The sequence below is a fragment of the Agromyces ramosus genome, from assembly GCF_030817175.1.
GTDB classification, from domain to species: domain Bacteria; phylum Actinomycetota; class Actinomycetes; order Actinomycetales; family Microbacteriaceae; genus Agromyces; species Agromyces ramosus_A.
Window position 1 is genome coordinate 3505323 of sequence record NZ_JAUSYY010000001.1, and the last position, 57671, is coordinate 3562993.

The following is a 57671-nucleotide window of genomic DNA, read 5'->3' on the forward strand; positions in this document are numbered from 1 at the left end:
CGAGCTCATCCGGACGCTCACCGAGCGCGGACTCACGATCGCGACCGCGGAGTCACTCACCGGGGGGCTCCTGGCCGCTGCGCTCGTCGACGTACCCGGAGCGTCGATCGCGTTCAACGGCGGCATCGTCGCGTACGCCACGCCGCTCAAGCGCACCCTCCTCGGCGTCGCCGAAGAGCTGCTCGCCGAGCGCGGCGCGGTCGATCCCGACGTGGCTCGCCAGATGGCCGACCGCGTGCGGCTGGTCTGCGCAGTCGACGGCCGGCCCGCCGACGTCGGCGTCGCGACGACCGGCGTCGCCGGTCCCGACCCGCAAGACGGCCGATCGCCCGGCACCGTCTTCGTCGGCGTCGCGATGGGCGACCACGTCGAGGTGACCGCCCTCGAACTCACCGGCGACCGCGCCGCGATCAGGTCGGCCACGGTCCATGCCGCGATCGGTGCCGTCCGCGCACGACTCGCCCACGACGGACGCGGCACCTGACCGTCTCGCTCCGATCCGGCGGAATAGTCTTCGTGAACACCCTGTTACATGTGGCAGGTTCACACGAAAGGCCCAGTGTGCAACGCTAGATTGGAACCACGGAGAGTCAGGTAGACTGGCGCTCCCAATTCCGACTCCGGCGGAGTCGCAGGCAGAGAGAAGGAGGTTCCCGATGGTTCTGGTTCGACAGGAGATCGGCGATGTGCTGAGGGACTTCCGCCTGCAGAAGGGTCGCACGCTTCGCCAGGTCGCGTCCAAGGCCAGTGTCGCGCTCGGTTACCTGAGCGAGGTCGAGCGAGGCCAGAAAGAGGCCTCTTCCGAGATCCTCGCCTCCGTGGCCGACGCGCTCGACACGCCCATCTCGGTGATCATGCACGAGGTCGGCGACCGCATCGCGGTACTCGAGGGCCTCTCAGTGGTGCCCGACAGCCTGCCCGACGAGCTCGTCGCCGAGTTCGACGCAGACATGATGGTCCGCTGACCACCCACCACCACACGAACGCTGATCGGCCGGTCCTCGGACCGGCCGATCGCTCGTCCGGGAGACGCCGATGAAGCTGAGCGAATTCCAGGTCGCGGTCGACGATGAGTTCGGCGCGGGCTACGGCGGCGTCGTCGTGAACGACCTCGTGCTCGCGACGTTGGGCGGCCGCACCGCCCGTGAGGCCCTGGCTGACGGAGTGCCCCCTCGCCAGGTCTGGCTCGCGCTCTGCGATGCGACGGATGTCCCCGAGTCCCGTCGGCACGGCGCCGGACGCCCCGTGCCGGGCGAGGCGCGGGCGCGCGGACGCGGCTGAGCCGGCCCGAAGACGTGTTCGACACGCGGGCGATCCTTCGAACATGCGTTCGGGCGCTGCGGTAGGCTCCTCAACAGCAGGAGGAACAACGCAACTCTGCACATCCCCGTCGATCAGGGCGTCGGATGTCGGTGGCCGGTCATACGGTCGATGCGTCGGAACACACCGCAAACGCCTTGTCGCGAGACGCCGCGGGTCACGGCCCGCAACGTGGAACGACAGCCTATAGGCAGCAGCAATCGAGCATCGAAGGAGCCCCACCAATGGCATCACCAGCAGACCGCGAGAAAGCACTCGAGACGGCACTCGCGCAGATCGACCGCCAGTTCGGCAAGGGCTCGGTCATGCGTCTCGGCAGCGAAGATCGCGCTCCCGTCGAGGTCATCCCCACCGGCTCGATCGCCCTCGACGTGGCGCTCGGCATCGGCGGGCTTCCGCGCGGTCGCATCGTCGAGATCTACGGTCCCGAGTCATCGGGCAAGACCACGCTCACGCTGCACGCCATCGCCAACGCCCAGAAGTCCGGCGGCATCGCGGCGTTCATCGATGCCGAGCACGCGCTCGACCCCGAGTACGCGAAGAAGCTCGGCGTCGACATCGACGCGTTGCTCGTGTCCCAGCCCGACACGGGCGAGCAGGCGCTCGAGATCGCCGACATGCTCGTGCGCTCGGGCTCCATCGATCTCATCGTCATCGACTCGGTCGCTGCGCTCGTGCCGCGCGCCGAGATCGAAGGCGAGATGGGCGACTCGCATGTCGGTCTGCAGGCACGCCTGATGTCGCAGGCGCTCCGCAAGCTCACCGGTGGGCTCAGCCAGACCAACACGACGATGATCTTCATCAACCAGTTGCGCGAGAAGATCGGCGTATTCTTCGGCAGCCCCGAGACCACCGCGGGTGGCAAGGCGCTGAAGTTCTACGCCTCGGTGCGCCTCGACATCCGTCGCATCGAGACCCTGAAAGACGGCACAGATGCGGTCGGCAACCGCACCCGCGTGAAGGTCGTCAAGAACAAGATGGCCCCGCCCTTCAAGCAGGCCGAGTTCGACATCCTCTACGGCGTGGGCATCTCCCGTGAGGGCAGCCTCATCGACTACGGCGTCGACCAGGCCATCGTGAAGAAATCGGGTGCCTGGTACACCTACGATGGCGACCAGCTCGGGCAGGGCAAGGAGAATGCTCGCAACTTCCTGCTGCAGAACCCCGACATCGCCGCCGACATCGAGCAGAAGATCCTCGTCAAGCTCGGCATCGGGCAGCCCGCGATCGCCGCGGTTCCGCCGCTGAAGGTCGAATCGATCGAGCCCAAGCTCGGCCGCAAGGGCGCCTGAGCGGTGCAACGCAGGTGACCGGCGAGGGGAGTGCCATGAACAACGTGTCATCGGGGCGCCTCGCGCCGGTCACCTACCTGCCATGGGTGCGAGAGCCGTCTGCGGACGCACCGGCCGCCGACCGTGCCGTCGAGTCCGACGGCTCGGTCGAGCACGCCGAGACGGCTCGACCGTCGACGAGAGCGACGGAGCCCGAGCGGACCGACGCTCTGCAAGCGGCCGAAGCCCCATCCCGAGATGACGCAGGCGAAGCCGACGGGGGCGACCTGGTCGACGCCGCGGTTCCCGTCGTCGCGGCAGGCGACTCCCGCGGCAACGGGTTCGGGTCGAGGCGAGGGGCATCGTCACGGCGCGCAGCACGTGACGGTCAGGTTTCGGCCGATGCGCTCGACGAGACCGGCGCCGAGCGAGACGATCGCATCGATCGCCTGGTCGTCTCGCGACTGCGGCGATCGGCGCTCTCCGTCGCCGAGGTGCGTTCCGTGCTCGTCGAACACGGGCTCGACGACGTCGAAGTCGAGGAGTGGATCGAGCGCTACGAACGACTCGGCTACCTCGACGATGCGCGGCTCGCCGAGCAGGTCGTGCACAGCCACGGCGTGCGCCGAGGCCGCGGAAGCGGCGCCATCATGCAGGAGCTCGGGCGACGCGGGGTCGACACCTCCATCGCGCGCACCGTGGTCGACGAGCTCGATCCCGAGACCGAGCTCGAGAACGCCCGGGCCGTCGCGGCTCGGCGGGCGCGCCAGCTCACGGGACTCGACCGCCAGACCGCCGAGCGGCGCCTCTCGGCATTCCTCGCCCGTCGCGGGTACCCCGGCGACGTCGTGCGCGAGGCGGTGTCGGCGGCACTCGCGGCCGAGGGCTCGTAAACTGGTGCGATCATGAGCACCCTTCACGAGGTCTCGCGCGCCGAGGCCACCGAAACGTCGCCCGCGCCGCGTACCTACGAGGTCCGCACCTTCGGGTGCCAGATGAACGTGCACGACTCCGAGCGCCTCTCCGGCTCGCTCGAAGCCGCAGGCTACGTGCCGGCCGACGGTGCCGAAGCCGACATCGTCGTCATCAACACGTGCGCCGTGCGCGAGAACGCCGACAACAAGCTCTACGGCAATCTCGGGCATCTCGCGAGCGTCAAGCGCCGTCACGCGGGCATGCAGATCGCGGTCGGCGGATGCCTCGCCCAGAAGGACAAGAACGTCATCCTCGAGAAGGCGCCCTGGGTCGACGTCGTCTTCGGCACGCACAACATGGGCTCGCTGCCGACCCTGCTCGAACGCGCACGCCACAACGACGAGGCCCAGCTCGAGATCCTCGACGCACTCGAAGTGTTCCCGTCGACGTTGCCGACCAAGCGAGACTCCACCTACAGCGGCTGGGTGTCCATCTCCGTCGGGTGCAACAACACGTGCACCTTCTGCATCGTGCCGGCCCTCCGCGGCAAGGAGAAGGACCGCCGTCCGGGCGAGATCCTCTCCGAGATGCAGGCACTCGTCGACGACGGCGTCGTGGAAGTCACCCTCCTCGGCCAGAACGTCAACTCCTACGGCGTCGAATTCGGCGACCGCCAGGCCTTCAGCAAGCTGCTCAGGGCCGCCGGCCAGATCGACGGCCTCGAACGCATCCGCTTCACGAGCCCGCATCCCGCGGCCTTCACCGACGACGTCATCGACGCGATGGCCGAGACGCCGGCGGTGATGCCGCAGTTGCACATGCCGCTCCAGTCGGGTTCCGATCGCATCCTGAAGGCCATGCGCCGCTCCTACCGCTCCGAGAAGTTCCTCGGCATCCTCGACCGCGTACGGGCGAAGATCCCGAACGCCGCGATCTCGACCGACATCATCGTGGGCTTCCCGGGCGAGACCGAGGCCGACTTCCAAGAGACCCTCCGCGTCGTCGAAGCAGCGCGCTTCGCCTCCGCGTTCACGTTCCAGTACTCCATCCGCCCCGGCACGCCGGCGGCGACGATGGACGAGCAGGTGCCGAAGGAGGTCGTGCAAGAGCGTTACGAGCGGCTCGTCGCCCTGCAGGAGCGCATCTCCTGGGAGGAGAACCAGCGGCTCATCGGGCAGCCCGTCGAGGTGCTCGTGGCCACCGGTGAGGGCAAGAAGGACTCCGAGACGCACCGCATGAGCGGTCGCGCCGAAGACAGCCGGCTCGTGCACTTCGAGGTCCCCGAGGGGTCCGAGCTTCCGCGGCCCGGTGATGTCGTCTCGGTGACGATCACGCAGGCGGCGCCGTTCCACCTCATCGCCGACTCCATCGACGACGCACCGCTCCGCATCCGGCGCACACGTGCGGGCGAGGCGTGGGACCGGGCGCAGGCCGAGAGTTGTGCCGTCCCCGGCGACTCCGGGACATCCGCCGCCGGCCGTGTGTCGCTCGGCCTGCCGGTGCTGCGCGTCCGCGACACCGAACCGCTCGTCTCACCCGGCGTCGGCACGATGCCGATCTACGATCCCACCGACGCCCAGCGCTGACGTGACGATCATCGCGATCGTCGGGGCGACCGGCACCGGCAAGTCCGACTTCGCGCTCGATCTCGCCGCCGAGTTCGACCGGGCCGGCCGCGCCGCCGAGGTCGTGAACGCCGACGCGATGCAGCTCTACCGGGGCATGGACATCGGCACCGCGAAGCTTCCGCCCGATGAGCGCCGCGGCGTGCCGCACCACATGCTCGACGTGCTCGACGTCACCGAAGAGGCATCGGCTGCTGCGTACCAGGTCGCCGCGCGCGCGGCGATCGACGACATCCTCGATCGCGACGGCGTCGCGCTGCTCGTGGGCGGGTCCGGCCTCTACGTGTCGTCGGTCATCCACGACTTCCGGTTCCCGGGCACGGATGCCGCGATCCGCGCGCGACTCGAGGCCGAGCTCGCCGAGCAGGGTCCCGGGCTCCTGCATGCGCGTCTGCGGGCGCTCGACGCCGAGACCGCGGCGAGCGTCGACCCGCAGAACGGGCGCCGCGTCGTGCGCGCCCTCGAGGTCATCGAGCTCACGGGTGAACCCAACGCCGCGCGACTTCCCGAGGAGCCGATCGCCTGGCGGCCGCACCGCGTCGTGCACCTGCGCAGCGATCGCACCTCCCTCGTCGAGCGTCTCGACCGCCGTGTCGAGACGATGTGGGAGGCCGGCCTCGTCGAGGAGGCACGCCAGCTGATCCCGCGTGGAATCGAGCGCGGGATCACGGCCCGCAAGGCGATCGGGTACGCCCAGGCGCTCGCCGAGCTCCAGGGCCGGATGTCACGGGGTGACGCCATCGCCGAGACCCAGCAGCTCACCCGCACGTACGCGAGGCGGCAGGTGAGCTGGTTCAAGCGCTACCGCGACGCCGCGACGATCGACGCTGCCGACGGCTCCTCCCGGCGCGCCGAACTGGCGCGCCAGGCAGCCATAGACTGAGGCAATGTCGTTCGATCTGCGGTTCACCAAGGGCCAGGGCACGGGGAACGACTTCGTGTTGTTCAGTGACGCCGAAGGCGAGAACGAGCTCACGCCGACGCAGATCGCCGCGGTCTGCGACCGCCGCTTCGGGGTCGGCGCCGACGGAGTCATCCGCGCCGTCCGCTCGGCGAACCTCGACGCCGGTGCCTCGGCGCTGGCCGAAGATCCGCAGGCGGCCTGGTTCATGGACTATTGGAACGCCGACGGGACCGTGTCGGAGATGTGCGGCAACGGCATCCGGGTCTTCGCGAAGTACCTGCTCGACCAGGGTTTCGCCGAGCTTCACGCCGGGGCATCCATCGCGATCGGCACGCGCGCGGGCGTTCGCCGGGTCACCCGGACGAAGGGCGGATTCGAAGCCGATCTCGGCCGGTGGCGCCTCGCGGGCGGCGAGCCGCTCGTGCGTGCCAAGCAATTGCCCGTGGCGCGCCCCGGACTCGGCATCGACGTGGGCAATCCGCACGTGGTGGTCGCCCTCGCCGACGACGAAGAGCTCGACGGTCTCGACCTCGCCTACCAGCCGATCCTCGACCCGGTGCCCCAGGCGGGTGCGAACGTCGAGTTCGTCGTGCCGGCAGACCCGCTCGTCGAAGAGGGTGTCGGCCGCATCCGCATGCGCGTGCACGAGCGAGGCTCGGGCGAGACCCTCTCCTGCGGCACCGGCGCCGTGGCCTCGGCGCTCGCGGTGCGGCACTGGGCGGGCGCGTCGGCACCGAGCGACTGGCGTGTGCAGGTGCCGGGCGGCGTGCTCGGCGTGCGCATGTTCGCGGCCGACGACGGTGAGCACGTGGCACTGTCAGGTCCGGCCGAGCTCGTCTTCGATGGAGTGCTGACTCTCGCCTGATCCGGTCTCAGGCGCTGGGGCGACGAGCCTTGAGCACGCGGAAGCCCTTGGAGGTCTCAGCGCGCTCGACATCGAGGCCGAGATCGTCGCCGAGCCAGCGCTGCAGCGACTCGGCGCCGAGGTGCTTGGCGACCACCAGCCAGGCGTCGGCCCCATCGTCGAGCAGCGGCAGCCAGCGCGACAGCATGGCGTGCAGCTCGACCTTGCCGACCCGGATCGGCGGGTTCGACCAGATCGTGGCGAATCGGAGCCCGGCGGGAACATCGTCGGGCAGCATCGCGTTGACATTGTGGAGGCCGAGTCGGGTGGCGTTGTGCCGCACGAGGTCGAGGGCGCGTTCGTTCACGTCGACGGCCCACACCGAGGCATCCGGTGATTGCAGCGCAAGACTCACGGCGATGGGCCCCCAGCCGGTGCCGAGGTCGAGGAGGTTTCCCGTCGAGGGCGGCGGCGACACGGTGTCGAGCAGCACGTGAGTGCCCTCATCGAGATGGTCGGGACTGAACACGCCGCCGGCGGTCGTGAGCTCGACCTCGCGGCCGGCGAGCACCGCCCGGATGGTGCGGGTGTTCCGTTCGCTCGCGGGAGACGAGGAGAAATAGTGATCGGAGCCCATACAGGGGAACCTATCGCAGCGATTGGAACTAGGGTTAACACGATGAATGAAGCCGAACACACGACCGCAGACGACGCCGTCGAGCGGGTGCTGCGCGGCGCAGAATCCAAGGCGGGCATCACCCGATTCGGAGTGACCCCCGCCGAGGCGCTGATGGCGCCCGGGTCGGATGCCGCCGCCGACAGCGACACCGATGGCGAGCAGTTCGACCGCGACGCGCGTGCTGCACTCCGCCGTGTCGGCGGACTGTCGACCGAGCTCGAAGACGTCACCGAGGTCGAGTACCGGCAGCTGCGTCTCGAGAACGTCGTGCTCATCGGCGTGTACTCGCAGGGCGCGCAAGACGAGGCCGAGAACTCGATGCGTGAACTCGCAGCACTCGCCGAGACGGCCGGAGCGCGCGTGCTCGACGGCGTGCTGCAGCGCCGGCCCCATCCCGATCCGAGCACGTACCTCGGTCGCGGCAAGGTCGAGGAACTCCGGCACATCGTCGCCTCGCTGGGCGCCGACACCGTCGTCGCCGACACCGAGCTGGCGCCGAGCCAGCGGCGTGCGCTCGAAGACGCGGTGAAGGTCAAGGTCATCGACCGCACTGCGGTCATCCTCGACATCTTCAGCCAGCACGCCAAGAGCCGGGAGGGCAAGGCCCAGGTCGAGCTCGCCCAGCTCGAGTACCTCCTCCCGCGACTCCGCGGATGGGGTGAGTCGATGTCCCGCCAAGCGGGTGGGCAAGTGGGCGGCACGGGCGCCGGAATGGGCTCGCGTGGTCCGGGTGAGACGAAGATCGAACTCGATCGTCGCCGCATCCATTCCCGTATGGCGAAGCTCCGCAAGCAGATCACCGGCATGAAGCCGGCGCGCGAGGCCAAGCGGGCGAACCGCAAGCGCAATGCCGTGCCGTCGGTCGCGATCGCCGGCTACACCAACGCCGGCAAGTCGAGCCTCCTGAACCGCATCACAGGCGCCGGCGTGCTCGTCGAGAACGCCCTGTTCGCAACGCTCGATGCCACCGTGCGACGCAACACCACCGACGACGGGCGGGTCTACACGATCGCCGACACCGTGGGCTTCGTGCGCAACCTCCCGCACCAGCTCGTGGAGGCGTTCCGCTCGACGCTCGAGGAGGTCGCCGATTCCGACCTCATCGTGCACGTCGTCGACGCGGCGCACCCCGATCCCGCCGGACAGATCGCCACGGTGCGCGACGTCATCGGCGAGGTCGGCGCCCGAGGCATCCCCGAGCTCGTCGTGTTCAACAAGGCCGACCTGGTGAGCCCCGAAGACCGCCTGGTGCTGCGCGGGCTCGAGCCCGGCGCGATCTTCGCCTCGGCGCGCACCGGAGAGGGCGTGCCCGAGGTGCTTGCCGCCATCGGTCGCATGCTGCCCGATCCCGCGGTCGAGATCGACCTGCTCGTGCCCTACGATCGTGGCGATGTGGTGTCGATGCTGCACGAGACGGGGCGCGTGCTCTCGCTCGACTACCTCGAAGACGGCACCCGCATCCGGGCGCTCGCGTCGCCCGAGCAGGCCGCACAGCTCGCGGAGTTCACGGCGACCTCGATCGGCGCCTGATCGCAGCCCACGTCACCTGATGTCACAGAGGGCGCGATCTGCATGAGACCGGCGTATCGTCGCTCTTGATCGTCGGTGAGCGGTCGGATACCGCCCACCAGGAGCGACCGCCGAGCCCGGCACCCGCCCGCGACACCCACCCGCCGCCTTGGCCGGGGGAGCGCGGCCTGCCCGTGCCTCCGCCGACACGGCGTGCCTGCGAGGAGCATCATGGCAGCGACCGGATCCGACGCTTCGGGCGCGGACTGTCGGCCGCAGACGCCGATCTCGTTCGAGCTCTTCCCGCCGCGCACCGATGCCGCGGCGCTCGCGCTCGGCCGCACCATCGACCGCCTCGCCGAGGTGCGGCCGGCCTTCATCTCGGTGACGTTCGGTGCGGGCGGCACGTCCCGCGACCGGTCGCTCACCGTGCTCCGCTACATGCTCGAGCACACCGATGTCGAGCCGATGGCGCACCTCACGTGCGTCGGTTCGTCGCATGCGGAGGCCAACCGGCTCGTGCGCGAGTTCCTCGACGCCGGCATCACGAGCTTCCTCGCCCTGCGCGGCGACCCTCCGGCGGCAGGCGAGGACGACGCCGGCATCGGCGACCTCGGCAGCGCGGCCGAGCTCGTGCAACTCATCCATCGGGTGCAGGAGGAGCGCGAGCCGTTCGCGCAGTTCGGCGTCCCCGGCGTGCCGGGAGCGTCGGAGATCGGCGAGCGACCACGGCCCGAGCGGGTCGCGGTGGCGACCTTCCCCACGGGGCATCCGCGGTCCCGTGGCGTGGCGCAAGACGTCGACACGCTGCTCGCGAAGGAGATCGCGGGCGCGAACCTCGCGATCACCCAGCTGTTCTGGCGCTCCGACGACTACCTCGGCTTCGTCGAACGCGCCCGTGCGGGCGGCGTCACCATTCCGATCCTGCCGGGCATCATGCCCGTGACGACCCCTGCGCGCCTTGCGCGCCTCACCGAGCTCACGGGCGTCGAACCGCCGGCCGAGCTCAGCATCGACCTCGAGATCGAACCGGATGCCGCGGGCCAGGCCGAGCTCGGCATCGCGTACGCCACCCGGCTCGCCGCCGAGGTGCTCGCAGGTGGCGCCCCGGGCCTGCACCTCTACACCTTCAACCGCCACGAGGCCGTTCTCGACGTCGTCGGACGCCTCGGGCTCCGACCCGCAGACCAGCTCGTCAATGAGAGGAACACCACAGAACGATGACCGCACACTCCTTTCCCACCGGCACCATCCTCGGCTACCCGCGAATCGGCCGGCGCCGTGAGTTGAAGCGCGCCGTCGAGGCATTCTGGGCCGGCACCATCGACGCCCTCGAACTCGAGCAGCGCGCGGCGCAACTGCGCGCCGCCAACCGCGAGCGCCTCGCCTCGCTCGGCCTGGGCCGCACCGACTCCTCGATCCCCGAGTCCTTCTCGTACTACGACCAGGTGCTCGACGCCGCCGTCGCCGTGGGCGCCCTGCCCGCGCGGTTCACCCGGTTCCTCGATGCCGACGGCGGCGCCGACCTCGAGGCGTACTTCACGATCGCGCGGGGCGTCGGCGACGACGCGCCGCTCGAGATGACCAAGTGGTTCGACTCGAACTACCACTACCTCGTGCCCGAGATCGGCCCCGAGACCTCGTTCTCGCTGCACGCCGAGCGCATCCTCGCCGAGTTCACGGAGGCGAAGGCCGCGGGCTTCCTGACGCGACCCGTCATCGTCGGGCCGGTCACATTCCTCCTCCTCTCGAAGGCGGCCGACGGCGCACCCGAGGGATTCCGTCCGCTCGATCGCCTCGCCGACCTCGTCCCCGTGTACGCGGCGCTCCTCGAGCGTCTCGCCGAGGCCGGGGCACAGTGGGTGCAGCTCGACGAGCCCGCTCTCGTGAGCGAGAGCATCGACGAGCCGCGTGACCGCGTCCTCGACGGCGTCGCCGTCGCGTACGACGCGCTCGGTGCCGTGGCGTCGCGCCCCGCGATCTTCGTCGCCGCGCCGTACGGCTCGCTCGATGACGCCCTCCCTGCACTTGCGGCGACGCCCGTCGAGGCGATCGGCCTCGACGTTGTACGTGGCGTGCTGCCCGAGCTGCTCGATCCGGCGACTGCCGAGTCGCTCGCCGCGAAGACGCTCGTCGCGGGCGTCGTCGACGGCCACAACATCTGGCGCGGCGACCTCGCCACGGCGTTCGATCGCGTCGAGGCGGTGCGTGCGCTCTCGGGTGCCGTCGCCGTGTCGACCTCGACGTCGCTCCTGCACGTGCCGCACGACGTCGACGACGAGACCGCGCTCGACGCCCGTCTCGTGAGCTGGCTCGCGTTCGCCGACCAGAAGGTCGCCCAGGTCGCAGTGCTCGCGCGCGGGCTCGCCGAAGGACGCGACGCCATCGTCGCTCAGCTCGACGAGGCATCCGCCGCCCTCGCCGACCGCACCGGAGCACCCGGCGTGCGAGTCCCCGCCGTGCGTGAGCGCCTCGCGGCGCTCTCCGAGCGCGACTTCTCCCGTGCCGACTACGACGAGCGCGTCGCGGCGCAGGCCGCCCTCGCCCTGCCCGAGTTGCCGACCACGACGATCGGCTCGTTCCCGCAGACGGGAGACATCCGCCGCGCCCGTGCGCACCTCTCGAGCGGTGCCCTGTCGGACGACGAGTACCGCGACCTCATGCGCGCGGAGATCGAGCGGGTCATCCGCCTCCAGGAGGAGATCGGACTCGACGTGCTCGTGCACGGCGAGCCCGAGCGCAACGACATGGTGCAGTACTTCGCCGAGCTGCTCGACGGGTTCGCCGTCACGCAGCACGGCTGGGTGCAGTCGTACGGCTCGCGTTGCGCGCGACCGTCGATCCTCTGGGGCGACGTGTCACGCCCGGCGCCGATGACCGTCGACTGGTCGACCTACGCGCAGTCGCTCACCGAGAAGCCCGTCAAGGGCATGCTCACCGGGCCGGTCACGATCCTCGCGTGGTCGTTCGTACGCGACGACCAGCCACTCGGCGACACCGCGAACCAGGTCGCCCTCGCACTCCGCGACGAGATCACCGACCTCGAGGCGGCGGGCATCACGGTGATCCAGGTCGACGAGCCGGCGTTGCGCGAGCTGCTGCCGCTGAAGCTCGCCGACCAGCCCGCATACCTCGACTGGTCGGTCGGGTCGTTCCGGCTCGCGACCGGTGGCGCCGCCGTGGCGACGCAGGTGCACACCCACCTCTGCTACTCGGAGTTCGGCGTCGTCATCGACGCGATCCGCAAGCTCGACGCGGATGTCACGAGCATCGAGGCGGCTCGGAGCCGCATGGAGGTCGTCGACGACATCTCGGCGAGCGGCTTCGACCACGGCATCGGCCCGGGCGTCTACGACATCCACTCGCCGCGCGTGCCGAGTGCCGCGGAGGTGCAGGCGCTGCTCGAGCGAGCCGTCGCCGACATCCCGGCCTCGAGGCTGTGGGTGAACCCCGACTGCGGGTTGAAGACCCGGGGCTACGACGAGACCGTCGCGTCGCTCGAGCACATCATCGAGGCAACCCGCGCGGTGCGAGCAGAGCTCGGCGCGCCCGCCCTCGTCGAGTAGGTGCTGCGGGCGGATGTCGCGAGCTCGCGGCATCCGCCCCGCATCGCTCGATCGCGCACGGGCGTTGCACATGCGTTGCAGGGGTGCCGTACAGGCGCACCGCTTACGGTCGACCCATGCAACTCGCGGTTCACGCATCGGGGCGCGGTTCGCGCACTGCGATCCTCATCCACGGCATCATGTCGGATTCGCGTGCCTGGCACCGGGTGACCGCTGAGCTCGAAGGTCACGGATTCCGCGTGCTCGCCGTCGACCTCGCGGGTCACGGACGCAGTCCGCGAGCTCGGCAGTACTCGCCGGCCGCGTGGGCCGACGACGTCGTCGAAACGCTCGAGCCGCTGCTCGACGGGCCGCCCGAGGTCGTCATGGGGCACTCGCTCGGCGGGCTCGTGGCGAGCATCGTCGCCGATCGGCTGGCGCCCCGCGCGGCCATCTACATCGACCCGGCGTTCTCGTTCCCCACCGGCATCAGGGGCTGGGCGTTCAAGGCGTTCTTCGCGCTCGCACCGCGACCGAGGCGCTCAGCACTCGTGCGGATGAACCCGAAATGGAGCGCGACCGACGTCGACATCGAGGTCGCGACCCTCAGGGACTGGGACAAGCGGACGATCCTGGGCTTCACCGATACCCGGCGTCTCGTGCCGCCGGTGCGACTCGTGGCTCCCACGCTCGTCGTGCTCGCGGAGAAGAGCCTGCTCATCACGGAACGCGTCGCGGTACAGCTGCGTCGCCAGGGCATGACCGTCGAGACGGTCGAGGGAACGGGGCATACCGTCTTCCGCGACGACCACGCGGGATTCATGGACACGGTCGTCGAGTGGCTGCGCGGCCTCGCGCCCGCCCCGCAGCACGTCTAGACCGAACGCAGGACCGCCACGACCTTTCCGAGCACCTCGGAGTGATCGCCGACGATCGGCTCGAACGCACTGTTGCGCGGAAGCAGCCAGATGTGGCCGTCGCGCTGCCGGAAGACCTTCACCGTGGCCTCGCCGTCGAGCATCGCGGCGACGATCTCGCCGTTCTCGGCGGTGCGCTGCGAGCGCACGACGACCCAGTCGCCATCGCAGATCGCGGCATCGATCATGGAGTCGCCCACGACCTTGAGGATGAACAGCTCGCCCTTGCCGACGAGCTGGCGGGGGAGCGGGAACACCTCTTCGATCTGCTGCTCCGCCATGATCGGCACGCCGGCCGCGATGCGGCCGACCAGCGGCACCATCGCCGCGTCGCCGACGGGAGCGGGGTCGCCGGCGGCCGGGCTGCGGGGCTCGGTGCCGGGCAGCTCGATGAGCACCTCGAGCGCGCGCGGCCGATTGGGATCGCGCCGGAGGTAGCCGGCGAGTTCGAGCTGGTTCAGCTGGTGCGTGACGCTCGAGAGCGATGACAGGCCCACCTCGTCGCCGATCTCCCGCATGCTCGGCGGATATCCACGGTTCGCGACCGAGCGTTGGATGGCCTCGAGGATGGCGATCTGCTTCGCGCTCAGGCTCTTGCGGCGGCGCGCTCGGCTCGTGTCGCGCGCGTCGTCGATGTCGGTGCTCAACGTCTCCGCCCCTCGTTGCGACCGCAGGGCGATCGGATGTCGGTGGTGTCTGGTCGACTGTCTTCCAGATGTTCGAAACTGTATCCGCCCCGGGCGGGTGCGGCAAACATTCGTTCGAGTGTGTCGTGGTATTCGCTCGCAGATTTCCGCGTGGCGGTGCTTGCGGCCTCGATTGTTCGAAGATATATTCGGAACAGAGCTTCGCATCCGGCCCTCCCGGCCGAGGGTCGGATGCGGCTCCCTCAGGAGGTGTGACCATGAGCGTAGCGATCGCGACGACCGGGTTCGGCGTCCAGGCACGGTTCCAGCCCGCGTCCCAGAGCGGTGCGGGCACCGAGGCGTCACCGAAGGTGCGCACGCGCCTGCGGCTCACTCGCCGAGGTCGAGTGGTGTTCACTGCCATCGCCGCCATCCCGCTCGTCGTGTTGGCGCTCGTCATGGTGCTCGGCGCCGGAGGCGCGGCCGCGGAGTCCGACGCGGCAGGTCCCGCCACGGCGTTCGAGTACGTCACGGTCGATCGTGGCGACTCGCTGTGGGGCATCGCGGAGGCGATCGCCCCCGATGCCGACCCTCGCGTCGTCATCGACGAGATCATCCGCCTCAACGGTCTCGACGGCGCGGTCGTCGAGCCCGGCCAGCGTCTCGCGCTCCCGGTCCTTCCGTGACGTCCGCGCCCGGGTAGCCGAGGCGGCGTCGATACCATTGAGCCGTGACGAGTCTCGACGACCTTCCCATCCGTGACGACCTCCGCGGGCGAGTACCGTACGGCGCTCCGCAGCAGGCCGTCCCGGTCGCGCTCAACGTCAACGAGAACACGCATCCGATCCCCGAAGACGTGGCGCACGACATCGTGGCACGCGTCGCAGCCGCCATCCTCCGGCTCAACCGATACCCCGACCGCGAGTTCACCGAGCTCCGCGCCGCACTCGCCGACTACCTCGGCCACGAGCTCGCTCCCGAGCAGCTGTGGGCGGCAAACGGCTCGAACGAGGTGCTCCAGCACGTCCTGCAGGCGTTCGGCGGGCCCGGGCGCTCGGCACTCGGCTTCGCTCCGACCTACTCGATGTACGGGCTGCTCGCCGCCGGAACCGGTACTGAATGGATCACCGCCGGCCGAGACGACGCGTTCGAGCTGAGCCCGGCCACGGCGGTCGCCGCGGTGCGGGAGCACGACCCCGATGTCGTGCTGCTGTGTGCGCCGAACAACCCGACCGGCACGCCGCTCTCACTCGACACGGTTCGCGCGGTCGCCGACGTCGCCCGAGGCATCGTGGTCGTCGACGAGGCGTACATCGAGTTCGCCGAGCCGGGCACGCCGAGCGCCCTCACGCTGCTCGGCGGGAGGCCACGACTCCTCGTCTCGCGCACGATGAGCAAGGCGTTCGCCTTCGCCGGGGCCCGGGTCGGGTACCTCGCGGGCGATCCCGCCGCGGTCGACGCCCTGCGTCTCGTGCGCCTCCCGTACCACCTCTCGGCACTCACGCAGGCCGCGGCACTCGGGGCACTCGCGCACGCCGACGAGATGCTCGCCATGGTCGACGAGATCCGCCACCAGCGCGAGCGCATCTCGATCGAGCTCGCCCGCCTCGGGTTCGATCCGTACCGCAGCGGCGCGAACTTCGTGCTGTTCGGCGGCGTCGACGATCCGCACGCCGTCTTCCAGGCGCTCCTCGAGCGCGGCATCCTCATCCGTGAGATCGGCATCCCCGGTCACCTCCGCGTGACGGCGGGAACCGAGGCCGAGACCACGGCCTTCCTCGAGGCGATGGCCGTCTTCGCGCCGAATAGGATTGGCGCATGACCTCCCAGAGCGAGCGCCGCACCGCCCGCGTGCAACGTGAGACGAGCGAGTCGAGCATCGACCTGTCGGTCGATCTCGACGGCACCGGCACGAGCGATATCGAGACCGGCGTGCCGTTCTTCGACCACCTCCTCACGGCGTTCGCGAAGCACTCGCTCACCGATCTCACCGTGCGCGCACGCGGCGACCTCGACATCGACGTGCACCACACCGTCGAAGACACCGGCATCGTGCTTGGCCAGGCCATCAGGCAGGCGCTCGGCGACAAGCGCGGCATCTCGCGCTACGGCGATGCGCTCGTGCCGCTCGACGAGGCGCTCGCGCAGGCCGTCGTCGACATCTCCGGCCGCCCGTACCTCGTGCACAGCGGCGAGCCCGCCGGTTTCGAGTACCACCTCATCGGCGGCCACTTCACCGGTTCCATGGTGCGGCACGTCTTCGAGGCGATCGCGTTCAACGCGGCGCTCACCGTGCACGTGACCGTGCTCGGCGGCCGTGATCCGCACCACATCGCCGAAGCCGAGTTCAAGGCCTTCGCCCGCGCGTTCCGTCAGGCGAAGGCTCACGACGCGCTCGTCACCGGCATCCCGTCCACGAAGGGCGCGCTGTGACTCGAACCCGTCGCGTCGTGGTGCTCGACTACGGCTCGGGCAACGTCCACTCCGCCGCGAAGGCGCTCGAGCGTGCCGGTGCCGAGGTGACGGTGACCGCCGATCGGGCCGCAGCGCTCGAGGCCGACGGTCTCGTCGTGCCGGGCGTCGGCGCGTTCAAGGCCGTGATGGAGCAATTGCACGCCGTACGCGGCGAAGAGATCATCGACCGCCGCCTCGCGGGGGGAAGGCCGGTGCTCGGCATCTGCGTGGGCATGCAGGTGCTCTTCGAGCGGGGCGTCGAGCGCGGCGTCGACAGCGAGGGCCTCGGCGAGTGGCCGGGCGTCGTCAGCGAGCTGCCGGCAGCCGTGCTGCCCCACATGGGCTGGAACACGGTCGAGCCCGAACCGGGATCGAGGCTGTTCGACGGCATCGAAGACCAGCGCTTCTACTTCGTGCACTCGTTCGCCGCGCAGCAGTGGACCCTCGACGTCAGGCCGCCGTTCCCGGGCCCGGTCCTGACGTGGGCGGAGCACGGCGGCAGGTTCCTCGCGGCTGTCGAGAACGGCCCGTTGTCGGCGACGCAGTTCCACCCCGAGAAGTCATCCGACGCTGGCATCCGCCTCCTCGGCAACTGGCTCGGCACCCTGCGCTGACGCGGCGTTCCGTCACGTGCCGACCGCTTCGTCCGCAGAGGGCTAGGATGCTGTGACTGTGCCGAAAGTCGCACGCGCGGCAGTGAAATCGAGGACAGTGAATGAGTGAGTTCAACAACACCGCAGGGCTCGTACTGCTTCCCGCAGTCGACGTGGCCGGCGGCAAAGCCGTCCGCCTGACCAAGGGCGAGGCAGGCACCGAGACGAACTACGGCGACCCGGTCGACGCGGCGGTCGACTGGGCCGACCAGGGCGCCGAATGGATCCACCTCGTCGACCTCGACGCGGCATTCGGTCGCGGGTCGAACGCGGGCATCCTGAAGAAGGTCATCCGCCAGGTGCGCGGCGTCAACGTCGAGCTGTCGGGCGGCATCCGCGACGACGAGTCGCTCGAGCACGCCCTCGCCATCGGCGCGAAGCGCATCAACCTCGGCACCGCGGCGCTCGAGAATCCCGAGTGGGCGGCATCCGTCATCGCCCAGTATGGCGAAGCCGTCGCGGTCGGACTCGACGTGCGCGGCACGACGCTCGCAGCCCGCGGGTGGACGCAGGAGGGCGGCGATCTCTGGCAGGTCATGGACCGCCTCGAAGAGGCCGGCGCCGCACGCTACGTCGTCACCGACGTGACGAAAGACGGAACCCTCCAGGGACCGAACCTCGAACTGCTCCGCCAGGTGATCGAGCGCACGCACCGCCCGGTCGTCGCCTCGGGCGGCGTCTCGAGCCTCGACGACCTCGTGGCCCTGCGCGAGCTCGTCCCGCTCGGGCTCGAGGGTGCCATCATCGGCAAGGCACTGTACGCCGGCGCGTTCACGCTGGCCGAGGCGTTGGATGTCGCCTCCCACTGAGCCGGGCGACGGCGAAGCGGATTCCGCGATCGCCGGGTCGCGCGGCGGCGCCGCCGATTCCGCGGGGGTGCCGTGGGCCGGACGCTCGTTCGCGCCGAATCCGCACGCCGCCGATAGCGGCGACGCCCCTGCGGCACTCGCCGATGCGCTCCGCCGCTTCCGCGCGGGCGAGGCGGGCCAAGCGGCCGTCGTGGCGGAGTTCGGCTCGGCCCGGCTCCTGATCCCGCTGCTCGCCGAGCTCGGCGACGGCGGAGCCGAGCTCGGCGAACACGGCCTCGCGGTCGACAAGAGCCAGGAGCTGTCGATCGTCACGGTCGAGGGGCCCGACGGGCGGAAGGTCCTGCCGGTGTTCGCCTCCGTCGCGGCGATGTCTCGATGGAACCCCGCTGCGCGCCCGGTTCCGGCCGACGGCGTGCGCGTGGCGCTTGCCGCAGCCGACGACGGCACCGACCTCGTGGTGCTCGATCCGGGCTCCGAGACGGAGTTCGTACTGCGACGACCGGCGGTCTGGGCGGTCGCGCAGTCGCACGAGTGGGTGCCGCCGTTCGAGTCTTCAGCCGTGCAGGCGGCATTCGCGCGATCGATCGAGCGCGAGCTCGCGGTACTCGGGGTGACGCTGCACGCGGGCGATCCCCACGCCCGGCTCGCCGGCCCCGAACTCATCGTGCGACTCGAGCTCATCGCGGGTCTCACGCGTGAGGAGCTCGATGCGATGACCGCTCGGCTCGCGCAGCGGTGGGCCGCCGACGATGTGATCGCGACATCCGTGGACTCCCTCACCGTGCGGCTCGTCGGCGGAGCCATTGACGCCTGAACAGGGTCGTTGACCCGTCGCGCGCCTCGGGCGACAATCGGATGGCGCGTCGGCGCGCGGAATCCAGGTGGATCATGGTCGATCACGGTGAGCAGCAGCGCAAACCTCAGTCTTCGTACGACGAGGTGCTCGGGGTCGCCGAGCACCACGCTCGAGCGTGGCTGTCGAGCGTGACCGAGCGTCCGATCCCGCCGAGGCTGCAGGCGGAGGAGATCAAGGATCGCCTCGGCCGTGAGCTTCCCGACGACGGCGAGCCGGCGACCGAGGTCATCGCCAGGCTGGCCGAGGGAACCGAGCCGGGCATGATCGCGATCGGCTCGCCGCGCTTCTACGGCTGGGTGATCGGCGGCACGCAGCCGGTCGCCCTCGCGGCCGACTGGCTCGTCTCGGCGTGGGACCAGAACACGGGCCTGCGAAAGATCACGCCCGCGGCGGTCGCCGTCGAGGAACTCGCGGGAGAGTGGCTCCTCGACATGCTCGGGCTGCCGTCCGAGAGCGAGGTCGGGTTCACCACCGGCGCGACGTTGGCCCAGTTCACGTGCCTGGCCGCGGCGCGCGACGAGGTGCTCCGACGTGCGGGCTGGGATGTCGAGACCGCGGGCCTCGCCGGCGGACCGCGCATCCGGTTCATCGTCGGCGAGGAGCGCCACGGCACGGTCGACCTCGCGGGCCGGTACCTCGGGCTCGGCTCGCCGACGGTGGTCGACTCCGACGAGCAGGGCCGAATCCGCGTCGACGCGTTGCGACGCGAGCTCGCTGCGAGCTCCGGGCCGGCGATCGTGCTGCTGCAGGCCGGGAACATCCATTCGGGCGCGTTCGACGACTTCGCCGAGGCGATCGCCATAGCGCATGAGGCCGATGCCTGGGTCCATGTCGACGGAGCGTTCGGGCTGTGGGCGGCCGCGTCGCCGAGGCTGCGCCACCTCGTCAGCGGCATGGAGGGCGCCGACTCCTGGTCGACCGACGCGCACAAGACGCTGAGCGTGCCGTACGACTGCGGCATCGCGATCGTGCGCGACGGACCTGCGATGCACCGTGCCCTCAGCATGCACGCGAGCTACCTGCAGGCCACCGACGTGGGGGCAGACCCGCACGAGAAGGTCCCCGAGCTCTCACGCCGAGCCAGGGGCATCCCCACGTGGGCGGTGCTCCGAGCACTCGGCCGCAGCGGCATCGCCCGCCTCGTCGAAGGGCTCGCGGATGCCGCGCGGGGCATCGCCGACGGTGTGGGGGCGCTCCCCGGCGTCGAGGTGCTGAACGACGTCGTCTTCACGCAGGTCTGCCTCACCCTCGACGACGACGCGACGACGGCCGCGCTCAGCGAGCACCTGTGGAACGAGGGCGAGGTGCTCGCGATGACCTCGCGCTGGCACGACCGCGCGGTCGTGCGCTTCTCGGTGAGCAACTGGGGCACGGATGCCGCGCAGGTGGCCCGCACGGTCGCCGCCGTCGAGCGTGCGATCGGCGAGGTGCGCACGGCGCGCTGAGGCGGCATCCGTCGCACACGACCGCGCTTCGCGGCGACCGCGTCGGTGGCATCCGCTTGAATGGAGTCATGACGCAGGCGCTCGACGCGTTCTCGCCCGCGACGCGGGCGTGGTTCACCGAGTCCTTCAGCGAGCCCACGGCCGTGCAACGCGGAGCGTGGGAGGCGATCGCCCGCGGCGACCACTCGCTCGTCGTCGCCCCCACGGGCTCGGGCAAGACGCTGGCGGCGTTCCTCTGGGCGATCGACCGCCTCCATCACGAGGGCGCCGACGCGAGCACCACCGGCACGCGCGTCGTCTACCTGTCGCCGCTGAAGGCGCTCGGCGTCGACGTCGAGCGAAACCTCCGTGCCCCGCTCGTGGGCATCGCCCGCACGGCGGCGGCTCATGGGCTCGAGGTGCCCGAGGTCAGCGTGGGCGTGCGCTCGGGCGACACGCCTCCGGCCGAACGTCGTGCACTCGTCGTTCACCCGCCCGAGATCCTCATCACGACCCCCGAGTCGCTTTATCTCATGCTCACCTCGGCGGCACGCGAGACCCTGCGCGGCGTGCAGACCGTCATCGTCGACGAGATCCACGCGCTCGCTGGCACCAAGCGGGGCTCGCACCTCGCCCTCTCGCTCGAGCGGCTCGACGAGCTCACGGCGCAGCCGGTGCAGCGCATCGGCCTCTCGGCGACCGTGCGACCGCACGAAGAGGTGGCGCGCTTCCTCTGCGGCGTGCGCCCCGTCTCGATCGTGGCGCCCCCCTCGGGCAAGCGGTTCGACCTGCGGGTCACCGTGCCGGTCGACGACCTGTCCGACCTCGCCGGCCAGACCGGCTCCGGCTCCGTGTGGCCGCACGTCGAGGAGGCGATCCTCGACGAGGTGCTCGCGCACCGCTCGACCATCGTGTTCGCGAACTCGCGGCGGCTCGCCGAGCGGCTGACGGCACGGCTCAACGAGCTCTGGGAGGAGCGGCAGCAGACGGCTGAAGAGCCGACGCTCGCGGTGGTCGGCGCGGCCGATCGAGCTCTTCCCGATGCCGCGGCATCCGTCCGCGACATCGCCGCCGGGCCCGCGCCGCTCGCCGCCGGCGCCGCCGAGTCGCCCGCACCCCCTCGTCCGCCGGCCGAGATGCCCGGAGGCTCGGGCCTTACGGGCGGTGCGCTTCCCGTGCTCGCCCGCTCCCACCACGGCTCCGTCAGCAAGGAGGAACGCGCCCTCGTCGAGGCCGACCTCAAGTCCGGGCGCCTGCGCTGCGTCGTCGCGACGTCGAGCCTCGAACTCGGCATCGACATGGGCGCGGTCGACCTCGTGATGCAGGTCGAGGCCCCACCGTCGGTCGCGAGCGGACTCCAGCGCATCGGGCGGGCCGGCCACCAGGTCGGCGAAGTGTCGAAGGGCGTGATCTTCCCGAAGCACCGAGCCGACGTGCTGCACTCCGCCGTCGTGGCCGAACGCATGCTCGGCGGCGCCATCGAAGAGCTGCGCATCCCCGCGAATCCGCTCGACGTGCTCGCCCAGCAGACGATCGCGGCGGCCGCGCTCGACGAGTGGGACGTCGAGGCGTGGTTCGAGCTCGTGCGTCGAGCCGCTCCCTTCGCGGCGCTGCCGCGCTCGGCGTTCGATGCGACACTCGACCTGCTCGCGGGTCGCTATCCGTCCGACCGGTTCGGCGAGCTCCGCCCGCGTCTCATCTGGGACCGCGATGCCGGCACGATCGTCGGTCGCCGCGGCGCGCAGCGGTTGGCCGTCACGAGCGGCGGCACGATTCCCGATCGCGGGCTCTTCGGCGTCTTCATGATCGGCGAGGCCGGGCCGGGCCGCCGGGTCGGCGAGCTCGACGAGGAGATGGTCTACGAGTCGCGCGTCGGCGACGTGTTCGCGCTCGGGGCCACGAGCTGGCGCATCCAGGAGATCACCCACGACCGCGTGCTCGTCTCGCCGGCATTCGGGGAGCCAGGGCGGCTGCCCTTCTGGAAGGGCGACGGCATCGGTCGGCCCGCCGAGCTCGGGGCCGCCATCGGCGGCTTCATCGCCGAGCTCGCGAGCGCCGAGGCATCCGACGCCCTCGCCCGCAGCCGGGCCGCGGGCCTCGACGAGCGTGCCGCAGCCAACCTCGTGGCGTTCATCGACGACCAGCGCACCGCGACCAGGGTCGTGCCCGATGCCACGAACCTCGTCGTCGAGCGGTTCCGCGACGAGCTCGGCGACTGGCGCATCGTGCTGCACTCGCCCTATGGCATGCGGGTGCACGCGCCGTGGGCGCTCGCCATCGGCACGCGGGTGCGCGAGCGCAGCGGCATCGACGCCAACGCCGTCGCGAGCGACGACGGCATCGTGCTGCGCATGCCCGACACGGGCGACGAGCCGCCCGGCGCCGAGCTCTTCGCCTTCGAGCCGGCTGAGCTCACCGAGCTCGTGACCCAGAACGTCGGCGGGTCGGCACTGTTCGCGGCACGGTTCCGTGAGTGCGCCGCCCGTGCGCTCATCCTGCCCCGCATCAATCCCGGCAAGCGGTCGCCGCTCTGGCAGCAGCGCCAGCGCGCAGCGCAACTCCTCGAAGTGGCTCGCGAGTTCCCCGAGTTCCCGATCGTGCTCGAGGCGGTGCGCGAGTGCCTGCAAGACGTCTACGACCTGCCGGCGCTCACCCGGCTCGCCGAGCGCATCGAGCGGCGCGAGCTGCGGTTCGTCGAGGTGTCGACCGAGACGCCGAGCCCCTTCGCATCGAGCCTGCTCTTCGGCTACGTGGGCGCGTTCATGTACGAGGGCGACGCGCCGCTCGCCGAACGCCGCGCGGCGGCCCTCTCGCTCGACCCCGCGCTCCTCGCCGAGCTGCTCGGCACCGTCGAGCTCCGTGAGCTGCTCGATCCCGAGGTGGTGGCCGAGGTCGAGCAGCAGCTGCAGCGCCTGCACCTCGACCGCCGCGCCCGCGGCGACGAGGGCGTGGCCGACCTGCTTCGCGACCTCGGGCCGCTCACAGGCGACGAGGTGTCGGCGAGGGTCGACGGCGAGACCGATGCCGCGGTCGCGCTCGAGGGCCTCGTGCGCGCGCGCCGCGCGGCGACCGTGCGCTTCGCCGGCGAGTCGTGGTTCGTCGCCGTCGAAGACGTGAGCCGGCTTCGCGACGCCCTCGGCGTGCCGATCCCGCCCGGGCTGCCCGAGGTGTTCGGCGAGCCCGTGCGCGACCCGCTCGGCGACCTCGTCGCGCGGTATGCCCGTACCCACGGCCCGTTCACGGCTACCGCGCTCGCCCAGCGGTTCGGCATCGGGCAGGTCGTCGCGTCGGCCGCGCTGGCTCGGCTCGGTGGCGAGCGACGCGTCGTCGAAGGCGAGTTCCTCCCGCAGGGCTCGGGCCTCGAGTGGTGCGACAGCGAGGTGCTGCGGCGCATCCGGCGCCGGTCGCTCGCGGCGCTGCGCAATGAGATCGAGCCGGTCGACCCACGCGACTTCGCGCGATTCCTGCCGGGCTGGCAGCACGTCGGCGCGCGGCTCCGTGGCATCGACGGAGTCGCGGCCGTCGTCGAGCAGCTCGAGGGTGCGCGCATCCCGGCGTCGGCATGGGAGGCCTACGTGCTCCCCGCGCGAGTCGACGACTACCGTCCGGGCATGCTCGACGAGCTCACCTCGTCGGGCGAGGTGCTCTGGGCGGGCGCCGGGTCGCTCGCCGGCGACGACGGCTGGATCAGCCTGCACCTGGCCGAGACCGCGGCGCTCACGCTCGCGCTGCCCGCGTCGGCGCCGCTCGACCCCATCGAGACCGAGATCATGGCGGTGCTCGGCGGGGGTGGCGGGTACTTCTTCCGGCAGCTCGTCGAGGCTGTCGGCGCCGACGACGACCGCGCGGTGGTCGACGCGCTCTGGCGGCTCGCGTGGGCGGGGCTGGTGACGAACGACACCTTCGCCGCGGTGCGCGGCCTGCTCATCGGAGGTGGCACCCACAAGACCGCGACGCCCACCCCGCGCGCTCGACTGCGCCCGGGCTCGCTGTCGCGGCGTTCGCTCGCCGCGAGCATGCAGTCGGGGCGTGCGGCGACCGCTCGGGCGAACCCACCGCGTGCGGCCGGTCGCTGGTCGGTGCTCCCGCTCGCGAGCTCGGCGGCGACGCCACGCGCCCATGCGTTCGGCGAGACCCTGCTCGAGCGTTACGGCGTCGTCACGCGCGGCTCGGTCGTCGCCGAGGGAGTGCTCGGCGGGTTCGCCCTGGCCTACCGCACACTGTCGGGTTTCGAAGAGACGGGGCGGGTGCGCCGCGGGTACTTCATCGACGGGCAGGGCGGTGCGCAGTTCGCCACGAGTCCCGCAGTCGACCGCTTGCGTGCCGCCCCGAAGGGCGAGGCGTTCGCACTCGCGGCCACCGACCCGGCGAACCCGTTCGGCGCCGCGCTCGACTGGCCCGAGCCGGTCGGCGAGGGCGCACATCGGCCGGCACGCAAATCGGGTGCCTTCGTGGCGATGGTCGATGGCGAGGCGGTGCTCTACCTCGAGCGCGGCGGGCGCACTGCGCTCGTCTTCAGCGACGACGACGAGGTCCTCGCGGCCGGCGCCGCTGCGCTCGCGGCGGTGCTGACGCGGGGGAGAACCGAGAAGCTGCGCGTCGAGACCGTGAACGGTGCGGCGGTGTTCGGGTCGGTGCTCGATCGCCCGCTCCGCGCGGCCGGATTCCGCGAGACGCCCAGGGGACTCCGCTTCGATGCCCGAGGGTGACACCGTCTTCCAGGCGGCGCGGCGCCTCGACGAGGCGCTCGCGGGTCGAGTCGTCACCCGTTCGGACTTCCGGGTGCCCTCGATCGCCACCGTCGACCTCGCCGGCGAGACCGTGCACTCGGTCGGCAGTCGCGGCAAGCACCTCCTGATGCGCATCGGCGACCAGGTCGTGCACTCGCATCTCAAGATGGAGGGCGAATGGCACGTCCACCGGCCCGGCGAGCGCTGGCGGCGTCCCGGATTCCAGGCGCGGGTCGTCATCGAGGTGCCGGATGCCGCCGCCGTCGGCTTCGACCTCGGCGTGCTCGAGATCTTCCCCGCCACTGAAGAGCACGACCGAATGGCCTACCTCGGCCCAGACCTGCTCGGCGACGACTGGAACCCGGCCGAGGCCGTGCGCCGTCTCGCGGCGCATCCCGAGGCGCCCGTCGCCGTGGCGCTCGGCGAGCAGCGCAACCTCGCGGGCCTCGGCAACGTCTACGTCAACGAACTGTGCTTCCTCCGAGGCATCCGACCCACGCGGCCGGTCGGCGACGTGGAGCTCGTGCCGCTCGTCGACCTGGCGAGCCGGGTCATCCGTGCGAACCGAGACCGCTTCTCTCGCACGACGACCGGCGACATGCGTCGAGGCCGGCAGCTCTGGGTCTACTCGCGTGGCGGTGAGCCGTGCCGGCGTTGCGGCACGCCGATCGAGCACGGTCGCCTCGGACGGAACGACCTCGAGCTCAGGGACACGTGGTGGTGCCCGAACTGCCAGCGGTAGCCGGGCGCGCAAGATCGGCTCGACCGGCAATGCTCAGGTGACCGGTCCGGTCCACTTCTCGCCTGGACCCTGGCCGATGGCATCGGGAATGGACGAGGCCTCCCGGAACGCCAGCTGCAGCGAGCGGAGCCCGTCGCGCAGCGAGCGTGCGTGCATGTCGCTGATCTCGGGCGCGCCGGCGGTGATGAGCCCGGCGAGGGCGTTGATGAGCTTGCGCGCCTCGTCGAGGTCGATCTGCCCGTCGGGGTCGTCGGCGAGCCCGACCTTCACGGCGGCGGCGCTCATGAGATGCACGGCGGCAGTGGTGATGATCTCGACCGCGGGGACCTCGGCGATGTCCCTGGTCGCCTCGTCGACGGCCTCGTGAGTGTCGTGGGCGGGCATGGACTCGTCTGAACTGTTGCTCACAGACATCCTCTGTTAGACTACTGCGGGCCCAGGGCCAGTCCCTGGTACGAAAGTGGAGATTCTCCCACCCGCGCATACCGCTTCATCAAGGTTACCGGGTCGATTGCACTCCGCTTCCGCGTCGCAAGGCACGGAAGTAGACAGGGTGCCGCAGTGCTACACGGTGTGATTCCGTGCGAGCATGCGTGGATCTTCCGCTCTCGTCGACGAGCGGCATCCGCCTCCCGTCGAGCGAAACAGCTTGAGTAGAGGAGTACACGCATCAGCGATCCCCGTACAAACGACCGTATCCGCGTTCCCGAGGTCCGCCTCGTGGGCCCTGGCGGAGAGCAGGTCGGCGTCGTGAAGATCGAGGTGGCCCTGCGGCTCGCGCAGGAGGCCGATCTCGATCTCGTCGAGGTCGCACCCAACTCCAAGCCGCCGGTCGCCAAGATCATGGACTACGGCAAGTACAAGTACGAGGCTGCGCAGAAGGCGAAAGAGGCCCGGCGCAACCAGGCGAACACGATCCTCAAAGAGGTTCGGTTCCGTCTCAAGATCGACAAGCACGACTACGAGACCAAGATGAAGCGCGCCATCGGCTTCCTGAAGGCCGGCGACAAGGTCAAGGCGATGATCCTGTTCCGCGGGCGCGAGCAGTCGCGCCCCGAGATGGGCGTGCGCCTCCTGCAGCGCTTCGCGGAAGACGTGGTGGAGTTCGGCACCGTCGAGCACAACCCCACCATCGACGGCCGCAACATGGTCATGGTCATCGCGCCCCACAAGAACAAGTCCGAGGCCAAGGCCGAGGCGAATGCACAGCGTGCTGCGGCGAAGGCCCGGCCGGCGGCAGATGCCGCGGCCGAGCCCGAGACGCAGACGGCCGAAGCCACCGAGGCATAGGCCAAACACCCCCGTCCGCCACTCGTGGCGGCAGAACCAAGGAGAAACACGAGATGCCGAAGCAGAAGACCCACTCCGGGTCCAAGAAGCGCTTCAAGATCACCGGCAGCGGCAAGATCAAGAAGCAGCAGGCCGGTATGCGCCACAACCTCGAGGTCAAGGCCTCGAAGCGCAAGGCCCGACTGAACCAGGACAAGGTCGTGTCGGCTCCCGACGCCAAGGTCATCAAGAAGCTTCTCGGCCGCTGAGCCGTCGGATTAAGGAAGAAACAGAGTCATGGCAAGAGTGAAGAGGGCGGTCAACGCCCACAAGAAGCGCCGGGTCATTCTCGAGCGCGCCGAAGGTTACCGCGGACAGCGGTCGCGCCTGTACCGCAAGGCGAAGGAGCAGGTCACCCACTCCCTCGTCTACTCGTACCGTGACCGTCGCCAGAAGAAGGGCGACTTCCGTCGCCTCTGGATCCAGCGAATCAACGCTGCGTCGCGTGCCAACGGCCTCACGTACAACCGCCTGATCCAGGGCCTCGGCCTTGCCGGCATCGAGGTCGACCGTCGCATCCTCGCCGAGCTCGCGGTTCACGAGCCGGCGACGTTCGCGGCGCTCGTCGAGTCCGCCAAGCAGGCGCTCCCGGCCGACACGTCGGCCCCGAAGACCGCGTAAGCGACTTCAGCTTCGAACGGCCCGGCACTCTCTGCGTGAAAGCAGGGCGTGCCGGGCCGTTTCCTGTTCCCGGCCGCGCCGCGGCCCGCGGCCTGAGCGACGACAGCCCGACCGATGCCAGACTGGTCGGGGTCGACGACAGGAGCAGCAGATGGGTGTGGAGAGCGCCGACGTGTACGACGTCGCCGTGATCGGGGCAGGACCGGCGGGAACCGCGGCAGCGTTGCGGGCGGCCGAGCTGGGCGCACGGGTCGTCGTCCTCGAGGCCGACCGCACGGGCGGGACCTGCGTCAACTCCGGGTGCGTCCCGACGCGCGTGCTCGCGAAGACCGCCCGCCTGATGCGGGAGGTCCGCACGGCCGACGAGTACGGCATCACGGTCAGCCGGCAGCGCATCGACTGGCCGTCGACCGTCGCGCGGGTCCGAGCCACCGTCGACCGGGTCCGATCCATCAAGCGCGAGGCTGAGCGATTCGCCGAGGCCGGCATCGATCTCCTGCTCGAGGGCCGGGCCCGGTTCTCCGGTGAGCACACCCTCGTGCTCGAGAGCGGCCGTCACGTCGAAGCGGCGACGGTCATCATCTGCGTCGGCGGGCATTCGCGGCGCCTTCCCGTCCCCGGCGCCGAACTCGCCACCGTCCCCGACGAGGTGCTCGACCTGCCGCACCTGCCCGAGCGGGTCGCGGTGATCGGCGCAGGCAACACCGGCGCGCAGCTGGCGACGGTCTTCGATTCCTTCGGGTCGGAGGTGACGTTGCTGGATGTCGCGCCGCGGGTGCTCATGGCGTCCGATCCGTCCATCTCCCAGGCCGTCGCCGCGGCATTCGCGGAGGACGGCATCGGGGTGCACGTCGGCATCGACGGCGTCGACTCGCTCCGGTCGGTCGATCACGGCATCGAGCTCGGCTGGCGCGCGAACGGGGCATCCGTCGCCCGCTCCTTCGACGCCGTGGTGATGGCCACCGGGTGGCCGGCCGCGACCGACGACCTCGGACTCGAGACCACCGGCGTGCGGGTCGAGCGGTCGTCGATCGTCGTCGACCAGTACTTCCGTACCTCGGTCTCCCACATCTTCGCGGTCGGTGACGCGAACGGCCACGACATGCTGGTGCAGGCCGCGCACTTCGAGGGCGAGGCCGCGGCCGAGAATGCAGTGCTCGGTGCCAACCGCCGGACGCCCCACCACCTCCTTCCGGCCGGCGGGTTCACCGACCCCGATTACGCGGGGGTCGGCTTGGCTGAACCCGAGGCCCGCGCCCGGGACCCGCACTGCGTCGTCGGTCGCGTCGACTACTCCGAGCTCGAGCGCGCCGTCATCGACGATCGCGAACGCGGCTTCCTGCTCCTCATCGCCGATCGACGGCGGGAGCTCATCCTCGGGGCGCACGCGGTCGGCGAGAACGCCGTGGAGGTCATCCAGTCGGTGACCACCGCGATGGCGGCCGGTGTGGATGTCGCGACCCTCGCCAGCGTCAAGTTCGCGTACCCGACCTACAGCGCCCTGATCGGCCTCGCGGCGCGGAAGCTCCTCGCCGCGTAGCAAGCCGGGCCGGCCCGGACGGCACCCATAGACTGGCCGCATGCTCGAGAACCCCAGGTCCCCGCGCGTGCGCGCCGTCGCCAAGCTCGCGAAGAAGGCGGCACGTGCCGAGAGCGGCCTCTTCCTGCTCGAGGGCCCGCAGGCCGTCGCCGAGGCGCTGCGGTTCCGTCCCGATCTCGTCGTCGAGCTGTATGGGACCCCGAGCGCGTTCGACCGCCACCCCGATATCGCCGAGGCGGCCGACCAGGCCGATGTCGATGTGGAGTTCGTCACCGAAGAGGTGCTCGACTCGATGGCCGACACCGTCACCCCCCAGGGCTTCGTCGCGGTCTGCAACCAGTTCCCGACCGCGCTGAAGGACATCTTCGCCGCCCGACCCCGCCTGGTCGCGATCCTCGAAGAGGTGCGCGACCCCGGCAACGCCGGCACCATCGTCAGGGCAGCGGATGCCGCGGGCGCCGACGCCGTCATCTTCTCGGGCCGCACCGTCGACCTCTACAACCCCAAGGTCGTCCGGTCGTCGACGGGCTCGATCTTCCACCTCCCGGTCGCGGTCGGCGCAGGCCTCGACAACGTGCTGGAGCGCGCCCGCGCGGCCGGCCTGACCGTGCTCGGTGCCGACGTCAAGGGCGAAGATCTCCTCGCCGCCCGCAACGACGGCGTGCTCGCGCAGCCGACGGCGTGGCTCTTCGGCAACGAGGCCCACGGACTCGACGACGAGCAGCTCGCGCTCACCGATCGGGTCGTCACCGTGCCCATCTACGGGCATGCGGAGTCGATGAACCTCGCCACTGCGGCATCCGTCTGCCTGTATGAGAGCGCCTTCGCGCAGCGCAGCACGGATCACGAATAGGTAACCACCGCGCCGTCCCTTGGCGCATCGCCGCTCGGAGCCCTAGTTTTGGGGGTATGGAGCCAACCCAGCAGGCGCCCGCGACGTCGAACATCTCGGTGCGTCGCGGCGAACCCCTCGTGGTCGTCGACCACGTCGAGAAGCACTTCGGCGAACTGCACGTGCTGAACGACATCAACACCGTCGTCAATCGCGGCGAAGTGGTCGTCGTCATCGGTCCGAGCGGCTCGGGCAAGTCGACGCTCTGCCGGGCCATCAACCGGCTCGAGACCATCGACTCCGGTTCGATCACGATCGATGGCCAGAAGCTCCCCGATGAAGGTGCCGAGCTCGCGAAGCTCCGAGCCGACGTCGGCATGGTCTTCCAGTCGTTCAACCTCTTCGCCCACAAGACGGTGCTCGAGAACGTCACCCTCGCACCCATCAGGGTGAAGAAGATGTCGCGCAAGGCCGCCGATGCGAGGGCGATGGAGATCCTCGAACGCGTCGGTGTCGCGAACCAGGCGAACAAGATGCCGGCGCAACTCTCGGGCGGCCAGCAGCAGCGCGTCGCGATCGCGCGTTCGCTCGCGATGAACCCGAAGCTCATCCTCATGGACGAGCCGACGAGCGCGCTCGACCCCGAGATGATCAACGAGGTGCTCGACGTCATGATCGGCCTCGCGAAAGACGGCATGACGATGATCGTCGTCACCCACGAGATGGGCTTCGCGCGCAAGGCGGCCGACCGCGTGCTGTTCATGGCCGACGGCAAGATCGTCGAAGAGGCGACCCCGGCGGAGTTCTTCGACAACCCGCAGTCCGACCGCGCGAAGGACTTCCTCTCAAAGATCCTCGAGCACTAGACCTCCGCTGCCACGAGCGGCGAGGAACACACCCCACACGAGAAGAGGCAGAGATATGAAACGCATGAGAATCGCACTCGTCGCAGCAGCGGCAGTGTCGGCACTCGCGCTCGCCGGCTGCGCCGGTGGCGACGGCGGCGGCGGAGAGGCCGAGCCCACGGCCGAGCCTGCCCCCACGTTCGACGAGGGCACCACGATGGCCCGACTCGCCGAGGCGGGCGAGATCAACGTCGGTACCAAGTTCGACCAGCCTCTGTTCGGTCTCGTCGGCCCTTCCGGCGTTCCCGAAGGCTTCGACGTCGAGATCGCCAAGATCATCGCCAGCGAGCTCGGCATCTCCGAGGACAACATCAACTGGACCGAGACGGTCTCGGCGAACCGCGAGCCGTTCATCCAGAACGGTGATGTCGACATCGTCGTGGCCACCTACACGATCAACGACAAGCGCAAGGAAGTCGTCTCGTTCGCCGGCCCGTACTACATGGCCGGACAGTCGATTCTCGTCCTCGCCGACAACGACGACATCGAGAGCGAAGAAGACCTCGTCGGCCAGCCGGTGTGCTCCGTGACCGGCTCGACGCCGGCCGCCAAGCTCGCCGAGATCGGCGCGGAGCCGGTGCTCACCGACACGTACTCGAACTGCCTCGAGCCGCTGCGCAGCGGCCAGGTCGTCGCAGTGTCGACCGACAACGTCATCCTCGCTGGCCTCGCTGCCCAGAACGAGGGCGAGTTCAAGGTCGTCGGCGAGCCCTTCACCGAGGAGCCCTACGGCATCGGCCTGGCGCTCGAGGACACCGAGTTCCGCAACTGGATCAACGACGTCCTCGAGGCGGCCTATGAAGACGGCCGCTACGAAGAGGCGTGGAACTCCACGGCCGGCACGGTGCTGCCGTTCGTCGAGCCGCCCGCTCCCGACCGCTACTGATCGGAACGCGGCCCGGGCGGTTTCCAACCGGCCCGGGCCGCGCCCCATCCCCACTGATCGAGAAGGAGGCGCGTGGACGCCGTCATCGAGAACCTGCCGACCTATTGGCGCGGCTTCAGCATGACGCTGCTGCTGCTCGGCGTGAGCGGCATCTCGGCCCTTGTGCTCGGCACGATCATCGCCTCCATGCGCATCTCCCCGGTGGCGTCGCTGCGCGGGTTCGCCACCGTCTACACGGAGCTCGTGCGGAACACCCCGCTCACGCTCGTCCTCTTCTTCACCGCGATCATCCTGCCGTATCTCGGTTCCCGGCTCGACTACGTCACGGCTGCCATGATCGGCCTCTCGGTCTACACGTCGCCGTTCGTCGCCGAGGCGCTCCGCTCGGGCATCAACGGCGTGCCCGTCGGGCAGGCCGAGGCGGCGCGGAGCGTCGGACTCGGGTTCGGCCAGACCGTCGGCCTCATCGTGATGCCGCAGGCGTTCCGCATGACGATCCCGCCGCTCATCAACGTGTTCATCGCCTTGACGAAGAACACCTCGGTGGCCGGCGGCTTCTTCGTCTTCGAACTCTTCGCCGCCACGCGTGAGCTCGCGAACGCGAACGGCGACGCCGTCATCGCGATCCTCCTGGGCGCCGCGACCCTCTACCTCGTGATCACTGTGCCGCTCGGCATCTTCGCGGGCCAACTCGAACGGAAATGGGTGGTGCAGCGATGAGCGGCTCGTCAGTCCTCTTCGATGTGCCGGGCCCCAAGGCGCGGCGCCTCTCGCTCATCTCCTCGATCGTCGCGGGCGTGCTCATCTTGGTGGGGCTCGGCTGGATCGCGATGACGCTTGCTGCTCCGCGCGAGAGCGGCGGCATCACGCTGCCCGGGTACTTCGATGGGAGCCGTTGGAACATCCTCGCCGACCCAGAGGTCTGGTCCTTCATCTTCTTCCAAGGCGTCCTCGGCACGCTCCGCGCGGCCCTGCTGGCCTCCGTCTTCGCGATCGTGCTCGGCATCATCTTCTCCCTGCTGCGCAGCTCTGAGATCGCGTGGATCCGAATTCCCACGGCGGTCGTGCTCGAGTTCCTCCGCGGCATGCCGGTGCTGCTGATGATGCTCTTCATCCTGCTCGTGCTGAGCACTGGGGCGTTCTGGGCGGTCGTCGCCGCGCTCTCGCTCTACAACGGCGCACTCATCGGCGAGGCACTCCGCGCCGGCCTCGCGGCCTTGCCGCGAGGACAGCGCGAGGCCGGACTCAGCCTCGGCATGCGGCCACTGCAGTCGAAGATGCTCGTCGAGTTCCCACAGGCATTCCGCCAGATGCTGCCGATCATCGTCGCGCAGCTCGTGGTGCTCCTGAAAGATACGTCGCTCGGCTACATCGTCGGGTACACCGAGTTGCTGCGCGTGACCATGAACAACCTCGCGAGCTTCTACGGCAACCGGTACCTGTTCACGTTCTTCGTCATCACGCTCGTGCTCTACCTGATCATGAACCTGTCGTTGTCGTGGTTCGCACGGTGGCTGTCGAAGCGCACCGCGAGCAAGTCGTCGGGCATTCGTCTCGACCCCGACGACCCCAACCAGGCGGTGCTCCTGGCAGAGGCCAACGCGGCAGCCCGTCAGTCGCACCCTGGCGGTGGCATCTGACGCCAGGCACGTAATGGTGCCCGGTAGACTCGTTCTTCGTGTCCGAGCCCCTCGAAATCACCGAGCCCGTCGTCCAATCGGCGGTCGATGCAGCCCTCGCGGCGATCGCGTCGGCCGGCGACTCCGCCGTGCTGAAGTCCGTTCGCACCGAGCACACCGGCGAGAAGTCGACGCTGGCGCTCCTGAACGCCGAGCTGCGCAATGTGCCGAACGACCAGAAGGCCGCGCTGGGCAAGCTCGTCGGCGGCGCGCGTGCCCGTGTGAACCAGGCGTTCGCGGCACGCGAGGCCGAGATCGTCGAGGCCGAGGCGGCCGCACAGCTCGAGGCCGAGACGGTCGATGTCACGGCGCTGCCGTCGCGCTACACCGCGGGCGCGCGGCATCCGCTGTCCCTCCTGCAGGACCGCGTCTGCGACGTGTTCACGGGCATGGGCTGGGAGATCGCCGAGGGCCCAGAGGTCGAGAGCGAGTGGTTCAACTTCGACGCGCTGAACTTCGACGCCGACCACCCGGCGCGCGCCATGCAGGACACGTTCTTCGTCGACCCGCCCGAAGCGCACCTCGTGCTGCGCACGCACACGAGCCCGGTGCAGATCCGCTCGATGCTCGAGCGCGAGCTGCCGCTCTACGTGCTCGCCCCGGGCCGCGTGTACCGCACCGACGAGTTCGACGCCACGCACCTGCCGGTGTTCATGCAGTTCGAGGGCGTCGCCGTCGACAAGGGGCTCACGATGGCGCACCTGAAGGGCACCCTCGACCACTTCGTCAAGGCGATCTTCGGCGACGAGGCCAAGATCCGCCTGCGTCCGAGCTTCTTCCCCTTCACCGAGCCGAGCGCCGAGCTCGACTTCTGGCACCCGACCTTCAAGGGCGGTGCGCGCTGGATCGAGTGGGGCGGCTGCGGCATGATGCACCCGAACGTGCTCAAGTCGGCGGGCATCGACCCCGAGGTCTACACCGGGTTCGCGTTCGGCATGGGCGTCGAGCGCGGCCTCATGCTCCGCAACGACGTGCAGGACATGCGCGAAATGGTCGAGGGAGACATCCGTTTCTCCCAGCAGTTCGGAATGGTGGTCTAGAAGATGCGAGTGCCACTCAGCTGGCTCGCCGAGTACGTCGAACTCGTGCCGGGCACGACGCCCGAAGACGTGCACGCCGCCCTCGTCAAGGTCGGTCTCGAAGAGGAAGACGTGCACACCTTCGAGCTCGAGGGCCCGATCGTCGTGGGCGAGGTGCTCGAGTTCGTCGAGGAGCCGCAGTCCAACGGCAAGACCATCCGCTGGTGCCAGGTGCGCGTCGCGCCCGAGGGCGAAATGGCGGCCGACGGTGGCGAGGCCGTGCACGGCATCGTCTGCGGTGCCCGCAACTTCTTCCCCGGCGACAAGGTCGTCGTGACGCTGCCCGGTGCCGTGCTGCCCGGCCCGTTCCCGATCGCCGCACGCAAGACCTACGGGCACGTCTCCGACGGCATGATCGCCTCGGCACGCGAGCTCGGCCTCGGCGACGACCACGACGGCATCCTGCGGCTCTCGACGCTCGGCATCGATGCGCCGGTCGGCACCGATGCCATCGCGCTCCTCGGCCTCGACGACGCAGCGGTCGAGATCAACGTCACGCCCGACCGCGGCTACGCGTTCTCGATCCGCGGTGTCGCCCGTGAGTACGCCCACGCGACCGGTGCGAAGTTCCGCGACCCGGTCGAACAGGTCATGGCCACGGATGCCACGGCCGACGGGTTCTCCGTCGTCATCGACGATGCCGCCCCGATCCGCGGCAAGGCCGGCTCCGCCGTCTTCGCGACGCGCATCGTGCGCGGCGTCGACCCCTCGCGCCCGACCCCCGCCTGGATGATCGCGCGACTGAAGCTCGCGGGCATCCGATCGATCTCCCTGCTCGTCGACATCACGAACTACGTCATGCTCGAGCTCGGGCAGCCGATCCACGGGTACGACCTCGACGCGTTGCGCGGCGGCATCCGCGTGCGACGTGCGACCCCGGGGGAGAAGCTCACGACGCTCGACGGCAAGGAGCGCACGCTCCACGTCGAAGACCTCGTCGTCACCGACGATCGCGGACCGATCGGCCTCGGCGGCGTCATGGGCGGGGCCGAGACCGAGATGGGCGACGCGACCCGCAACGTGCTCATCGAGGCGGCGAACTGGGACCCGGTGTCGATCGCCCGCACGGCGCGCCGACACAAGCTGCCGAGTGAGGCGGCGAAGCGTTACGAGCGTGGCGTCGACCCCGAGATCCCGCCCGCCGCGGTGTCCCGCGTCGCCCAGCTGATGGTCGACCTCGCTGGCGGCACGGCCGACGATGGTGGTTCGCTGATTCACGAGGCGCCCGCGCGCGACGCGATCGAGCTCCCGCACGGCTTCGTGTCGAACCTCATCGGCGTCGAGTACACCGAAGACGAGGTGCACGACGCGCTCGCCGAGATCGGCGGCGTCGTCACGCCGACCGGCGACGGCTTCGCCGTGGTGCCGCCCTCCTGGCGCCCCGATCTGACCGGCAAGGCCGAGCTCGCCGAGGAGGTCGCGCGACTCGTCGGCTACCACCGCATCCCCTCCGTGCTGCCCGTCGCCCCTCCGGGTCGCGGGCTCACCCGCTCGCAGCGCCTTCGCCGCCAGGCGGCCGACGTGCTCGCGGGCGCCGGCTCGACCGAGGTGCTCTCCTTCCCGTTCGCGACGGCCGACGAGAACGCCCTGTTCGGCAGCGCCGACGGTGCGGCCGTGGCATCCGTGCGCCTCGCGAACCCGATTGATGCCACCGCGCCCTTCCTTCGCCGTTCACTCATCCCCGGCCTCATGGCCGCGGCCCGACGCAACCTGTCCCGTGGACTCACCGACCTGGACCTCTTCGAGCTCGGCACGGTGTTCCTGCCCGAGACCGGCCGCACCTACGGGTCGGCTGAGCTTCCGGCCGGCGACGCGCGGCCCGACGACGAGGTGCTCGCGGCCCTCGATGCCGGCATCCCAGCGCAACCGCGGCATCTCGCCGTGCTGATCCTCGGCGAGGTCGTGTCGAAGCAGCCCGGCCAGGCCGCGGTGCCCGCCGGCATCGCCGACGCGCTCGACGCGGTGCGCCGGGTCGCGCTCGCGACCGGCGCCGAGATCGAGATCGTGCAGGGCTCGCACGCGGCACTCCACCCCGGACGCACGGCCGAACTTCGCGTCGCCGGGCAGGTGGTCGGTCACGCCGGCGAACTGCTGCCCGCCATCGCCGAGGAAGCCGACCTGCCGCGGGTCGTCGCGGTCGTCGAGCTCGACCTCGACGCGGTGATCGCGCTCACCGAGCCCGGTGTCGAAGCACGATCGATCGGCACGCTGCCCGCGGCGACGCAAGACCTCTCGCTGATCGTCGCCGCCGACGTGCCCGCCGCGGCAGTGGCCGCTGCCGTGCGCGAGGGCGCGGGGGAGCTCCTCGAGCATCTCAGCCTCGTCGACGACTACCGCGGACCGGGCGTCACCGAGGGCTCGAAGAGCCTGACGTTCGCCCTGCGGTTCCGGGCATCCGACCGCACGCTCACGGCCGCCGAGGCGAGCGAGGCGAAGCTCGCCGGCGCAGCGCTCGCGGCCGAGCGCGCGGGCGCGTCGATTCGCGAGTAGCCCTTCGGCTGCGACGGTGTCCGGGCGGCGTGGCGAACGCCGTCCGGACCCGTCGGTATTCCGCCGGTCAGCTGCCGTAGCGCTCGATCAGCCGCTCGAAGGTGGCATCGAGCTCAGGGTCGACGACCCGCCGCGAGGCATCCGCGTCGTGCCACTCGACCATCTCGCGGGCACCCTGCCAGAACGGGGTGACGGCTCGGTACTCGGGCACGAGCGCCTTCACCTTGGCGTTGTCGAAGATCACCGAGTGCGACTTGTCGCCGACGAGGCCGGGCCCGTCCTCGGGCAGCGCACGCGCGATCGCGTCGCTCGCGATGTGCACCGGCCGGAACTCGGCGCCGGCCGCACGAGCGAGCAGCTCCGTGACCTGGTTCCACGTGAGCACCTCGTCGGAGGTGATCTGGAACGCCTCGCCGAGCGCCCGGTCGTTGCCGAGCAGCCCGACGAAGGCGACGGCGAAGTCGCGCGTGTGCGTGAGGGTCCAGAGACTCGTGCCGTCGCCGTGCACGACGACGGGAAGCCCGCGGCGCATCCGGTCGATCGCGGTCCACCCGCCGAGGATCGGAATGCTCGTGCCGTCGTAGGTGTGCGAGGGGCGGATGATCGTGACGGGGAAGCCGCGCTCGCGGTACGCGGCGACGAGCAGGTCTTCGCTCGCGATCTTGTCGCGCGAGTACTGCCAGTACGGATTCCGGAGCGGCGTCGATTCGGTGATCGGCAGCCGGGCCACGGGCTTCTGATACGCCGAGGCCGACGAGATGTAGACGTACTGCCCGCACCGCCCGTCGAAGAGCTCGATGTCGCGCGCGACCTGCTCGGGCGAGAACGACCGGAAGTTCGCGACCACGTCGAACGTCTCGTCGCCGATCGCGGCGGCGACGGATGCCGCGTCATGCGCGTCGCCGACGAGGTGGCGCACCCCGGCGACCGGTGGCCGCAGCGTGCTGCGACCGCGGTTGAGCAACGTGAGCTCGTCGCCGCGGGCGACCACGCGGGCGCTCGCCGCGGAACTGATGATGCCGTTGCCGCCGATGAACAGGATGCGCAGGGCCATGGGAGATCCTCCTGGGAACGATGGGAGCCCGTGGTCGGGCGGTCAGCCCGAGCCTATGCCTGCCGTCGGGCCCGGCCGCGGCGGGTCGTCACACTTGCGACTCGAATTGCGCCGCGGGCCACGAGGTCGATAGGGTCGCTCCATGTCCACCGCCCGGTTCTCCGCCACCGCACGCGTCTCGCGTGTCTCGGTCGTGCGCAGCCGGCGTCGTGGCGAGCGCCGAATCTCGGCGACCCCTGCATCGGCCTAGTCGGGCTGTGTCGCGGGGCGTCGCCGGAACATCGCCTCGACCGCACAGACCCTAAGGTGGATTCCATGACGTACTCCGTCGCCGTTTCCGGCGCGTCCGGCTATGCCGGGGGAGAGATCCTGCGCCTCATCGCCGATCATCCCGAGTTCGAGGTGCGCACCGTGACCGCGCACGCGAACGCCGGACAACCGCTCGTCGCGGTGCAGCCGCACCTGCGCACGTACACGCACCTGACGCTGCAGGAGACGAACGCCGAGACGCTCGCCGGGCACGACATCGTGTTCCTCGCGCTGCCGCACGGCGCCTCGGGGGCGATCGCCGCCGAGCTCGACGCCGAAACCCTCGTCGTCGACTGCGGCGCCGACCACCGGCTCGAGCGCGCCGTCGACTGGGCCGAGTTCTACGGCGGAGACTTCCACCAGGCGTGGGCCTACGGCGTGCCCGAGCTGCCGCGGCTGTCGGGCACGCAGCGCGACCGGCTCACGAGCTCCCGTCGCATCGCGGCCCCCGGTTGCAACGCCTCGACCGTGGCGTTGTCATTGGCGCCGGGCATCCGTGCCGGCGTCATCGAGGACCGCGACCTCGTCTCGGTGCTCGCCGTCGGCCCGTCGGGCGCGGGCAAGAGCCTGAAGGCCCACCTCCTCGGCTCCGAGATCCTGGGCTCGGCGAACCCCTACTCGGTCGGTGGCGTGCACCGGCACATCCCCGAGATCACCCAGGCGCTGCGCTGGGCCGGCGCCGCTGCGCCCACGATCTCGTTCACGCCGGTGATCGTGCCGATGTCGCGGGGCATCCTCGCGACCTCGACGGCACGAATCGTGCCGGGCACGGATGCCGCGACGGTGCGCGCAGCGTGGGAAGACGCGTATGCCGGCGAACGCTTCGTGCAACTGCTGCCCGCGGGCCAGTTCCCGCGCACCGCCGACGTGCTCGGCGCGAACACCGCCCTCATGGGGCTCGCCATCGACGAGCGGGCCGGCCGCGCCGTCGTGGTCACCGCGGTCGACAATCTCGTGAAGGGCACCGCGGGTGCCGCCGTGCAGTCGGCCAACATCGCGCTCGGCCTCGCCGAGTCGACGGGCCTGCCCGTGAACGGAGTCGCCCCGTGACCGTCACCGCTCCCGCCGGTTTCGAGTCGGCGGGCATCGCCGCCGGCATCAAGCGCTCCGGCGCCCTCGACCTCGCCCTCGTCGTCAATCGTGGTCCCTCGCAGCAGGCGGCCGCGGTCTTCACGTCGAATCGCGCGAAGGCGAACCCGATCATCTGGTCGCAGCAGGTCATCGTCGACGGCCGGGTCTCGGCGATCGTGCTGAACTCCGGCGGCGCCAACTGCTTCACCGGCCCCGAGGGCTTCCAGGTCACGCACCGCACTGCAGAGGCGGCGGCCTCCGCACTCGGCGTGTCATCGGCTGACGTGCTCGTGTGCTCGACCGGGCTCATCGGCGACCAGCTCGACGGCGAGGTGCTCGAAGAGGGCGTGCTCTCAGCGGCCACCCGGCTCACGACCGCCGGCGGCGACGACGCGGCGCGTGCGATCATGACGACCGACACCCGTCCGAAGACGGTCGTCATCGAGGGCGACGGATGGCGCGTCGGCGGCATGGCCAAGGGTGCGGGCATGCTCGCACCCGGGCTCGCGACCATGCTCGTCGTGCTCACGACCGACGCCGACCTGCCGGCCGAAGTGCTCGACCGGGCGCTGCGCGCGGCCACCCGGGTCACGTTCGACCGGCTCGACTCCGACGGATGCATGTCGACGAACGACCAGGTCACGTTGCTCGCGAGCGGCGCTGCGGGCATCGCCCCACCGCTCGACGTGTTCACCGAGGCCCTCACCGCCGCCTGTCGCGATCTCGCCCTGCAGCTGCAGGCCGACGCCGAGGGCGCGAGCCACGACATCGCCATCGAGGTGCGCGGCGCGGTCACCGACGACGACGCCGTCGAGGTGGGGCGCTCGGTCGCCCGCAACAGCCTGTTCAAGGCGGCGATCTTCGGCAACGACCCGAACTGGGGCCGGGTGCTCGCCGCGATCGGCACGACGCAGGCGCCGTTCGACCCGTACCTCGTCGACGTGTCGATGAACGGGGTGCGCGTCTGCCACGCCGGCCGGCCCGACGCACCACGCGAGCTGGTCGACCTCACGCCCAGGGCGACGCACGTGCTCATCGAGCTGCACGCCGGCGAGGCCTCCGCCACCATCTTCACGAACGACCTCACGCACGACTACGTGCATGAGAACAGCGCGTACGCGAGTTGAGCATGAGCGATCGCATCGAGACGGATGCCGCGACCGGCGGAGAAGCGGCGATCGACCGCGACATCGACGCCGCGACCGCGGCCGACAAGGCCCAGGTGCTCATCGACTCGCTGCCGTGGCTGAAGCGGTTCCATGGCGAGACGATCGTCGTGAAGTTCGGCGGCAACGCGATGGTGAGCCCCGAGCTGCAGCGGGCCTTCGCGCAAGACATGGTCTACCTCAGGTACGCGGGCATCAAGCCCGTCATCGTGCACGGGGGCGGACCGCAGATCTCCTCGATGCTCGAGCGGCTCGGCATCTCGAGCGAGTTCCGGGGCGGCTATCGAGTGACGACGCCCGAGACCATGGACGTCGTGCGCATGGTGCTCTCCGGACAGGTGAACCGCGAGCTCGTCTCGCTCATCAACGAGCACGGACCGCTCGCCTCCGGGCTCTCCGGTGAAGATGCCGGGCTGTTCACCGGCCGTCGTCGCGGCGCCGTGGTCGATGGCGAGGAGGTCGACCTCGGCCTGGTGGGCGATGTCGTGGCGGTCGATCCGGCCGCCGTGCACGCAGAGCTCGCTGCGGGCCGGATTCCCGTCGTCTCCTCGATCGCGCCCGACGGCGCGGTGCCCGGACAATCGCTCAACGTCAACGCCGATTCGGCTGCGGCTTCGCTCGCCGTCGCGCTCGGCGCGGCGAAGCTGGTCATCCTGACGGATGTCGCGGGCCTCTACCGTGACTGGCCCAATCGCGAATCGCTCGTCTCGGTCATCGACGTGCCCGAGCTCATCTCCCTGCTGCCGGCACTCGAGTCGGGCATGATCCCCAAGATGCGGGCGTGCCTCGAGGCGGTCGAGGGCGGCGTGGCGAAGGCGGCGATCATCGACGGTCGCATCCCGCACTCGATCCTCCTCGAGGTCTTCACGCAATCGGGCATCGGCACCGAGGTGGTTCCCGCATGAACTCGTGGCAGCAGCGATTCGACGACCGCATCATGCGGTCCATGGGCATGCCGCTCGCCAAGCTCGAGCGCGGCGAGGGCGCCTGGGTGTGGGATGACGCGGGCAACCGGTACCTCGACTTCCTCGCGGGCATCGCCGTCAACTCGCTCGGCCACGCGCATCCCGTGTTCGTCGAGGCCGTCGCGACCCAGGCCGGCCGTCTCGCCCACGTCTCGAACTACTTCATGACCGAACCCGCCCTCGAGCTCGCCGAGCGCATCACGCGGCTCGCCGGCGCGGGGGATTCCGGCCGCGCGTGGTTCGGCAACTCGGGCGCCGAAGCGAACGAAGCCGCGTTCAAGCTGGCGCGACTGAACAACTCGGGCGGCGGCCGCACGCGGGTGCTCGCGCTCGTCGACGCATTCCACGGGCGCACCATGGGCTCGCTCGCCCTCACCGGCAAGGCGCACATGCGCGATCCGTTCGAGCCGCTGCCCGGGGGCGTCGAGCATATTTCCGGCGACGATCGCGGCGCTCGAGGCATCCGTCGACGACGCCGTCGCCGCGCTCATCGTCGAACCCATCCAGGGCGAGGCCGGGGTCGTCGAGTTGCCCGATGGGTTCCTCGAGTCGGCGCGTGAGCTCACGAGTCGCCACGGTGCGCTGCTCATCGTCGACGAGATCCAGACGGGTGCCGGGCGCACCGGCGAATGGTTCGGCTTCCAGCACACGGCCATCCAGCCCGATGCGATCACGGTGGCGAAGGGCATCGGTGGCGGGTTCCCCATCGGCGGGCTCGTCACCTTCGGACGCGCGTCGGCGCTCTTCACGAAGGGGCAGCACGGCTCGACGTTCGGCGGCAATCCGCTCGCCGCTGCCGTCGCCAACGCGGTGCTCGGCGAGATCGAGCGCGGCGGGCTCGTGCAGAATGCCGCTCGACGTGGCGCCGAGATCCGCGAACACGTGCTCGGCCTCGGCTCACCGCTCGTCGGCGAGGTGCGCGGGCTCGGCCTCCTCATCGGCGTCGGCCTCACCGAGCCGGTCGCGGGCGCCGTCGTCGCGCAAGCCATGCGTGAGGGCCTCATCGTCAACGCCGCCAACGACTCATCCATCCGCATCGCACCCCCGCTCACCATCGGCGACGCCGAGATCGACGAGTTCGCCGCCCGCTTCGAGCGCGCCCTCCGAACCGTCGCCACCCAGTGACCGCCCGACCGATCCACATCGAACGGAACCGCATGACCCGCCACTTCCTCCGCGACGACGACATCACGCCCGCCGAGCAGTCCGAGATCCTCGATCTCGCCGAAGCGCTCAAGCGCGACCGATGGAGCCGCCGTCCGCTCGAGGGCCCGCAGACCGTCGCCGTGATCTTCGACAAGTCATCCACCCGCACCCGCGTGTCGTTCGCCGTCGGCATCGCCGACCTCGGCGGGTCGCCGCTGATCATCTCGACGGCGAACAGCCAGCTGGGCGGCAAGGAGACGCCGTCTGACACGGCCCGCGTGCTCGAGCGCCTGGTCTCGGCGATCGTGTGGCGCACGTACGGCCAGGCCGGGCTCGAGCAGATGGCCGCGGGCACCACGGTGCCGGTCGTGAACGCCCTCTCCGACGACTTCCACCCGTGCCAGCTGCTCGCCGACCTCCTCACCATCCGGGAGCACAAGGGTCGTCTCGCGGGGCTCACCGTCACCTTCCTCGGCGACGGCGCGAGCAACATGGCGCAGTCCTACGTGCTCGCGGGTGTCACCGCCGGCATGCACGTGCGCATCGCCTCGCCCGAGGAGTTCTCGCCCGAGGCATCCGTCGTCGCCGATGCCGATCGCATCGCCGCCACGACCGGCGGCTCCGTCGCGCTCTACACGGATGCGGCCGAAGCCGTCGCCGGCGCCGACGTCGTGGTCACCGACACGTGGGTGTCGATGGGCAAGGAGGATGAGAAGGCGCACCGGGTCGCCACGTTCGGCGCCTATCGGGTCGACCGCCAGCTGATGTCCCTCGCGGCATCCGACGCCGTCTTCATGCACTGCCTCCCGGCCGATCGCGGTTATGAAGTCACCGCCGACGTCATCGACGGCGAGCAGTCGATCATCTGGGACGAGGCGGAGAACCGCCTGCACGCGCAGAAGGCGCTGCTCGTGTGGCTCCTCGAGCGGAAGGACGCCTGATGGCCGAACGGCACGGCACCAACGAGGGCTCGCTGTGGGGCGCCCGGTTCACGTCGGGCCCGTCGCCCGAGCTCCAGCGGCTGTCGAAGTCGACGCACTTCGACTGGCAGCTCGCGCCCTATGACCTCGCCGGCTCTCGTGCGCACGCCCGGGCGCTCGCCGTCGCGGGCTACCTCGACGCCGATGAGCTCGCCGCGATGATCGCCGGCCTCGACGAGCTCGAGGCGAAGGTGGCCTCGGGCGAGCTCGTCGCCGCCGAGACCGACGAAGACGTGCACGGGGCCCTCGAAGCGGCGCTCATCGATCTCGTCGGAGCCGAGCTCGGTGGCAAGCTCCGCGCGGGCCGCAGCCGCAACGACCAGATCGCCACGCTCGTGCGCCTCTACCTGAAAGACCACGCGGCGACCATCGGCCAACAGCTCGTGCACCTCGTCGACGCCCTCGCCGCACAGGCCGACACCCATCGCACGGCGGTCATGCCGGGCCGCACCCACCTGCAGCACGCGCAGCCCGTGCTGCTCGCCCACCACCTGCTCGCGCACGGCTGGGCACTCTCGCGCGACCTCGAGCGGCTCGTCGACTGGACGAAGCGGGCGGATGTCTCGCCCTACGGCGGCGGTGCGCTCGCCGGGTCGACGCTCGGCCTCGACGCGGCATCCGTCGCCCGCGACCTCGGACTCGCAGCGCCAGCCGAGAACTCGATCGACGGCACGGCGAGCCGTGATGTCGTCGCCGAGTTCGCCTTCGTCGCCGCCATGATCGGCATCGACCTCTCGCGCATCTCCGAAGAGGTCATCCTCTGGAACACCCGCGAGTTCGGCTTCGTCACCCTCGACGACGGCTATTCGACGGGCTCGTCGATCATGCCGCAGAAGAAGAACCCCGACATCGCCGAACTCGCGCGCGGCAAGTCGGGGCGGCTCATCGGCAACCTCACGGGGCTGCTCGCGACGCTGAAGGCGCTGCCGCTCGCGTACAACCGCGACCTGCAGGAGGACAAGGAGCCCGTCTTCGACTCGGTCGAGACGCTCGAGGTGTTGCTGCCCGCGTTCACGGGCATGATCGCGACGCTGACCTTCCACACCGAGCGCATGGCCGAGCTGGCACCGGCCGGATTTTCGCTCGCGACGGATGTCGCGGAGTGGCTCGTGAAGCGACGCGTGCCGTTCCGCGACGCCCACGAGATCACCGGTGCGCTCGTGCGCTACGCCGAAGGGCACGCACTCGGTCTCGATGCCGTCGACGACGCCGCGCTCGCCGCGATCTCGCCGCATCTCACGCCCGACGTGCGCGAGGTGCTCACGGTCGAGGGATCCGTCGCGAGCCGCGACGGCATCGGCGGCACGGCGCCCGTGCGCGTCGACGAGCAGTTCGCACGGCTCACCGACCGGGTCCGGCACCTCGTGGCCGGCCTGCCGGAGGCGCGCAGCTGAGCGGACGGCACCCGAACGACGGGTCGGATGCCGCGGGGCATCCGACCGCTGACGCTGCCCTCGTGCGACCGGCGCGGGAGTTCTTCGCGCGCGACTCGGTGGACCTGGGGCCGCTCCTGCTCGGGGCGGTCATCTCGCACGACACCGACGAGGGAAGGGTCTCGGTGCGGTTGTCCGAGGTGGAGGCCTACCGCGGGGTGGGCGAGGATCCCGGATCCCATGCGTTCCGTGGCCGGACTCCCCGCAACACGGTGATGTTCGGCGCGGCCGGACATCTCTACGCCTACTTCACGTACGGCATGCACGTCTGCCTGAACGTGGTGGCGTCCGAGCCCGGCCACTCGGCGGCGGTGCTGCTCCGTGGTGGCACGGTCGTCGAGGGCATCGAGCTCGCCCGTCGACGCCGAGCGGGTGCATCCGATCGCGACCTCGCGCGTGGACCCGCCCGTCTCGCGGTGGCGCTCGGTGTGCCGCTCTCGGCGAGTGGCGCCGACCTGCTCGTGCCGCCGTTCGAACTCCGCGTTCTCGAGCAGCCGCTCCCGTTCGAGGCGGGTCCTCGCACCGGTGTCAGCGGTGCCGGCGGGGGAGCGGCGTTCCCATGGCGCTTCTGGGTCGCGGGCGAGCCGGGCGTCTCGGTGTACCGGCGTCATGCGCGTTCGCACGACTGAGGAGCGGGCGAGGGCAGGCTCCGCGATGTTCAGCGGATCGCGAGGTGCACGACGAGGGCGGCCGCGCACGCCCAGATGAGGCTCGCGAAGGTGCCGATGATGAATCGTTCGCGCGCTTCGGGTGCCTCGAGCTCGGTGAATCGGCCGACGCCCTTCACGGCGACCACGATCGCGAGCGCCTCGGGGAAGCCGGCGACGATCGCCCCCGCAGAGGCGACGCGTTCGAGCACGCCGATGGTGAGGCCGCCGCGCAGCACCTCTCGTCGGGTGGCCGCCTGAAGTCCCTGCTGTTCCTCGGCCTTCGTGCGTCGCTCGGCGACGATGATGCCGCCGTGCAGGCCCGGTGCGACCGTGCCTCCCATCGCGAGGTCGAGTGCGGTGGCCGCGGCCGGACTGCCGCCGAAGATCGCCGTCGTCAGGCCGAGCAGGGTGATGAGCGGCGCGATGCCGAACGCCACGGGAGAGTCGATGCTCGCCGCAGCGAGCATCGCAGTGCCGAGCGTGGCGGCCGCGAACCACAGATAGGTGCGCCGGGGTCGCAGATAGGCGAGCACCGAGAGTGCCGCCGAGGCGACCAGTGCCAGCACCAGTGCCGAGCAGATGAGGGTGTCGGCGATGACGTGGAAATCCACGGCGCTCCTTCCGCGGTCGAGGCCGTGCTGCCCCGTGCCTCCGAGCAGCTTAGCGAGGGGCCGCCGGCATTCGGGCGGTCACTCGCGCGGCGTGTGCGACGCCTCGGAATCGAGTTCGCGGAGCAGCCGCACGAGCGCGGGGCGCGCCTCCTCCTCAGGTCGCCACATCGCGGCCTTCAGGCGTGCGCTCACGGCGGCGGCACTGATGTCGAGCGCAGCGGCCGCTTCTTTCTGCTGGGTGCCGTCGCGCACGAGTTCGACGACCTCCCACCCCGGATCGGTCCGGCGTTCGCGGAGCAGCACGAGCAGACGTACGAGCGGCTCGACGTCGGCAACGGTGATGCTGCTCGTGATCGGCGCCGCCCGGAGCGCGAATCGGCCCTCGGCGCGCTTGGCCGCGCCGACCGCCTCGCGTGCAGCGATGAATGCGGTGCCCGTCGCCTTGCGGGCGGCGTCGGGGAGGGGGCGTCGTACATCACCGACGCCGAGGCCGACGCTCCAACGGCCGGTGCGGGTGGTGTCGAGCACGATCGCCAGGGCGGTGTCGGCGGCATCCGTCACGAGTTGCACCTCGTCGCCCGCCGTCTGGTCGACGGGGAGCAGGAGCCGTGATCGGAACCGCTCGGAGAGCTCCGCCACGAGGGCGCCCGTGCGATCGGTGTCACGTCGGCTTCCGACCTGGTCGGCGGTGATGACGAACATGGGCGACCTCCGGTGAGTGCTGGGGGGTTGATCAGTGCGGGTGGAGGACACGGTATTATGTGCCTTCGCGATGAAGTCTATAACCTGAACCAGGCCGAATCAATCCTCAGGCTTGAATCGTTGCCTCCAACATCCGCTGATACTCTGTCGGGGTGTCAGACCCAGTGATCCTCACGACCCAACAGAACGACGCCTCTTTCGAGGATGTCTGGGAGGAGCTCGTCTGGCGCGGCCACGTGCATGTCTCGACCGACCCGGCCGCGCTGAAGGAGTTGCTCGCAGGCGAGCCGATCACGTATTACTGCGGTTTCGACCCGACGGCGCCGAGCCTGCATCTCGGCAACCTCGTGCAGCTCATCGTCATGCGGCGGCTTCAGCTGGCCGGACATCGACCCCTCGGCCTCGTCGGCGGATCGACCGGGCTCATCGGCGATCCACGGCCGACGGCCGAACGCACGCTCAACACCCGTGAGACCGTCGCCGAATGGGTCGGCTACCTCCAAGCCCAGGTGAGTCGGTTCATCTCACGTGAGGGCGACAACCCGGTTCGGCTCGTCAACAACCTCGATTGGACCGCCGGATTGTCGGCGATCGACTTCCTCCGCGAGATCGGCAAGCACTTCCGCGTCGGCACGATGTTGAAGAAGGACGCTGTCGCCTCGCGGCTCAACTCCGATGCGGGCATCAGCTACACCGAGTTCAGCTACCAGATCCTGCAGGGCTTCGACTACCTCGAGCTGTACCGCCAGTACCACTGCGTCCTGCAGACCGGGGGCAGCGACCAGTGGGGCAACCTCACGAGCGGCACCGACCTCATTCACCGGGTCGAGGGGGTGTCGGTGCACGCCATCGGCACACCGCTCGTCGCGAACGCCGACGGCACGAAGTTCGGCAAGAGCGAAGGCAACGCCATCTGGCTGGATGCCGCGATGTGCACGCCCTACCGCTTCTACCAGTTCTGGCTCAACACCGACGACGCCGACGTGATCTCACGGCTGAAGGTCTTCACCTTCCTCGGCCGAGCCGAGATCGAGGCGCTCGCCGAGCTCGTCGAACGGGAGCCGTTCAAACGCCAGGCGCAGCGCGTTCTGGCGGCGGAGGTGACGACCCTCGTGCACGGGGCGGATGCCACGGCCGCCGTCATCGCGGCGTCGCAGGCGCTGTTCGGGCAGGGCGATCTCGCGGCGCTCGATCCCGACACGCTCGAGGCTGCGCTTCGAGAGCTTCCGAACACGACGACCTCGCCCGACGCACCGATCGCGCAGCTCCTCGCCGACACCGGACTCGTGTCGAGTCAGAGCGAAGGCCGGCGCGCGATCGCGCAGGGCGGGGTCTCCCTCGACAACGTCCGCATCGAAGATGAGACCGCCACGCTCGAGGGCCGCGTGGCCCGGGGCGGCATGGCCGTGCTCAGGCGCGGCAAGAAGACGCTTGCAGGAGTCTTCGTCGAGTAGTCGACGGCACTCCACGGCAAGGCTCCGCCCGCTCGATTCTTCGGGCGCGCGGAGCCTTTCGTCATCGGTGCGAAGGCCCACGGAACGCGACACGCCCGGGATGCAGCCAGAAGTTGCACGACCCCCGGGATCCCCGTAATGTAATCACTCGTTGCCCCACAGGAACGAAAGAGCGGGAGTGCTGAGAAGCACCGGCTCATCGGCCTCAAGTGGCACGAAGATCCCAAGCCATGAAGAATTGAATCTTCATCGTGCTTGAAGCATTCGGATGCGTCCTCTGAGGATGACCGGATGGAGAGCGAAACAGCTCCGGCAGTTCGATCCGCGAGGTTCGAGCACCGGGTGCGTCCGTTCCTTGAGAACTCAACAGCGTGCACTATGTTCAATGCCAATTTTTGAACCCTGTCCTCTGCCTTCGGGTGGGGGTGGGATTCCTTTGGATTGATGGACAGTCAGTAATGATTGTTCTCGGTCAGAGATTCAACTCTTGACTTGCCTTTCGGGGTGGGTTGAACCAGTTTTTTTGGAGAGTTTGATCCTGGCTCAGGACGAACGCTGGCGGCGTGCTTAACACATGCAAGTCGAACGATGAACCGGGTGCTTGCACCTGGGGATTAGTGGCGAACGGGTGAGTAACACGTGAGTAACCTGCCCTGGACTCTGGGATAACCCCGAGAAATCGGAGCTAATACCGGATAGGACCTGGAACCGCATGGTTTTGGGTGGAAAGTTTTTCGGTCTGGGATGGACTCGCGGCCTATCAGCTTGTTGGTGAGGTAATGGCTCACCAAGGCGTCGACGGGTAGCCGGCCTGAGAGGGTGACCGGCCACACTGGGACTGAGACACGGCCCAGACTCCTACGGGAGGCAGCAGTGGGGAATATTGCACAATGGGCGCAAGCCTGATGCAGCAACGCCGCGTGAGGGATGACGGCCTTCGGGTTGTAAACCTCTTTTAGTAGGGAAGAAGGGCTTCGGCTTGACGGTACCTGCAGAAAAAGCACCGGCTAACTACGTGCCAGCAGCCGCGGTAATACGTAGGGTGCGAGCGTTGTCCGGAATTATTGGGCGTAAAGAGCTCGTAGGCGGTTTGTCACGTCTGCTGTGAAATCCCGAGGCTCAACCTCGGGCCTGCAGTGGGTACGGGCAGACTGGAGTGCGGTAGGGGAGAATGGAATTCCTGGTGTAGCGGTGGAATGCGCAGATATCAGGAGGAACACCGATGGCGAAGGCAGTTCTCTGGGCCGTAACTGACGCTGAGGAGCGAAAGCGTGGGGAGCGAACAGGATTAGATACCCTGGTAGTCCACGCCGTAAACGTTGGGCGCTAGATGTGGGGACCTTTCCACGGTTTCCGTGTCGTAGCTAACGCATTAAGCGCCCCGCCTGGGGAGTACGGCCGCAAGGCTAAAACTCAAAGGAATTGACGGGGGCCCGCACAAGCGGCGGAGCATGCGGATTAATTCGATGCAACGCGAAGAACCTTACCAAGGCTTGACATAACCGAGAACGCCGCAGAAATGTGGAACTCTTTGGACACTCGGTTACAGGTGGTGCATGGTTGTCGTCAGCTCGTGTCGTGAGATGTTGGGTTAAGTCCCGCAACGAGCGCAACCCTCGTCGTATGTTGCCAGCACGTAATGGTGGGAACTCATATGAGACTGCCGGGGTCAACTCGGAGGAAGGTGGGGATGACGTCAAATCATCATGCCCCTTATGTCTTGGGCTTCACGCATGCTACAATGGCCGGTACAAAGGGCTGCGATGTCGTAAGGCGGAGCGAATCCCAAAAAGCCGGTCTCAGTTCGGATTGAGGTCTGCAACTCGACCTCATGAAGTCGGAGTCGCTAGTAATCGCAGATCAGCAACGCTGCGGTGAATACGTTCCCGGGCCTTGTACACACCGCCCGTCAAGTCATGAAAGTCGGTAACACCCGAAGCCGGTGGCCTAACCCCTTGTGGGAGGGAGCCGTCGAAGGTGGGATCGGTGATTAGGACTAAGTCGTAACAAGGTAGCCGTACCGGAAGGTGCGGCTGGATCACCTCCTTTCTAAGGAGCAACTCGGAGGCTTTCGGGTCTTCGCAGTGCTGACCAGATCGGGTCCTTTGTGGCTCGCTGGTTGCTCATGGGTGGAACATTGACATAGGTGCCGGTTGATTTCGGCTGTACTCAGTACGCTCCGCTTGCGGGGTTGGAACGGTGTGGTCGGGGGAGGCTGGTACGTGCACGCTGTTGGGTCCTGAGGGACCGGACAACTCTGCCCTTTCGGGGGTGGGGGTGATGGTTTCTTGCAGGCCTTCACCGATGCCGGCGGTTGCTGGTGGGTGTGGGGGTTCTGGCCGTCTGTTGAGAACTACATAGTGGACGCGAGCATCTTAGAAACAGGACCTTCGGGTCGTGTTTCACAAAAGGTGAATCGCCAATGGCATCCTTTCGGGGGTGTTGTTTGGCGTGTTCACTGGTCAATTTCGCAGCATCGCTCTTCGGGGTGGTGTTGCACGATTCGATCTCATGTGATTTTCAAGTTTTTAAGAGCAAACGGTGGATGCCTTGGCATCTGGAGCCGAAGAAGGACGTCGTAATCTGCGATAAGCCTCGGGGAGCTGATAAACGAGCTGTGATCCGAGGATTTCCGAATGGGGAAACCCCGCCAGGCCCTTTGGGTGACCTGGTGACTCCCGCCTGAATATATAGGGCGGGTAGAGGGAACGTGGGGAAGTGAAACATCTCAGTACCCACAGGAAGAGAAAACAACCGTGATTCCGTAAGTAGTGGCGAGCGAACGCGGAACAGGCTAAACCGAGCCATGTGTGATACCCGGCAGGGGTTGCATGGTCGGGGTTGTGGGACCTTTCGGACTGTACTGCCGTGCAGTCACGGTGACGCGTCAGGTATAGACGAACCGGATTGAAAGCCGGACCGGAGTGGGTGTGAGTCCCGTAGTCGAAATGCCTGGCGGCCCGGAGAGGGATCCCAAGTAGCACGGGGCCCGAGAAATCCCGTGTGAATCTGTCAGGACCACCTGATAAGCCTAAATACTCCCAGATGACCGATAGCGGACAAGTACCGTGAGGGAAAGGTGAAAAGTACCCCGGGAGGGGAGTGAAATAGTACCTGAAACCGTTTGCTTACAAACCGTTGGAGCCTCCGTGTTGGGGTGACAGCGTGCCTTTTGAAGAATGAGCCTGCGAGTTAGTGATCTGTGGCGAGGTTAACCCGTGAGGGGCAGCCGTAGCGAAAGCGAGTCTGAATAGGGCGATTCAGTCGCAGGTCCTAGACCCGAAGCGAAGTGATCTATCCATGGCCAGGTTGAAGCGACGGTAAGACGTCGTGGAGGACCGAACCCACTTCAGTTGAAAATGGAGGGGATGAGCTGTGGATAGGGGTGAAAGGCCAATCAAACTTCGTGATAGCTGGTTCTCTCCGAAATGCATTTAGGTGCAGCGTTGCGTGTTTCTTGCCGGAGGTAGAGCTACTGGATGGCCGATGGGCCCTAAAAGGTTACTGACGTCAGCCAAACTCCGAATGCCGGTAAGTGAGAGCGCAGCAGTGAGACGGTGGGGGATAAGCTTCATCGTCGAGAGGGAAACAACCCAGACCACCAACTAAGGTCCCTAAGCGCGTGCTAAGTGGGAAAGGATGTGGAGTTGCACAGACAACCAGGAGGTTGGCTTAGAAGCAGCCACCCTTGAAAGAGTGCGTAATAGCTCACTGGTCAAGTGATTCCGCGCCGACAATGTAACGGGGCTCAAGCACGCCACCGAAGTTGTGGCATTGACATTAGTGGTAGGCCTTCGTGGTCCAGCCGTGTTGATGGGTAGGAGAGCGTCGTGTGGCCAGCGAAGCGGCGGTGTGAACCAGCCGTGGAGGCCACACGAGTGAGAATGCAGGCATGAGTAGCGAAAGACGGGTGAGAAACCCGTCCTCCGGAAGACCAAGGGTTCCAGGGTCAAGCTAATCTGCCCTGGGTAAGTCGGGACCTAAGGCGAGGCCGACAGGCGTAGTCGATGGACAACGGGTTGATATTCCCGTACCGGCGAAGAACCGCCCACACCAATCCGATAGTGCTAAGCATCCGAAGCCAGTCATCGTCCCTTCGGGGACACCGGCTGGTGGAGCGTGCGACCCCATGTCGAGGCGGTGAGCGTATTAACAGGTGTGACGCAGGAAGGTAGCCAAACCCGGGCGATGGTAGTCCCGGGGCAAGTGCGTAGGCCGAACCGTAGGCAAATCCGCGGTTCATCAAGGCTGAGACACGATGCGGATGAAAAGTTGGTGATCCTATGCTGCCGAGAAAAGCATCGACGCGAGGTTCAAGCCGCCCGTACCCCAAACCGACTCAGGTGGTCAGGTAGAGAATACCAAGGAGATCGAGAGAATCGTGGTTAAGGAACTCGGCAAAATGCCCCCGTAACTTCGGGAGAAGGGGGGCCTAAGGCGTGAACTCACTAGCTGAGGGAAGCGCTGCAGGGCCGCAGAGACCAGTGGGAAGCGACTGTTTACTAAAAACACAGGTCCGTGCTAAGTCGCAAGACGATGTATACGGACTGACGCCTGCCCGGTGCTGGAAGGTTAAGAGGACCGGTTAGCCGCAAGGCGAAGCTGAGAATTTAAGCCCCAGTAAACGGCGGTGGTAACTATAACCATCCTAAGGTAGCGAAATTCCTTGTCGGGTAAGTTCCGACCTGCACGAATGGCGTAACGACTTCCCAGCTGTCTCAACCGCGAACTCGGCGAAATTGCATTACGAGTAAAGATGCTCGTTACGCGCAGCAGGACGGAAAGACCCCGTGACCTTTACTACAGCTTGGTATTGGTGTTCGGTGTGGCTTGTGTAGGATAGGTGGGAGACTGTGAAGCTGGCACGCTAGTGTCGGTGGAGTCATTGTTGAAATACCACTCTGGTCACTCTGGATATCTAACTTCGAACCGTGATCCGGTTCAGGGACAGTGCCTGGTGGGTAGTTTAACTGGGGCGGTTGCCTCCCAAAAAGTAACGGAGGCGCCCAAAGGTTCCCTCAACCTGGTTGGCAATCAGGTGGCGAGTGTAAGTGCACAAGGGAGCTTGACTGTGAGACTGACAGGTCGAGCAGGGACGAAAGTCGGGACTAGTGATCCGGCAGTGGCTTGTGGAAGCGCTGTCGCTCAACGGATAAAAGGTACCTCGGGGATAACAGGCTGATCTTGCCCAAGAGTCCATATCGACGGCATGGTTTGGCACCTCGATGTCGGCTCGTCGCATCCTGGGGCTGGAGTAGGTCCCAAGGGTTGGGCTGTTCGCCCATTAAAGCGGTACGCGAGCTGGGTTTAGAACGTCGTGAGACAGTTCGGTCCCTATCCGCTGCGCGCGTAGGAAATTTGAGAGGATCTGACCCTAGTACGAGAGGACCGGGTTGGACGAACCTCTGGTGTGCCAGTTGTTCCGCCAGGAGCACCGCTGGTTAGCTACGTTCGGGATGGATAACCGCTGAAAGCATCTAAGCGGGAAGCCGGCCTCAAGATGAGATTTCCAACCCTTCGGGGGAGAGGCTCCCAGCCAGACGACTGGGTTGATAGGCCGGATGTGGAAGACAGGACTAACGACTGTCGGAGCTGACCGGTACTAATAAGCCGATAACTTGACAATCACTACACTCACACACGTTTGAAGATCATTCATCGAAAGGCCGTGTGAGTGGCCCAAGATTGCTCGCGTCCACTCTGTGGTTCCCTTCAGACGGAAAACACCACACACTTCATAACTCAACACAGTTGTACCCGCACCACCCCACCACCACCCCGACCACAGGGTTGGCAACCGGGGCCCGGTGCGGACACCGAGACCACACACCCACCCCACAACACGTGGCGGACGCGGTGTGGCAAGAGTTTCGGCGGCCATAGCGCGAGGGAAACGCCCGGACACATTCCGAACCCGGAAGCTAAGACTCGCAGCGCCGATGGTACTGCAGGGGCGACCCTGTGGGAGAGTAGGACACCGCCGGACATTCATTGAGGAATGGCCACCCGAAGACGGGTGGCCATTCTTCGTTAACGGGCCGCACCGCGGCCCGCCGCAGTACGGTTGAGTCCGATGAGGACTCCACACACGACAGGACAATCGTGAGCGATTCAAGGCACGGCTCGGCGGACGAAGGTCGCCCCGACAAGGGCGCTCGAAGTGCCGACCGGCGCGATGGCGCCGGCCGACCACCCGCCGGTCGAGCCGCCGGCCAGGGCGCAGCGAAGCGTCCGGCCGGGAGTCGCGACGGTCAGCGCGCGTCCAGTGAACGTGATGCGAAGAAGCCGTACGGCGACAAGAAGCCGTACGGTGACCGCGATGCGAAGCGCCCGTACGGCGATCGCGATGCGAAGAAGCCGTATGGCGACAAGAAGCCGTATGGCGACCGCAATGCGAAGAAGCCGTATGGCGACAAGAAGCCGTATGGCGATCGTGATGCGAAGCGCCCGTATGGCGATCGCGATGCGAAGAAGCCGTATGGCGACAAGAAGCCGTATGGCGACCGCAATGCGAAGAAGCCGTATGGCGACAAGAAGCCGTATGGCGATCGTGATGCGAAGCGCCCGTATGGCGATCGCGATGCGAAGAAGCCCTATGGCGACAAGAAGCCATACGGCGACCGCGATGCGAAGCGTCCTTACGGTGGAGCACCCGGCGGCGATCGGCGCGGTCCCGCGCGCACCGGCAGCCGCCCTGACTCGTACAGCCGCGACAGCGAGGAGCCCCGTGCGACGCACGGTGCTCCGAGCCTCGCGGTGCGTCCCCGCCACGACGATCCCGAGATCCCCGAGGGCATCGAGCCACGGGACCTCGACAAGGTCGCTCGCGGTGAGCTGCGGACGCTGAGCAAGGAGAACGCCGACATGGTCGCGATGCACCTGGTCGCGGCATCCCAATTGCTCGACGACTTTCCCGAGCTCGCTCATCGCCATGCGATGTCCGCCGCCCGACGCGCCGGACGCGTTGGCGTGGTGCGTGAGACGCTCGCGATCACGGCCTACGCCACCGGCGACTTCGCGCTCGCACTTCGTGAGCTCCGGACGTACCGTCGCATTTCGGGCAGCAACGATCAACTGCCGCTCATGGTCGACAGCGAGCGTGGTGTCGGACGCCCCGATCGCGCCCTCGAGGTCGGCCGCGCGGTCGACCGAGCGGAACTCGCCCCAGCCGTCCAGGTGGGGCTCGCGATCGCGATGTCGGGCGCACGCCTCGATCTCGAACAGCCCGAGCTGGCTCTCGCGGAGCTCGAGATCCCGCAGCTCGACCCCGATCGTGCGTTCTCGTACAGCCCTGCCCTCTTCGCGGCATACGCGGAGGTGCTCGAGGAACTCGGGCGCGACGCCGAAGCCGCCCAATGGCGCTCGCGTGCCGAGCGGGCTGAGGCCGCGCTCGGTGGCCCCGACGAGTCCGAGGTCGTCGAGATCTTCGAGGTGGAGATCGAGGGGGATGACACCGAGACGTCCGAGGACATCGATGACCAGCCGCAGCCCGAGGCATCCGGAGCGCCCGTGGCCGAGGCATCCGACGAGCCGATCGACGACCCGGGCGCCGTGCTCGAAGACGATGTCGCCGCGGTACTCGCCGAAGGCGAGGCGCTCGAGGCCCAGACCGAGGAGAGCACGCCCGATGGGCCTGTTCCGCACGAGGACTGACGTCGCGACGCCCCTCGCGGGCATCGACGCCGTGTTCGCCGACCTCGACGGGGTCGTCTACGCGGGCGCGCACGCGATCCCGGGGGCGGTCGCGAGCCTCAATCGCGTGAAGGCCGACCTCCCCGTCGGCTACATCACGAACAATGCCTCTCGCAGCGACGCGTACGTCGCGGAGCACCTCGCGGAGCTCGGCCTCGACGTGACGGCGACCGACGTCGTCACGTCGCCGCAGGCGGCGATGAGCCTGCTCGACCAGCACGTCGCGCCCGGCGCGCTCGTCCTCGTGGTCGGCGGTGAGGGCATCGTCACCGAGCTCGAGAAGCGCGGCTATCGTGTGACCCGCTCGGCCGACGACGGGCCCGACGCGGTCGTGCAGGGCTTCACGCCCGACATCGGCTGGCGCGACCTGGCCGAGGCAGCCTTCGCGTTGAACGCACATGGGGGGCCGGATGCTGCGGCATCCGGGATTCCGTGGATCGCCACGAACATGGACTGGACGATCCCCGTCGCGCGCGGCATCGCGCCGGGCAACGGCACGCTCGTCTCGGCGGTGCACACGGCAGTCGGACGGTTCCCGCTCGTCGCCGGCAAGCCCGAGACGCCCATCTTCGACGAGGCCAGGCGCCGGTTCGGCGCCGAGCACCCGCTCGTGGTGGGCGACCGCCTCGATACCGACATCCTCGGCGCGAATCGCGCCGGCATGGCGAGTGCGATCGTGCTCACCGGCATCGACCGTGCCAAGCAGCTGCTGGCAGCGGATGCCTCGAGCCGGCCCGATTTCATCCTCGCCGACCTCGGCGGACTCCATCAGCCGTACCCCGCGCTGGAGCAGGCGCGGGGCGGGGCGGTGCGCAGTGGCGGTGCACGGGTGCGCATCGACGGCAATCGTGTCGTGATCGTCGACGAGGGCGACGGTGCGCTCGACCTGCTCCGTGCCGCATGCGCGGCGATCTGGCAATCGGGCACGCCGATCCACGCCCTCGACGTGCCCTCGCGGCTCTATTCCTGAGCCGACTGCCTCAGGCGCGCAGGAACCTGCCGCGTCGGCGCCTCGTTCCGTTGCCCGTTCGAGGTAGCGTTGAGGGCGTGAGTACTGACGACGAGCTGGGCGACACGATCTCGGAAGCGACGCAGGCCGCCCTCCGCGAGATCGAGGAACAGCCGCTCGAGGAGCGGGCCCGCAGCTATCAGGCCCTCGCCGATCGGCTGCGCGTCGAGCTCGAACACTCCGACCCGTCGCGCGCCGCCGACTGACGCATGACCGACCAGCGACTCGACGCCGCCCTCGCCGCG

At 68.8% G+C, this 57671-nt stretch carries 49 protein-coding genes, 3 rRNA genes and 1 pseudogene (2 of these 53 cut by a window edge); 47 read left to right on the plus strand and 6 right to left on the minus strand.

What is annotated here, in order from left to right:
• The 8 genes from QFZ26_RS16425 to dapF all read left to right on the plus strand — a co-directional run.
• Nucleotides 1–484 carry the 3' portion of a CinA family protein gene (locus QFZ26_RS16425; RefSeq protein ID WP_307044014.1) on the plus strand. It extends 35 nt beyond the left edge of the window, so the window shows 484 of its 519 coding nt (coding positions 36–519); its start codon lies off the left edge, out of view; its stop codon occupies nucleotides 482–484.
• Between the two features lie 172 nt (nucleotides 485–656).
• A complete protein-coding gene (locus tag QFZ26_RS16430; RefSeq protein ID WP_022893434.1) occupies nucleotides 657–965 on the plus strand; it encodes a helix-turn-helix domain-containing protein in 309 nt (102 codons plus the stop codon).
• Nucleotides 966–1035: 70 nt separating this feature from the next.
• Nucleotides 1036–1281: a DUF3046 domain-containing protein gene (locus tag QFZ26_RS16435; RefSeq protein WP_307044015.1), complete on the plus strand. Its 246-nt coding sequence runs from the start codon at nucleotides 1036–1038 to the stop codon at nucleotides 1279–1281.
• Nucleotides 1282–1544: 263 nt separating this feature from the next.
• Complete coding sequence (gene recA, locus QFZ26_RS16440) at nucleotides 1545–2612, plus strand: recombinase RecA (RefSeq protein ID WP_307044018.1); 1068 nt, start codon at nucleotides 1545–1547, stop codon at nucleotides 2610–2612.
• Nucleotides 2613–2647: 35 nt separating this feature from the next.
• The gene (locus QFZ26_RS16445) at nucleotides 2648–3484 is read left to right on the plus strand and encodes a regulatory protein RecX (protein WP_307044020.1); all 837 of its coding nucleotides are present in this window, start codon (nucleotides 2648–2650) and stop codon (nucleotides 3482–3484) included.
• Between the two features lie 12 nt (nucleotides 3485–3496).
• Nucleotides 3497–5092, plus strand: a complete 1596-nt coding sequence (gene miaB, locus QFZ26_RS16450) for a tRNA (N6-isopentenyl adenosine(37)-C2)-methylthiotransferase MiaB (RefSeq protein WP_307044022.1) — start codon at nucleotides 3497–3499, stop codon at nucleotides 5090–5092.
• A gap of 1 nt (nucleotide 5093) precedes the next feature.
• Nucleotides 5094–6014, plus strand: coding sequence for a tRNA (adenosine(37)-N6)-dimethylallyltransferase MiaA (gene miaA, locus QFZ26_RS16455; protein WP_307044024.1), 921 nt, complete (start codon nucleotides 5094–5096; stop codon nucleotides 6012–6014).
• Between the two features lie 4 nt (nucleotides 6015–6018).
• Nucleotides 6019–6900: a diaminopimelate epimerase gene (dapF, locus tag QFZ26_RS16460; RefSeq protein ID WP_307044027.1), complete on the plus strand. Its 882-nt coding sequence runs from the start codon at nucleotides 6019–6021 to the stop codon at nucleotides 6898–6900.
• Nucleotides 6901–6907: 7 nt separating this feature from the next.
• Here dapF and QFZ26_RS16465 read toward each other — a convergent pair whose 3' ends face one another.
• The gene (locus tag QFZ26_RS16465; protein WP_307044029.1) at nucleotides 6908–7516 is read right to left on the minus strand and encodes a class I SAM-dependent methyltransferase; all 609 of its coding nucleotides are present in this window, start codon (nucleotides 7514–7516) and stop codon (nucleotides 6908–6910) included.
• A 42-nt stretch (nucleotides 7517–7558) separates the two neighbouring features.
• Between QFZ26_RS16465 and hflX the strand changes: the two genes are divergently transcribed.
• The 4 genes from hflX to QFZ26_RS16485 all read left to right on the plus strand — a co-directional run bounded on the left by hflX (nucleotide 7559) and on the right by QFZ26_RS16485 (nucleotide 13490).
• Complete coding sequence (gene hflX / locus QFZ26_RS16470) at nucleotides 7559–9088, plus strand: GTPase HflX (RefSeq protein WP_307044031.1); 1530 nt, start codon at nucleotides 7559–7561, stop codon at nucleotides 9086–9088.
• Nucleotides 9089–9298: 210 nt separating this feature from the next.
• The gene (locus QFZ26_RS16475) at nucleotides 9299–10291 is read left to right on the plus strand and encodes a methylenetetrahydrofolate reductase (RefSeq protein ID WP_307044033.1); all 993 of its coding nucleotides are present in this window, start codon (nucleotides 9299–9301) and stop codon (nucleotides 10289–10291) included.
• Nucleotides 10288–12633, plus strand: a complete 2346-nt coding sequence (metE, locus tag QFZ26_RS16480) for a 5-methyltetrahydropteroyltriglutamate--homocysteine S-methyltransferase (protein ID WP_307044035.1) — start codon at nucleotides 10288–10290, stop codon at nucleotides 12631–12633. The genes QFZ26_RS16475 and metE overlap by 4 nt, the downstream gene beginning before the upstream one ends.
• A gap of 116 nt (nucleotides 12634–12749) precedes the next feature.
• Nucleotides 12750–13490, plus strand: a complete 741-nt coding sequence (locus tag QFZ26_RS16485; protein WP_307044036.1) for an alpha/beta fold hydrolase — start codon at nucleotides 12750–12752, stop codon at nucleotides 13488–13490.
• Here QFZ26_RS16485 and lexA read toward each other — a convergent pair.
• Complete coding sequence (gene lexA / locus QFZ26_RS16490; RefSeq protein WP_307045114.1) at nucleotides 13487–14164, minus strand: transcriptional repressor LexA; 678 nt, start codon at nucleotides 14162–14164, stop codon at nucleotides 13487–13489. The two genes, QFZ26_RS16485 and lexA, sit on opposite strands and share 4 nt — an antisense overlap.
• 269 nt (nucleotides 14165–14433) lie before the next feature.
• Here lexA and QFZ26_RS16495 point away from each other — a divergent pair, with 269 nt between their 5' ends.
• From QFZ26_RS16495 to QFZ26_RS16535, 9 genes are all read left to right on the plus strand, one after another.
• Entirely contained in the window at nucleotides 14434–14841 is a 408-nt protein-coding gene (locus tag QFZ26_RS16495) for a LysM peptidoglycan-binding domain-containing protein (RefSeq protein ID WP_307044037.1), read from the plus strand.
• 44 nt (nucleotides 14842–14885) lie between these two features.
• Nucleotides 14886–15977 carry a histidinol-phosphate transaminase gene (locus QFZ26_RS16500; protein ID WP_307044039.1) on the plus strand — a complete coding sequence of 364 codons (1092 nt, stop codon included), beginning with the start codon at nucleotides 14886–14888 and terminating at the stop codon, nucleotides 15975–15977.
• A complete protein-coding gene (gene hisB, locus QFZ26_RS16505) occupies nucleotides 15974–16588 on the plus strand; it encodes an imidazoleglycerol-phosphate dehydratase HisB (protein WP_307044041.1) in 615 nt (204 codons plus the stop codon). The genes QFZ26_RS16500 and hisB overlap by 4 nt, the downstream gene beginning before the upstream one ends.
• The gene (gene hisH, locus QFZ26_RS16510; RefSeq protein ID WP_307044043.1) at nucleotides 16585–17223 is read left to right on the plus strand and encodes an imidazole glycerol phosphate synthase subunit HisH; all 639 of its coding nucleotides are present in this window, start codon (nucleotides 16585–16587) and stop codon (nucleotides 17221–17223) included. Before hisB ends, hisH begins: the two co-directional genes overlap by 4 nt.
• A gap of 101 nt (nucleotides 17224–17324) precedes the next feature.
• On the plus strand, nucleotides 17325–18071 hold the full coding sequence (priA, locus tag QFZ26_RS16515) for a bifunctional 1-(5-phosphoribosyl)-5-((5-phosphoribosylamino)methylideneamino)imidazole-4-carboxamide isomerase/phosphoribosylanthranilate isomerase PriA (RefSeq protein ID WP_307044045.1): 747 nt from the start codon (nucleotides 17325–17327) through the stop codon (nucleotides 18069–18071).
• A complete protein-coding gene (locus tag QFZ26_RS16520; RefSeq protein ID WP_307044047.1) occupies nucleotides 18055–18885 on the plus strand; it encodes an SseB family protein in 831 nt (276 codons plus the stop codon). Before priA ends, QFZ26_RS16520 begins: the two co-directional genes overlap by 17 nt.
• A 74-nt stretch (nucleotides 18886–18959) precedes the next feature.
• Nucleotides 18960–20372 carry a pyridoxal phosphate-dependent decarboxylase family protein gene (locus tag QFZ26_RS16525; RefSeq protein ID WP_307044049.1) on the plus strand — a complete coding sequence of 471 codons (1413 nt, stop codon included), beginning with the start codon at nucleotides 18960–18962 and terminating at the stop codon, nucleotides 20370–20372.
• 68 nt (nucleotides 20373–20440) lie between these two features.
• Complete coding sequence (locus QFZ26_RS16530; protein WP_307044051.1) at nucleotides 20441–25060, plus strand: Lhr family ATP-dependent helicase; 4620 nt, start codon at nucleotides 20441–20443, stop codon at nucleotides 25058–25060.
• Nucleotides 25047–25823, plus strand: coding sequence for a DNA-formamidopyrimidine glycosylase family protein (locus QFZ26_RS16535; protein WP_307044052.1), 777 nt, complete (start codon nucleotides 25047–25049; stop codon nucleotides 25821–25823). Before QFZ26_RS16530 ends, QFZ26_RS16535 begins: the two co-directional genes overlap by 14 nt.
• A gap of 33 nt (nucleotides 25824–25856) precedes the next feature.
• Here QFZ26_RS16535 and QFZ26_RS16540 read toward each other — a convergent pair whose 3' ends face one another.
• The gene (locus tag QFZ26_RS16540; RefSeq protein ID WP_307045116.1) at nucleotides 25857–26207 is read right to left on the minus strand and encodes a DUF1844 domain-containing protein; all 351 of its coding nucleotides are present in this window, start codon (nucleotides 26205–26207) and stop codon (nucleotides 25857–25859) included.
• 285 nt (nucleotides 26208–26492) lie between these two features.
• Here QFZ26_RS16540 and infC point away from each other — a divergent pair, with 285 nt between their 5' ends.
• The 11 genes from infC (at nucleotide 26493) to pheT (ending at nucleotide 37184) form a co-directional block, all read left to right on the plus strand.
• On the plus strand, nucleotides 26493–27113 hold the full coding sequence (infC, locus tag QFZ26_RS16545; RefSeq protein WP_307045118.1) for a translation initiation factor IF-3: 621 nt from the start codon (nucleotides 26493–26495) through the stop codon (nucleotides 27111–27113).
• 53 nt (nucleotides 27114–27166) lie between these two features.
• Complete coding sequence (gene rpmI, locus QFZ26_RS16550; RefSeq protein WP_055858832.1) at nucleotides 27167–27361, plus strand: 50S ribosomal protein L35; 195 nt, start codon at nucleotides 27167–27169, stop codon at nucleotides 27359–27361.
• Between the two features lie 28 nt (nucleotides 27362–27389).
• Nucleotides 27390–27773, plus strand: coding sequence for a 50S ribosomal protein L20 (gene rplT / locus QFZ26_RS16555; protein ID WP_307044056.1), 384 nt, complete (start codon nucleotides 27390–27392; stop codon nucleotides 27771–27773).
• A 151-nt stretch (nucleotides 27774–27924) separates the two neighbouring features.
• On the plus strand, nucleotides 27925–29313 hold the full coding sequence (locus QFZ26_RS16560; protein ID WP_307044058.1) for a dihydrolipoyl dehydrogenase family protein: 1389 nt from the start codon (nucleotides 27925–27927) through the stop codon (nucleotides 29311–29313).
• 40 nt (nucleotides 29314–29353) lie between these two features.
• The gene (locus tag QFZ26_RS16565) at nucleotides 29354–30166 is read left to right on the plus strand and encodes a TrmH family RNA methyltransferase (protein WP_307044060.1); all 813 of its coding nucleotides are present in this window, start codon (nucleotides 29354–29356) and stop codon (nucleotides 30164–30166) included.
• Nucleotides 30167–30222: 56 nt separating this feature from the next.
• Nucleotides 30223–31011, plus strand: coding sequence for an amino acid ABC transporter ATP-binding protein (locus QFZ26_RS16570; RefSeq protein ID WP_307044062.1), 789 nt, complete (start codon nucleotides 30223–30225; stop codon nucleotides 31009–31011).
• 55 nt (nucleotides 31012–31066) lie between these two features.
• On the plus strand, nucleotides 31067–31936 hold the full coding sequence (locus QFZ26_RS16575; RefSeq protein ID WP_307044064.1) for a glutamate ABC transporter substrate-binding protein: 870 nt from the start codon (nucleotides 31067–31069) through the stop codon (nucleotides 31934–31936).
• Nucleotides 31937–32008: 72 nt separating this feature from the next.
• A complete protein-coding gene (locus tag QFZ26_RS16580) occupies nucleotides 32009–32656 on the plus strand; it encodes an amino acid ABC transporter permease (RefSeq protein ID WP_307044066.1) in 648 nt (215 codons plus the stop codon).
• The gene (locus tag QFZ26_RS16585) at nucleotides 32653–33576 is read left to right on the plus strand and encodes an amino acid ABC transporter permease (RefSeq protein ID WP_307044068.1); all 924 of its coding nucleotides are present in this window, start codon (nucleotides 32653–32655) and stop codon (nucleotides 33574–33576) included. Before QFZ26_RS16580 ends, QFZ26_RS16585 begins: the two co-directional genes overlap by 4 nt.
• A 38-nt stretch (nucleotides 33577–33614) precedes the next feature.
• Nucleotides 33615–34655: a phenylalanine--tRNA ligase subunit alpha gene (gene pheS / locus QFZ26_RS16590; protein ID WP_307044070.1), complete on the plus strand. Its 1041-nt coding sequence runs from the start codon at nucleotides 33615–33617 to the stop codon at nucleotides 34653–34655.
• Between the two features lie 3 nt (nucleotides 34656–34658).
• Entirely contained in the window at nucleotides 34659–37184 is a 2526-nt protein-coding gene (gene pheT / locus QFZ26_RS16595; RefSeq protein ID WP_307044072.1) for a phenylalanine--tRNA ligase subunit beta, read from the plus strand.
• A 67-nt stretch (nucleotides 37185–37251) separates the two neighbouring features.
• On the opposite strand, the gene QFZ26_RS16600 is transcribed toward pheT, so the two are convergent.
• On the minus strand, nucleotides 37252–38238 hold the full coding sequence (locus QFZ26_RS16600; protein WP_307044075.1) for an NAD-dependent epimerase/dehydratase family protein: 987 nt from the start codon (nucleotides 38236–38238) through the stop codon (nucleotides 37252–37254).
• Nucleotides 38239–38553: 315 nt separating this feature from the next.
• On the opposite strand from QFZ26_RS16600, the gene argC reads away from it, so the two are divergent.
• From argC to QFZ26_RS16635, 7 genes and pseudogenes are all read left to right on the plus strand, one after another.
• The gene (argC, locus tag QFZ26_RS16605) at nucleotides 38554–39597 is read left to right on the plus strand and encodes an N-acetyl-gamma-glutamyl-phosphate reductase (RefSeq protein ID WP_307044077.1); all 1044 of its coding nucleotides are present in this window, start codon (nucleotides 38554–38556) and stop codon (nucleotides 39595–39597) included.
• The gene (gene argJ, locus QFZ26_RS16610; RefSeq protein WP_307044079.1) at nucleotides 39594–40745 is read left to right on the plus strand and encodes a bifunctional glutamate N-acetyltransferase/amino-acid acetyltransferase ArgJ; all 1152 of its coding nucleotides are present in this window, start codon (nucleotides 39594–39596) and stop codon (nucleotides 40743–40745) included. The genes argC and argJ overlap by 4 nt, the downstream gene beginning before the upstream one ends.
• A 2-nt stretch (nucleotides 40746–40747) precedes the next feature.
• Nucleotides 40748–41689: an acetylglutamate kinase gene (gene argB, locus QFZ26_RS16615; protein ID WP_373460730.1), complete on the plus strand. Its 942-nt coding sequence runs from the start codon at nucleotides 40748–40750 to the stop codon at nucleotides 41687–41689.
• Nucleotides 41686–42874 (plus strand): annotated as a pseudogene (locus QFZ26_RS16620) (acetylornithine transaminase). The gene argB and the pseudogene QFZ26_RS16620 overlap by 4 nt, the downstream one beginning before the upstream one ends.
• A 32-nt stretch (nucleotides 42875–42906) precedes the next feature.
• Entirely contained in the window at nucleotides 42907–43836 is a 930-nt protein-coding gene (argF, locus tag QFZ26_RS16625) for an ornithine carbamoyltransferase (RefSeq protein ID WP_307044082.1), read from the plus strand.
• Entirely contained in the window at nucleotides 43836–45269 is a 1434-nt protein-coding gene (gene argH, locus QFZ26_RS16630; protein WP_307044083.1) for an argininosuccinate lyase, read from the plus strand. Before argF ends, argH begins: the two co-directional genes overlap by 1 nt.
• Before the next feature lie 62 nt (nucleotides 45270–45331).
• A complete protein-coding gene (locus tag QFZ26_RS16635; RefSeq protein WP_307044085.1) occupies nucleotides 45332–45937 on the plus strand; it encodes a DNA-3-methyladenine glycosylase in 606 nt (201 codons plus the stop codon).
• A 29-nt stretch (nucleotides 45938–45966) separates the two neighbouring features.
• Here the strand turns inward: QFZ26_RS16635 and QFZ26_RS16640 are convergent, their stop codons facing one another.
• Together QFZ26_RS16640 and QFZ26_RS16645 are read right to left on the minus strand one after the other, a co-directional pair.
• A complete protein-coding gene (locus QFZ26_RS16640) occupies nucleotides 45967–46569 on the minus strand; it encodes a hypothetical protein (protein ID WP_307044087.1) in 603 nt (200 codons plus the stop codon).
• A 78-nt stretch (nucleotides 46570–46647) separates the two neighbouring features.
• Nucleotides 46648–47271 (minus strand): DNA-binding protein, encoded by a 624-nt coding sequence (locus QFZ26_RS16645; protein ID WP_307044088.1) that lies wholly within the window; start codon nucleotides 47269–47271, stop codon nucleotides 46648–46650.
• A 152-nt stretch (nucleotides 47272–47423) separates the two neighbouring features.
• On the opposite strand from QFZ26_RS16645, the gene tyrS reads away from it, so the two are divergent.
• The 8 genes from tyrS to QFZ26_RS16685 form a co-directional block, all read left to right on the plus strand.
• Nucleotides 47424–48725 (plus strand): tyrosine--tRNA ligase, encoded by a 1302-nt coding sequence (gene tyrS / locus QFZ26_RS16650; RefSeq protein WP_307044090.1) that lies wholly within the window; start codon nucleotides 47424–47426, stop codon nucleotides 48723–48725.
• Nucleotides 48726–49245: 520 nt separating this feature from the next.
• Nucleotides 49246–50774 (plus strand): 16S ribosomal RNA (locus tag QFZ26_RS16655).
• A 469-nt stretch (nucleotides 50775–51243) separates the two neighbouring features.
• Nucleotides 51244–54351: ribosomal RNA gene (locus QFZ26_RS16660) — 23S ribosomal RNA — on the plus strand.
• Between the two features lie 243 nt (nucleotides 54352–54594).
• Nucleotides 54595–54711: ribosomal RNA gene (rrf, locus tag QFZ26_RS16665) — 5S ribosomal RNA — on the plus strand.
• Together the 16S, 23S and 5S rRNA genes form the textbook arrangement of a ribosomal RNA operon.
• Nucleotides 54712–54827: 116 nt before the next feature.
• On the plus strand, nucleotides 54828–56378 hold the full coding sequence (locus QFZ26_RS16670; RefSeq protein WP_307044092.1) for a primosomal protein: 1551 nt from the start codon (nucleotides 54828–54830) through the stop codon (nucleotides 56376–56378).
• A complete protein-coding gene (locus QFZ26_RS16675; protein WP_307044094.1) occupies nucleotides 56353–57387 on the plus strand; it encodes an HAD-IIA family hydrolase in 1035 nt (344 codons plus the stop codon). Before QFZ26_RS16670 ends, QFZ26_RS16675 begins: the two co-directional genes overlap by 26 nt.
• Nucleotides 57388–57464: 77 nt before the next feature.
• Complete coding sequence (locus QFZ26_RS16680) at nucleotides 57465–57632, plus strand: hypothetical protein (protein WP_307044096.1); 168 nt, start codon at nucleotides 57465–57467, stop codon at nucleotides 57630–57632.
• Nucleotides 57633–57635: 3 nt separating this feature from the next.
• Nucleotides 57636–57671 carry the 5' end (the start) of a TlyA family RNA methyltransferase gene (locus QFZ26_RS16685; RefSeq protein ID WP_307044098.1) on the plus strand. 774 nt of this gene lie beyond the right edge of the window, so 36 of the gene's 810 nt are visible here — the first part of the coding sequence; it begins with the start codon at nucleotides 57636–57638; its stop codon lies beyond the right edge, outside the window.

Coding starts and splice junctions, on each gene's coding strand:
- QFZ26_RS16585 (WP_307044068.1), top strand. CDS start 32,653: ATGAGCGGCTCGTCAGTCCTCTTCGATGTGCCGGGCCCCAAGGCGCGG.
- QFZ26_RS16600 (WP_307044075.1), bottom strand. CDS start 38,238: ATGGCCCTGCGCATCCTGTTCATCGGCGGCAACGGCATCATCAGTTCC.
- QFZ26_RS16575 (WP_307044064.1), top strand. CDS start 31,067: ATGAAACGCATGAGAATCGCACTCGTCGCAGCAGCGGCAGTGTCGGCA.
- QFZ26_RS16570 (WP_307044062.1), top strand. CDS start 30,223: ATGGAGCCAACCCAGCAGGCGCCCGCGACGTCGAACATCTCGGTGCGT.
- QFZ26_RS16520 (WP_307044047.1), top strand. CDS start 18,055: ATGTCGCCTCCCACTGAGCCGGGCGACGGCGAAGCGGATTCCGCGATC.
- metE (WP_307044035.1), top strand. CDS start 10,288: ATGACCGCACACTCCTTTCCCACCGGCACCATCCTCGGCTACCCGCGA.
- QFZ26_RS16435 (WP_307044015.1), top strand. CDS start 1,036: ATGAAGCTGAGCGAATTCCAGGTCGCGGTCGACGATGAGTTCGGCGCG.
- argB (WP_373460730.1), top strand. CDS start 40,748: ATGAGCGATCGCATCGAGACGGATGCCGCGACCGGCGGAGAAGCGGCG.
- QFZ26_RS16475 (WP_307044033.1), top strand. CDS start 9,299: ATGGCAGCGACCGGATCCGACGCTTCGGGCGCGGACTGTCGGCCGCAG.
- QFZ26_RS16645 (WP_307044088.1), bottom strand. CDS start 47,271: ATGTTCGTCATCACCGCCGACCAGGTCGGAAGCCGACGTGACACCGAT.
- argH (WP_307044083.1), top strand. CDS start 43,836: ATGGCCGAACGGCACGGCACCAACGAGGGCTCGCTGTGGGGCGCCCGG.
- QFZ26_RS16485 (WP_307044036.1), top strand. CDS start 12,750: ATGCAACTCGCGGTTCACGCATCGGGGCGCGGTTCGCGCACTGCGATC.
- QFZ26_RS16465 (WP_307044029.1), bottom strand. CDS start 7,516: ATGGGCTCCGATCACTATTTCTCCTCGTCTCCCGCGAGCGAACGGAAC.
- QFZ26_RS16675 (WP_307044094.1), top strand. CDS start 56,353: ATGGGCCTGTTCCGCACGAGGACTGACGTCGCGACGCCCCTCGCGGGC.
- QFZ26_RS16565 (WP_307044060.1), top strand. CDS start 29,354: ATGCTCGAGAACCCCAGGTCCCCGCGCGTGCGCGCCGTCGCCAAGCTC.
- pheT (WP_307044072.1), top strand. CDS start 34,659: ATGCGAGTGCCACTCAGCTGGCTCGCCGAGTACGTCGAACTCGTGCCG.
- hisB (WP_307044041.1), top strand. CDS start 15,974: ATGACCTCCCAGAGCGAGCGCCGCACCGCCCGCGTGCAACGTGAGACG.
- rplT (WP_307044056.1), top strand. CDS start 27,390: ATGGCAAGAGTGAAGAGGGCGGTCAACGCCCACAAGAAGCGCCGGGTC.
- QFZ26_RS16530 (WP_307044051.1), top strand. CDS start 20,441: ATGACGCAGGCGCTCGACGCGTTCTCGCCCGCGACGCGGGCGTGGTTC.
- QFZ26_RS16495 (WP_307044037.1), top strand. CDS start 14,434: ATGAGCGTAGCGATCGCGACGACCGGGTTCGGCGTCCAGGCACGGTTC.
- QFZ26_RS16560 (WP_307044058.1), top strand. CDS start 27,925: ATGGGTGTGGAGAGCGCCGACGTGTACGACGTCGCCGTGATCGGGGCA.
- hflX (WP_307044031.1), top strand. CDS start 7,559: ATGAATGAAGCCGAACACACGACCGCAGACGACGCCGTCGAGCGGGTG.
- QFZ26_RS16535 (WP_307044052.1), top strand. CDS start 25,047: ATGCCCGAGGGTGACACCGTCTTCCAGGCGGCGCGGCGCCTCGACGAG.
- rpmI (WP_055858832.1), top strand. CDS start 27,167: ATGCCGAAGCAGAAGACCCACTCCGGGTCCAAGAAGCGCTTCAAGATC.
- QFZ26_RS16430 (WP_022893434.1), top strand. CDS start 657: ATGGTTCTGGTTCGACAGGAGATCGGCGATGTGCTGAGGGACTTCCGC.
- priA (WP_307044045.1), top strand. CDS start 17,325: ATGAGTGAGTTCAACAACACCGCAGGGCTCGTACTGCTTCCCGCAGTC.
- argF (WP_307044082.1), top strand. CDS start 42,907: ATGACCCGCCACTTCCTCCGCGACGACGACATCACGCCCGCCGAGCAG.
- QFZ26_RS16525 (WP_307044049.1), top strand. CDS start 18,960: ATGGTCGATCACGGTGAGCAGCAGCGCAAACCTCAGTCTTCGTACGAC.
- dapF (WP_307044027.1), top strand. CDS start 6,019: ATGTCGTTCGATCTGCGGTTCACCAAGGGCCAGGGCACGGGGAACGAC.
- QFZ26_RS16445 (WP_307044020.1), top strand. CDS start 2,648: ATGAACAACGTGTCATCGGGGCGCCTCGCGCCGGTCACCTACCTGCCA.
- QFZ26_RS16540 (WP_307045116.1), bottom strand. CDS start 26,207: ATGCCCGCCCACGACACTCACGAGGCCGTCGACGAGGCGACCAGGGAC.
- argC (WP_307044077.1), top strand. CDS start 38,554: ATGACGTACTCCGTCGCCGTTTCCGGCGCGTCCGGCTATGCCGGGGGA.
- miaB (WP_307044022.1), top strand. CDS start 3,497: ATGAGCACCCTTCACGAGGTCTCGCGCGCCGAGGCCACCGAAACGTCG.
- recA (WP_307044018.1), top strand. CDS start 1,545: ATGGCATCACCAGCAGACCGCGAGAAAGCACTCGAGACGGCACTCGCG.